48 protein-coding genes and 1 pseudogene (1 of these 49 running past the window's edge) are annotated in these 56,853 nt (G+C 69.7%); 26 read left to right on the plus strand and 23 right to left on the minus strand.

All coding sequences use genetic code 11. The features are described 5' to 3' along the window. Window positions 1–102 precede the first annotated feature (102 nt). Both ACZ7DL_RS21545 and ACZ7DL_RS21550 read left to right on the plus strand, forming a co-directional pair. On the plus strand, window positions 103–1,005 hold the full coding sequence (locus ACZ7DL_RS21545) for an LLM class flavin-dependent oxidoreductase (protein ID WP_470775994.1): 903 nt from the start codon (window positions 103–105) through the stop codon (window positions 1,003–1,005). A 76-nt stretch (window positions 1,006–1,081) separates the two neighbouring features. Beyond that, window positions 1,082–1,954: a Cof-type HAD-IIB family hydrolase gene (locus ACZ7DL_RS21550; protein WP_470775995.1), complete on the plus strand. Its 873-nt coding sequence runs from the start codon at window positions 1,082–1,084 to the stop codon at window positions 1,952–1,954. A 123-nt stretch (window positions 1,955–2,077) separates the two neighbouring features. Here ACZ7DL_RS21550 and ACZ7DL_RS21555 read toward each other — a convergent pair. From ACZ7DL_RS21555 to ACZ7DL_RS21570, 4 genes and pseudogenes are all read right to left on the minus strand, one after another. Then, window positions 2,078–2,475 (minus strand): annotated as a pseudogene (locus tag ACZ7DL_RS21555) (sensor histidine kinase); the annotation flags it as partial. A 21-nt stretch (window positions 2,476–2,496) separates the two neighbouring features. Further along, the gene (gene cydD, locus ACZ7DL_RS21560; protein ID WP_470775996.1) at window positions 2,497–6,162 is read right to left on the minus strand and encodes a thiol reductant ABC exporter subunit CydD; all 3,666 of its coding nucleotides are present in this window, start codon (window positions 6,160–6,162) and stop codon (window positions 2,497–2,499) included. 50 nt (window positions 6,163–6,212) lie between these two features. After that, on the minus strand, window positions 6,213–7,232 hold the full coding sequence (cydB, locus tag ACZ7DL_RS21565; RefSeq protein ID WP_470775998.1) for a cytochrome d ubiquinol oxidase subunit II: 1,020 nt from the start codon (window positions 7,230–7,232) through the stop codon (window positions 6,213–6,215). A gap of 15 nt (window positions 7,233–7,247) precedes the next feature. Further along, window positions 7,248–8,756 (minus strand): cytochrome ubiquinol oxidase subunit I, encoded by a 1,509-nt coding sequence (locus ACZ7DL_RS21570; protein WP_470775999.1) that lies wholly within the window; start codon window positions 8,754–8,756, stop codon window positions 7,248–7,250. Between the two features lie 207 nt (window positions 8,757–8,963). Here ACZ7DL_RS21570 and ACZ7DL_RS21575 point away from each other — a divergent pair, with 207 nt between their 5' ends. Continuing rightward, on the plus strand, window positions 8,964–9,341 hold the full coding sequence (locus tag ACZ7DL_RS21575) for a cyclophilin-like fold protein (protein WP_470776000.1): 378 nt from the start codon (window positions 8,964–8,966) through the stop codon (window positions 9,339–9,341). 47 nt (window positions 9,342–9,388) lie between these two features. Here the strand turns inward: ACZ7DL_RS21575 and hisC are convergent, their stop codons facing one another. Beyond that, window positions 9,389–10,468 carry a histidinol-phosphate transaminase gene (gene hisC, locus ACZ7DL_RS21580; protein WP_470776002.1) on the minus strand — a complete coding sequence of 360 codons (1,080 nt, stop codon included), beginning with the start codon at window positions 10,466–10,468 and terminating at the stop codon, window positions 9,389–9,391. A gap of 454 nt (window positions 10,469–10,922) precedes the next feature. On the opposite strand from hisC, the gene ACZ7DL_RS21585 reads away from it, so the two are divergent. From ACZ7DL_RS21585 to ACZ7DL_RS21595, 3 genes are all read left to right on the plus strand, one after another. Then, window positions 10,923–12,035 carry a LacI family DNA-binding transcriptional regulator gene (locus ACZ7DL_RS21585; protein WP_470776004.1) on the plus strand — a complete coding sequence of 371 codons (1,113 nt, stop codon included), beginning with the start codon at window positions 10,923–10,925 and terminating at the stop codon, window positions 12,033–12,035. A 216-nt stretch (window positions 12,036–12,251) separates the two neighbouring features. Further along, window positions 12,252–13,331: a metallophosphoesterase gene (locus ACZ7DL_RS21590; protein WP_470776005.1), complete on the plus strand. Its 1,080-nt coding sequence runs from the start codon at window positions 12,252–12,254 to the stop codon at window positions 13,329–13,331. A gap of 181 nt (window positions 13,332–13,512) precedes the next feature. Further along, window positions 13,513–14,376: a hypothetical protein gene (locus ACZ7DL_RS21595; RefSeq protein ID WP_470776007.1), complete on the plus strand. Its 864-nt coding sequence runs from the start codon at window positions 13,513–13,515 to the stop codon at window positions 14,374–14,376. Window positions 14,377–14,493: 117 nt separating this feature from the next. Here ACZ7DL_RS21595 and thiC read toward each other — a convergent pair whose 3' ends face one another. After that, window positions 14,494–16,278 carry a phosphomethylpyrimidine synthase ThiC gene (gene thiC / locus ACZ7DL_RS21600; protein WP_470776009.1) on the minus strand — a complete coding sequence of 595 codons (1,785 nt, stop codon included), beginning with the start codon at window positions 16,276–16,278 and terminating at the stop codon, window positions 14,494–14,496. A 249-nt stretch (window positions 16,279–16,527) separates the two neighbouring features. Here thiC and ACZ7DL_RS21605 point away from each other — a divergent pair, with 249 nt between their 5' ends. Beyond that, window positions 16,528–18,036 carry a YibE/F family protein gene (locus tag ACZ7DL_RS21605; protein WP_470776140.1) on the plus strand — a complete coding sequence of 503 codons (1,509 nt, stop codon included), beginning with the start codon at window positions 16,528–16,530 and terminating at the stop codon, window positions 18,034–18,036. Between the two features lie 84 nt (window positions 18,037–18,120). Here ACZ7DL_RS21605 and ACZ7DL_RS21610 read toward each other — a convergent pair whose 3' ends face one another. The 4 genes from ACZ7DL_RS21610 to ACZ7DL_RS21625 all read right to left on the minus strand — a co-directional run bounded on the left by ACZ7DL_RS21610 (window position 18,121) and on the right by ACZ7DL_RS21625 (window position 20,471). Continuing rightward, a complete protein-coding gene (locus ACZ7DL_RS21610; RefSeq protein ID WP_470776010.1) occupies window positions 18,121–18,558 on the minus strand; it encodes an SsgA family sporulation/cell division regulator in 438 nt (145 codons plus the stop codon). Window positions 18,559–18,657: 99 nt separating this feature from the next. Then, complete coding sequence (locus tag ACZ7DL_RS21615; RefSeq protein WP_470776012.1) at window positions 18,658–19,611, minus strand: IclR family transcriptional regulator; 954 nt, start codon at window positions 19,609–19,611, stop codon at window positions 18,658–18,660. A 197-nt stretch (window positions 19,612–19,808) separates the two neighbouring features. Then, window positions 19,809–20,021 (minus strand): DUF5326 family protein, encoded by a 213-nt coding sequence (locus ACZ7DL_RS21620; protein WP_356118675.1) that lies wholly within the window; start codon window positions 20,019–20,021, stop codon window positions 19,809–19,811. Between the two features lie 132 nt (window positions 20,022–20,153). Next, on the minus strand, window positions 20,154–20,471 hold the full coding sequence (locus ACZ7DL_RS21625) for a cupin domain-containing protein (protein WP_470776015.1): 318 nt from the start codon (window positions 20,469–20,471) through the stop codon (window positions 20,154–20,156). 102 nt (window positions 20,472–20,573) lie between these two features. Here ACZ7DL_RS21625 and ACZ7DL_RS21630 point away from each other — a divergent pair, with 102 nt between their 5' ends. The 5 genes from ACZ7DL_RS21630 (at window position 20,574) to ACZ7DL_RS21650 (ending at window position 24,283) form a co-directional block, all read left to right on the plus strand. Beyond that, on the plus strand, window positions 20,574–20,951 hold the full coding sequence (locus ACZ7DL_RS21630; protein ID WP_470776016.1) for a phage holin family protein: 378 nt from the start codon (window positions 20,574–20,576) through the stop codon (window positions 20,949–20,951). 7 nt (window positions 20,952–20,958) lie between these two features. Further along, window positions 20,959–21,450: a low molecular weight protein-tyrosine-phosphatase gene (locus tag ACZ7DL_RS21635; protein WP_470776018.1), complete on the plus strand. Its 492-nt coding sequence runs from the start codon at window positions 20,959–20,961 to the stop codon at window positions 21,448–21,450. Next, window positions 21,447–22,592: a cystathionine gamma-lyase gene (locus ACZ7DL_RS21640; RefSeq protein ID WP_470776019.1), complete on the plus strand. Its 1,146-nt coding sequence runs from the start codon at window positions 21,447–21,449 to the stop codon at window positions 22,590–22,592. Before ACZ7DL_RS21635 ends, ACZ7DL_RS21640 begins: the two co-directional genes overlap by 4 nt. Before the next feature lie 216 nt (window positions 22,593–22,808). After that, on the plus strand, window positions 22,809–23,714 hold the full coding sequence (locus ACZ7DL_RS21645) for a LysR family transcriptional regulator (RefSeq protein WP_470776021.1): 906 nt from the start codon (window positions 22,809–22,811) through the stop codon (window positions 23,712–23,714). 86 nt (window positions 23,715–23,800) lie between these two features. Next, window positions 23,801–24,283 (plus strand): NUDIX domain-containing protein, encoded by a 483-nt coding sequence (locus ACZ7DL_RS21650; RefSeq protein WP_470776023.1) that lies wholly within the window; start codon window positions 23,801–23,803, stop codon window positions 24,281–24,283. Between the two features lie 6 nt (window positions 24,284–24,289). Here ACZ7DL_RS21650 and ACZ7DL_RS21655 read toward each other — a convergent pair whose 3' ends face one another. Together ACZ7DL_RS21655 and ACZ7DL_RS21660 are read right to left on the minus strand one after the other, a co-directional pair. After that, window positions 24,290–25,705 carry a globin domain-containing protein gene (locus ACZ7DL_RS21655; protein WP_470776025.1) on the minus strand — a complete coding sequence of 472 codons (1,416 nt, stop codon included), beginning with the start codon at window positions 25,703–25,705 and terminating at the stop codon, window positions 24,290–24,292. A gap of 323 nt (window positions 25,706–26,028) precedes the next feature. Continuing rightward, entirely contained in the window at window positions 26,029–26,661 is a 633-nt protein-coding gene (locus ACZ7DL_RS21660; RefSeq protein ID WP_470776027.1) for an HAD family hydrolase, read from the minus strand. A gap of 150 nt (window positions 26,662–26,811) precedes the next feature. Between ACZ7DL_RS21660 and ACZ7DL_RS21665 the strand changes: the two genes are divergently transcribed. Continuing rightward, window positions 26,812–27,678, plus strand: coding sequence for a GNAT family N-acetyltransferase (locus ACZ7DL_RS21665; RefSeq protein ID WP_470776029.1), 867 nt, complete (start codon window positions 26,812–26,814; stop codon window positions 27,676–27,678). 72 nt (window positions 27,679–27,750) lie between these two features. Here the strand turns inward: ACZ7DL_RS21665 and ACZ7DL_RS21670 are convergent, their stop codons facing one another. Further along, window positions 27,751–28,170 (minus strand): GlcG/HbpS family heme-binding protein, encoded by a 420-nt coding sequence (locus tag ACZ7DL_RS21670; protein ID WP_470776030.1) that lies wholly within the window; start codon window positions 28,168–28,170, stop codon window positions 27,751–27,753. Between the two features lie 108 nt (window positions 28,171–28,278). After that, complete coding sequence (locus ACZ7DL_RS21675; RefSeq protein WP_470776031.1) at window positions 28,279–29,487, minus strand: MFS transporter; 1,209 nt, start codon at window positions 29,485–29,487, stop codon at window positions 28,279–28,281. Window positions 29,488–29,631: 144 nt separating this feature from the next. Between ACZ7DL_RS21675 and ACZ7DL_RS21680 the strand changes: the two genes are divergently transcribed. Then, a complete protein-coding gene (locus ACZ7DL_RS21680; protein WP_470776032.1) occupies window positions 29,632–30,090 on the plus strand; it encodes a MarR family winged helix-turn-helix transcriptional regulator in 459 nt (152 codons plus the stop codon). Window positions 30,091–30,099: 9 nt separating this feature from the next. Then, complete coding sequence (locus ACZ7DL_RS21685) at window positions 30,100–30,552, plus strand: GNAT family N-acetyltransferase (RefSeq protein WP_470776034.1); 453 nt, start codon at window positions 30,100–30,102, stop codon at window positions 30,550–30,552. 143 nt (window positions 30,553–30,695) lie between these two features. On the opposite strand, the gene ACZ7DL_RS21690 is transcribed toward ACZ7DL_RS21685, so the two are convergent. Both ACZ7DL_RS21690 and dnaB read right to left on the minus strand, forming a co-directional pair. After that, window positions 30,696–32,081: a serine hydrolase domain-containing protein gene (locus tag ACZ7DL_RS21690; protein WP_470776036.1), complete on the minus strand. Its 1,386-nt coding sequence runs from the start codon at window positions 32,079–32,081 to the stop codon at window positions 30,696–30,698. A 49-nt stretch (window positions 32,082–32,130) separates the two neighbouring features. Next, on the minus strand, window positions 32,131–33,609 hold the full coding sequence (gene dnaB / locus ACZ7DL_RS21695; RefSeq protein ID WP_470776038.1) for a replicative DNA helicase: 1,479 nt from the start codon (window positions 33,607–33,609) through the stop codon (window positions 32,131–32,133). A gap of 481 nt (window positions 33,610–34,090) precedes the next feature. Here dnaB and ACZ7DL_RS21700 point away from each other — a divergent pair, with 481 nt between their 5' ends. After that, on the plus strand, window positions 34,091–35,428 hold the full coding sequence (locus ACZ7DL_RS21700) for an MATE family efflux transporter (RefSeq protein ID WP_470776040.1): 1,338 nt from the start codon (window positions 34,091–34,093) through the stop codon (window positions 35,426–35,428). 114 nt (window positions 35,429–35,542) lie between these two features. Here the strand turns inward: ACZ7DL_RS21700 and rplI are convergent, their stop codons facing one another. From rplI to rpsF, 4 genes are all read right to left on the minus strand, one after another. Beyond that, complete coding sequence (rplI, locus tag ACZ7DL_RS21705; RefSeq protein WP_470776041.1) at window positions 35,543–35,989, minus strand: 50S ribosomal protein L9; 447 nt, start codon at window positions 35,987–35,989, stop codon at window positions 35,543–35,545. A gap of 18 nt (window positions 35,990–36,007) precedes the next feature. Beyond that, window positions 36,008–36,244 (minus strand): 30S ribosomal protein S18, encoded by a 237-nt coding sequence (gene rpsR, locus ACZ7DL_RS21710; RefSeq protein WP_003949403.1) that lies wholly within the window; start codon window positions 36,242–36,244, stop codon window positions 36,008–36,010. An 81-nt stretch (window positions 36,245–36,325) separates the two neighbouring features. Next, the gene (locus tag ACZ7DL_RS21715) at window positions 36,326–36,904 is read right to left on the minus strand and encodes a single-stranded DNA-binding protein (protein WP_470776042.1); all 579 of its coding nucleotides are present in this window, start codon (window positions 36,902–36,904) and stop codon (window positions 36,326–36,328) included. Window positions 36,905–36,979: 75 nt separating this feature from the next. Beyond that, on the minus strand, window positions 36,980–37,270 hold the full coding sequence (gene rpsF, locus ACZ7DL_RS21720) for a 30S ribosomal protein S6 (RefSeq protein WP_043502363.1): 291 nt from the start codon (window positions 37,268–37,270) through the stop codon (window positions 36,980–36,982). Window positions 37,271–37,553: 283 nt separating this feature from the next. On the opposite strand from rpsF, the gene ACZ7DL_RS21725 reads away from it, so the two are divergent. The 3 genes from ACZ7DL_RS21725 to ACZ7DL_RS21735 all read left to right on the plus strand — a co-directional run bounded on the left by ACZ7DL_RS21725 (window position 37,554) and on the right by ACZ7DL_RS21735 (window position 40,220). Next, the gene (locus tag ACZ7DL_RS21725) at window positions 37,554–37,868 is read left to right on the plus strand and encodes a hypothetical protein (RefSeq protein ID WP_470776043.1); all 315 of its coding nucleotides are present in this window, start codon (window positions 37,554–37,556) and stop codon (window positions 37,866–37,868) included. 118 nt (window positions 37,869–37,986) lie between these two features. Continuing rightward, window positions 37,987–39,105, plus strand: a complete 1,119-nt coding sequence (locus ACZ7DL_RS21730; RefSeq protein ID WP_470776044.1) for a lipid II:glycine glycyltransferase FemX — start codon at window positions 37,987–37,989, stop codon at window positions 39,103–39,105. Window positions 39,106–39,188: 83 nt separating this feature from the next. Next, window positions 39,189–40,220 carry an alanine racemase gene (locus tag ACZ7DL_RS21735; protein WP_470776046.1) on the plus strand — a complete coding sequence of 344 codons (1,032 nt, stop codon included), beginning with the start codon at window positions 39,189–39,191 and terminating at the stop codon, window positions 40,218–40,220. Between the two features lie 77 nt (window positions 40,221–40,297). Here ACZ7DL_RS21735 and ACZ7DL_RS21740 read toward each other — a convergent pair whose 3' ends face one another. Together ACZ7DL_RS21740 and ACZ7DL_RS21745 are read right to left on the minus strand one after the other, a co-directional pair. Next, on the minus strand, window positions 40,298–41,851 hold the full coding sequence (locus ACZ7DL_RS21740) for a glycosyltransferase family 87 protein (RefSeq protein ID WP_470776048.1): 1,554 nt from the start codon (window positions 41,849–41,851) through the stop codon (window positions 40,298–40,300). A gap of 128 nt (window positions 41,852–41,979) precedes the next feature. Further along, complete coding sequence (locus ACZ7DL_RS21745; RefSeq protein ID WP_470776050.1) at window positions 41,980–44,658, minus strand: transglycosylase domain-containing protein; 2,679 nt, start codon at window positions 44,656–44,658, stop codon at window positions 41,980–41,982. A 396-nt stretch (window positions 44,659–45,054) separates the two neighbouring features. Between ACZ7DL_RS21745 and ACZ7DL_RS21750 the strand changes: the two genes are divergently transcribed. The 3 genes from ACZ7DL_RS21750 (at window position 45,055) to ACZ7DL_RS21760 (ending at window position 48,253) form a co-directional block, all read left to right on the plus strand. Beyond that, window positions 45,055–45,738, plus strand: coding sequence for a PadR family transcriptional regulator (locus tag ACZ7DL_RS21750; protein WP_470776052.1), 684 nt, complete (start codon window positions 45,055–45,057; stop codon window positions 45,736–45,738). A gap of 43 nt (window positions 45,739–45,781) precedes the next feature. Continuing rightward, window positions 45,782–46,864, plus strand: coding sequence for an inositol-3-phosphate synthase (locus ACZ7DL_RS21755; protein WP_470776054.1), 1,083 nt, complete (start codon window positions 45,782–45,784; stop codon window positions 46,862–46,864). Between the two features lie 105 nt (window positions 46,865–46,969). Next, window positions 46,970–48,253, plus strand: a complete 1,284-nt coding sequence (locus ACZ7DL_RS21760; RefSeq protein WP_470776056.1) for an MFS transporter — start codon at window positions 46,970–46,972, stop codon at window positions 48,251–48,253. Between the two features lie 112 nt (window positions 48,254–48,365). Here ACZ7DL_RS21760 and ACZ7DL_RS21765 read toward each other — a convergent pair whose 3' ends face one another. Next, the gene (locus ACZ7DL_RS21765; protein ID WP_470776058.1) at window positions 48,366–49,808 is read right to left on the minus strand and encodes a CCA tRNA nucleotidyltransferase; all 1,443 of its coding nucleotides are present in this window, start codon (window positions 49,806–49,808) and stop codon (window positions 48,366–48,368) included. 290 nt (window positions 49,809–50,098) lie between these two features. Here ACZ7DL_RS21765 and ACZ7DL_RS21770 point away from each other — a divergent pair, with 290 nt between their 5' ends. The 4 genes from ACZ7DL_RS21770 to sigM form a co-directional block, all read left to right on the plus strand. Then, window positions 50,099–52,471, plus strand: a complete 2,373-nt coding sequence (locus ACZ7DL_RS21770) for a DUF6049 family protein (RefSeq protein WP_470776060.1) — start codon at window positions 50,099–50,101, stop codon at window positions 52,469–52,471. Between the two features lie 45 nt (window positions 52,472–52,516). Then, window positions 52,517–54,895: a murein biosynthesis integral membrane protein MurJ gene (murJ, locus tag ACZ7DL_RS21775; RefSeq protein ID WP_470776061.1), complete on the plus strand. Its 2,379-nt coding sequence runs from the start codon at window positions 52,517–52,519 to the stop codon at window positions 54,893–54,895. Window positions 54,896–55,013: 118 nt separating this feature from the next. After that, window positions 55,014–56,735 carry a protein kinase family protein gene (locus tag ACZ7DL_RS21780; RefSeq protein WP_470776063.1) on the plus strand — a complete coding sequence of 574 codons (1,722 nt, stop codon included), beginning with the start codon at window positions 55,014–55,016 and terminating at the stop codon, window positions 56,733–56,735. 25 nt (window positions 56,736–56,760) lie between these two features. After that, window positions 56,761–56,853: the 5' end (the start) of an RNA polymerase sigma factor SigM gene (gene sigM / locus ACZ7DL_RS21785; protein WP_470776066.1), read on the plus strand. The gene runs 657 nt beyond the window's last position; 93 of the gene's 750 nt are visible here — the first part of the coding sequence; the start codon lies at window positions 56,761–56,763; its stop codon lies beyond the right edge, outside the window.

Here is a 56,853-nt window from a genome sequence, read left to right on the forward strand (position 1 = left end):
GCGCGTGGAGCGGATCATGCCGGCCTGTTCGCCGCGTGGCCGGGCAGCCGCGCACGGTGACCGTTTCGTCCGTTGTCAGTGGGGCCGCTTACTCTCGGACGCATGAGTCTGCGTCTGAGCACCGTGATCCTTCCGTACCGCCGCTGGCACGAAGGCGGCCGCTCGGCCTGGGTGCGCGCCGAGCAGCTCGGCTTTCACACGGCGTACACCTACGACCACCTGTCCTGGCGCAGCTTCCGTGACGGCCCCTGGTTCGGCGCGATCCCGACCCTGACGGCGGCCGCCGCAGCCACCGACCGGCTGCGCCTCGGCACGCTGGTCACCTCGCCGAACTTCCGCCACCCGGTGACCCTCGCCAAGGAACTGATCTCCCTGGACGACATCTCCGGCGGCCGCGTCACCCTCGGCATCGGCGCCGGCGGCACCGGTTTCGACGCCGGTGCCCTCGGCCAGGAGCCGTGGACCCCGCGCGAGCGCGCCGACCGGTTCGCCGAGTTCGTCCCTCTGCTCGACCGGCTGCTCACCGAGGACGCGGTGTCGTACGAGGGCCGGTTCTACTCGGCGCACGAGGCCCGGAACATTCCGGGCTGTGTGCAGCGTCCCCGGCTGCCGTTCGCGGTGGCGGCCACCGGCCCGCGCGGGCTCCGGCTCGCCGCGCGGTACGGCCAGGCGTGGGTGACCACGGGCGACCCGAAGCTGTACGAGACGGGCACCCCGGAGCAGTCGGTCGAGGCCTTGCGCGCCCAGGTCGGCAAGCTGTCCGAGGCGTGCGCGGCCGCCGGGCGGGACATGGCCGAGCTGGACAAGGTGCTGCTCACGGGCTTCACCCCGGACCGCGGCCGCCCGCTGGAGTCCCTGGACGCCTTTGTGGACTTCGCCGGCCGCCACCAGGAACTGGGCTTCACCGAGATCGTGATCCACTGGCCCATCCCGGACTCCGACTTCTCCGCGGACGAGAAGGTCTTCGAGCGGATCGCCATGGAGGGTCTCGCCCAGCTGGACTGACCGGCCGAGCGTCACCTGCGTCTCATCCGTGCGGACTCCCGCACGGCCGTGCGGATGTCTGCGCGAGAATGGCCGGGTGACCTCAGCGACCAGACAGTCCGGGACCCCTGCCGCCGCCCTGCCGGCGCGGCTGATCGCCACCGACCTCGACGGCACCCTGCTGCGCGACGACAAGTCGGTCTCTCCGCGGACCGTCGCCGCGCTGGCCGCCGCCGAGGAGGCCGGCATCGAGGTCTTCTTCGTCACCGGCCGGCCCGCCCGCTGGATGGACGTCGTCAGCGACCATGTCCACGGCCACGGCCTGGCGATCTGCGGCAACGGCGCCGCCGTGGTCGACCTGCACGGCGGCCCCGGCGCCCACCGCTTCGTGAAGGTCCGCGAACTGGCCCGGGACAACGCCCGGAACGCCGTACGGCTGCTGCGCGAGGCAGCGCCCGGCACGGTGTTCGCGGTGGAGCAGACGTACGGCTTCCAGCAGGAGCCGGACTATCCCAAGCTGCACCTGGAGATACCCGACAACCTCCTGCCCGCCGAGGAACTGCTCGCGCCCGACGGCCCGGACGCCGACCAGCCCGTGCTGAAGATCCTGGCCTACCACCCCTCCCTCGACCCCGACGCCTTCCTCACCCTGGCCCGTCTGGCCATCGGCAGCCATGCCAACGTCACCCGCTCCAGCCCCAGCGCCCTGCTGGAGATCAGCGGCCCCGGTGTCTCCAAGGCCAGCACTCTCGCCCTGTGCTGCGCCGAGCGCGGCATCTCGCACGAGGAGGTCGTGGCCTTCGGGGACATGCCCAACGACGTCGAGATGCTGACCTGGGCCGGCCAGTCGTACGCGATGGGCAACGCCCACCCGGACGTCATCGCCGCCGCGTCGGGCTGTACGGTCGCCAACAACGACGACGGTGTGGCAGTGGTGATCGAACAACTGCTCGCGAACCGGGCGCCGTAGCGGACCCCTCGCACCGGCGCCCGGCCTCCGCCGGCACCCCCGCTCGCGCCAGGACCCCGCTCGTGTCGGCATCCCGCTCGCGCCGAGGCCCCGCTCTGGTCGACGCCCACGCCGACCAGGAGGGCGCCCGCCCGGCAGGGTGACGGTCGCGTCGACCACGACGTCGATCCGGGACACCCCGCCGTGCCGGAAGGCATTGGACAGCGCCTCCCGCAGGACCGCGATCAGGTTCTTGCCGGTGAGGTCGCCGACGGCCGTGTCGACGGGCCCCACGATGCGATGCGCCGGCCTGAACCCCAGCGGCACGGCAGCCATGGTGAGTCCCGCAGCACCGGCGTGCGCAACCCGGACGGCGCCTCCGCCGGCCGCTGCCGCAACGCGAAGATCGCCGTGCGGATCTCCTGGAGGGTGACGTCCAACTCGTCCCCCGCCTTGCCGACGCCCTCCCGCACCCTGGGCACCCCGGACCGCCGCTGCGCACTCTCCGGCAACAGGCCCGTCGTGAACAGCCGTTGGATGACCTTCTGCCGAGAAGTCAGTCCTCACCGCACCCCTGCCGGCACCTCCGCCTCGGCTTCCCGCCGTGCCATCTCCCGCAGCGGCCCGTCCTCGGCGATCAGCTCCTCGTACGCCCCCCGCTGCACCACCCGGCCCGCGTCGAGCACGATCACCTCGTCCACCGCGGCGAGCCCCGCCAGCCGATGGGTGATGAGCACCGTCGTGCGGCCCTGGGTGGCGGCCAGCAGATCGGCGGTCAGCGCATCGGCCGTCGGCAGGTCCAGGTGCTCGGCGGGCTCGTCCAGGACCAGCACAGGGAAGTCGGCCAGCAGCGCGCGGGCCAGCGCCAGCCGTTGCCGCTGCCCGCCGGACAGCCGCGCCCCGTGCTCGCCGACGAGCGTGTCCAGACCGTCGGGCAGCGAGTCCACCCAGTCCAGCAGCCGGGCCCGGGCCAGCGCCGCGCGCAGCTCGGCCTCGGTGGCGTCCTTCCTGGCCAGCAGCAGGTTCTCGCGCACCGAGCTGTCGAAGAGATGCGCGTCCTGGGCGCACAGACCGACGAGTCGCCGTACGTCGTCCCCGGCCAGCGCACAGGCGTCCACACCGGCGAGCGAGTACGAGCCCGCCGCCGGATCCAGGAACCGCAGCAGCACCTGCGCGAGGGTCGTCTTGCCGGAGCCGGACGCCCCCACCACGGCGACCCGGCGCCCCCGCTCCAGGGTCAGATCGATCCCGGCGAGCGCCCGCTGCCGCTGTCCCGCGTACTGCGCCCCCAGCCCCTTGAGCACCACCGGGAACGGCGAGGCGGGCGCCTGCCGGGGCGACTCGGGCTCGTGCACGGGCTCCGGGGCGTCCAGCACCTCGTACACACGCTCCGCGCTGCGCCGCACCCGCTGCCGGTACCGCACCGCGAGCGGCAGCCCCAGTACGGCCTCGAAGGCGGCCAGCGGGGTCAGGACGACCACGGCCATCGCCACGCCGCTCAGCCGGCCGGCCGCCACCGCCTGGGCACCGAGCAGCGCGGTGGCCGTCACGGTCAGCCCGGAGATCAGCGCGGTCAGCCCGTCGCCGAGCCCGGTGACCGCGGCGGCGCGCGCGGCGATCCGGGTGAGGGTGCCGTCGGCCCGCCGGGCCGCGTCGGTACGGGTCGGCAGCGCACCGGCGACGGTCAGCTCGGCGGTGCCGGTGAGCAGGTCGGTCACGCGGGTCGCGAGCACGCCTCGGGCGGGCGCCAGCCGCCGCTCGGTGCGCCGGGCCGCGGTCGCGGTCAGCAGGGGGACACCGACACCGGCCGCCAGCAGGCCCGCCGCGAGGGCCGCGCCGGCCTCGGGCAGCAGCCAGGCCGTGAAGCCGACGGAGGCGGCGGAGACGGCGAGGGCCACACCGGCGGGCAGCAGCCAGCGCAGCCAGTAGTCCTGGAACGCGTCCACATCCGCGACCAGCCGGGTGAGCAGATCACCGCGCCGGACACCGCGCAGCCCGGCGGGTGCCAACCGCTCCAGCCGCCGGTACACCGCCACCCGGGTGTCGGCCAGCATCCGCAGGACGGCGTCGTGCGACACCAGCCGCTCGGCATACCGGAAGACGGCCCGCCCGATCCCGAAGGCCCGGGTCGCGGTCACAGCCACCATCAGATACAGCACCGGCGGCTGCTGCGAGGCCCGCGAGATGAGCCAGCCGGAGGTCGCCATGAGCCCGACGGCACTGCCCAGCGCCAGACTCCCCAACACCCAGCCAAGCCCAAGCCGCCCGAACCGCCCCCCACCCATCCCCCGAACCCGCCCCCACACACGCCGCCCCCCACCTGATCTCCCAGCCGACCGCCCGAGCAGAGCCCCCCGCGTCGCCCCGCTCTCCAGCCCACCGAACCCGGACTCCGTCGCTTCACCATCCAGCCCACCGAACGCAGCCCCCGTCGGCGCACTCAGCCCACCGAGCCCAGCCCCTGTCGTTTCACCATCCAGCCCACCGAGTCGGGTGGCGGGTGGGCGAGGGCGGGGGTCCGGGGGGCGGAGCCCCCTGGGTGGCCGGCTGTCCCCCGGGTACCTCACAAGCTGGGCCCCCTCCAGAGCCGCGCCCCCCTCCAACCGCACCACCCGATCGGCCACCCCCAACAACGCAGGCCGATGCACGACAAGCAACACCGTCCGCCCCACCGCAAGCCTCCGCACCGCCGCAACGACGTCCCCCTCCGACGCCCCGTCCAACGCGGCCGTCGGCTCATCCAGCAACAGCACAGGCCGGTCCGCGAGAAACGCCCGGGCCAGCGCAAGCCGCTGCCGCTGCCCCGCCGACAACCCCGCCCCGTCCTCCCCGAGCACGGTGTCGACCCCCTCCGGCAGCGCCGCCACGAACTCCCACGCACCGGCGTCCCGCAGAGCCCGGCACACAGCCGCGTCGTCGGCCTCGGGCCGAGCCAGCCGCACGTTCTCCGCGATGGTCCCGGCATACAGATGCGGCCTCTGCGGCACCCACGCGATCCGCGACCGCCACTCCGCCAGATCGAGGGAGGCGAGATCGGCGCCCCCGACCCGCACCCGCCCCTCGGTGGGCCGTACGAACCCCAGCAACACGCTCAGCAGCGTCGACTTGCCCACCCCGCTCGGCCCGACGAGCGCAACGGTCTCGCCGGGCTCGACGGTGAACGACACACCGCTCACCGCGTCCCAAGAACGCCCTGGATACCGGACGGTGACCCCCTCGAAGGCCACCCCACCCACCGGCACCGACCCGGCCCCGGACACCGGCACCGGCGTCTCCAGCACGGTGAAGATCTCCTCCGCCGCGGCAAGCCCCTCCGCCGCCGCGTGATACTGCGCACCCACCTGCCGCAGCGGCAGATAGGCCTCGGGCGCCAGCACCAGGATGACCAGCCCGGTGTACAGATCCATGTCGCCGTGGACGAGCCGCATCCCGATCGTCACGGCGACCAGCGCGACGGACAGCGTGGCAAGCAGCTCCAGCGCGAAGGAGGAGAGGAAGGCGATCCGCAGGGTCCGCAGGGTGGCCTGCCGGTACTCGCCGGTGATCCGCCGGATGGACGCGGCCTGCGCCTTGGCCCGGCCGAACACCTTCAGCGTGGGCAGCCCCGCGACCACGTCCAGGAAGTGACCGGAGAGCCGGGACAGTGACCGCCACTGACGGTCCATCCGGGACTGCGTCGCCCACCCGATCAGCATCATGAAGAGCGGAATCAACGGCAGGGTCCCGACGATGATCGCCGCCGACACCCAGTCCTCGGTGACGATCCGCGCCAGCACCGCCACCGGTACGACAACGGCGAGCCCCAACTGCGGGAGGTAGCGCGAGAAGTAGTCGTCCAGGGCGTCGACCCCGCGCGTGGCCAGGGTGACCAGCGAGCCGGTTCGCTGTCCGCTCAGCCACCCGGGCCCGAGCTCCGCAGCCCGGTCGAGAAGCCTCCCACGCAGCTCCGACTTCACGGCCGCACTCGCGCGATGGGCCGCGAGTTCGGTGAGCCACGCGACAACCGATCGCCCCACGGCCACGGCGGCCAACAGCAGCAGAGCAGTGCGCAGTTCAGCTGCCGACTGCCCCTGCTGGAACGCTCCGACGACGACCTCGGCGACGAGCATCGCCTGGGCGATGACCAGTCCGGCGCCGACGGTCCCGAGACCGACGACCACCGCGAGGAAGAGACGGGTGGCACGGGCGTACCGCAGAAGGCGTGGATCGATTGGTTTCACGTGAAACATGCCCTTCGGTCCAGAGGGGGTGTTTCACGTGAAACACCCCCTCCGCGGACTCAGTGCGCGGCGCCGGCAGCGGCGTCGGGAGCGAGGTGCTGCGTGCCGATCCGCTTGCGGAACACCCAGTACGTCCAGCTCTGGTAGAGCAGCACGAGGGGTGTGGCGATGGCCGCCAACCAGGTCATGATCTTCAGGGTGTACGGGCTCGACGAGGCGTTGGTGACCGTCAGGCTCCAGTCCCCGTCGAGGGTGGACGGCATGACGTTCGGGAAGAGCGACAAGAAGAGCATCGCCACGGCGGCCACGATGGTGATGCCGGACAGTGCGAACGCCCATCCCTCACGCCCGGCCTGGTTGGCCACCAGGGCGGCCACCAGGGCGACGCCGGCCACGATCAGGGCGACCAGGCTCGTGCCGTCGCCGCTGTCGGCCTGTGTCCACAGCAGGAACGTGAGCGCCACGACGGCCGCGACCAGACCGGCCCAGCGGGCCAGCTTCCGGGCCCGCACCCGGATGTCCCCGACGGTCTTGAGCGCGGTGAACACCGCCCCGTGGAAGGTGAACAGCGTCAGCGTCACCAGGCCGCCGAGCAGGGCGTACGGGTTCAATAGATCCCAGACGTCGCCGACGTACTCGAAGTTCTGGTCGAGCTTGACGCCCCGAACAATGTTCCCGAAGGTCACACCCCACAGGAACGCAGGGAGAAGCGAAGTCCAGAAGATCGCCGTCTCCCAGTTGCGCTGCCAGTTCTCCTCCGGCCGCTTGGCCCGGTACTCGAAGGCGACGCCCCGGACGATCAGGCAGACCAGGATGAGCAGCAGAGGCAGATAGAAGCCGGAGAAGAGAGTGGCGTACCACTCCGGGAAGGCGGCGAAGGTCGCGCCGCCCGCGGTGAGCAGCCACACCTCGTTGCCGTCCCAGACCGGGCCGATGGTGTTGATCAGCACCCGGCGCTCCGGCCGGTCACGGGCGAGCAGCTTGGTGAGGATGCCGACCCCGAAGTCGAACCCCTCCAGAAAGAAGTAGCCGATCCACAGGACGGCGATCAGGACGAACCAGACGTCGTGAAGTTCCATGACTGTCCCCTCGGCCTAGTACGAGAAGGCCATCGGCTTGTCGGCGTCACGGTGGTCGCCGCCGATCTTCGTGGGCGGGTTGAGGTCGGCCTCGGTCAGCTCGGGCGGGCCGGCCTTGACGTACTTCGCCAGCAGCTTGACCTCGACCACGGCGAGGATCGCGTACAGCGCGGTGAAGACGGTCATCGAGGTGAGGATCTCGCCCTGGGAGACACCGGGGGAGACCGCGTCCCGGGTTTGCAGCACACCGTAGACGGCCCACGGCTGGCGGCCCATCTCGGTGAAGATCCAGCCCCAGGAGTTGGCGATCAACGGGAAGGCCAGGGTCCAGATCGCGATGCGCCAGTACCAGGTGGTGAGCTTCGGGCTGAGCGCCTCGTTCTTGAACAGGACCAGATGCGGCACCTCGTCGTCGCCCACCCGCAGGTGCTCCGGCAGCATGAACTTCTTGCGGGTCAGCCACAGCCCGGCCAGGCCGATGCCGAAGGAGGCCATGCCGAAGCCGATCATCCAGCGGAAGCCCCAGAAGGTGACGGGGATGTTGGGCCGGTAGTCGCCCGGCCCGAACTTCTGCTGTTCGGCCTTGTTGATGTCGTTGATGCCGGGGACGTACGAGGTGAAGTCGTCGTTCGCCAGGAAGGACAGCAGGCCGGGGACCTCGATGGCGACGGAGTTGTGGCCCTTCTCCACGTCGCCGTAGGCGAAGACGGAGAACGGCGCCGGCTGCTGGCCGTCCCACAGCGCCTCGGCGGCGGCCATCTTCATCGGCTGCTGCTTGAACATGACCTTGCCGAGCAGGTCGCCGCTGACCGCGGTGAGCAGACCGGCGATGACGACGGTGACCAGGCCGAGCCGCAGCGAGGTCTTCATCTCGCGGACGTGCTTCTTGCGGGCCAGGTGGTAGGCGGCGATGCCCACCATGAAGGCGCCACCGGTCAGGAAGGCCGCGGACAGGGTGTGGAAGGCCTGGTTGAGCGCGGTGTTCTGGGTCAGTACGGCCCAGAAGTCGGTGAGCTCGGCACGCCCCTTGACCTTGTCGATCTTGTAGCCGACCGGGTGCTGCATCCAGGAGTTGGCCGCGAGGATGAAGTACGCCGACAGGATCGTGCCGATCGAGACCATCCAGATACAGGCCAGGTGGATCTTCTTGGGCAGCTTGTCCCAGCCGAAGATCCACAGGCCGATGAAGGTGGACTCGAAGAAGAACGCGATCAGCGCCTCGAAGGCGAGCGGGGCGCCGAAGATGTCACCGACGAAGCGCGAGTAGTCCGACCAGTTCATGCCGAACTGGAACTCCTGCACGATGCCGGTGACGACGCCCATCGCGATGTTGATCAGAAAGAGCTTGCCCCAGAACTTGGTCGCCCTGAGGTACTTCTCCTTCTCCGTGCGCACCCACGCCGTCTGGAGCCCGGCCGTGAGGGCTGCCAGGGAGATCGTCAGCGGGACGAACAGGAAGTGGTAGACGGTCGTGATGCCGAACTGCCAGCGCGCCAGTGTCTCCGGCGCCAAAGCCAGGTCCACGTCGTCACTCTCCTTACTACGCCGGGTACAGCGGCGGTTTGCCCCGTCTGTCACGGACATACAAGGCAAACGGGATGCGCTTGTGAACGCGTTCACATTCACAAGCCATTATGACGTACTGATTTTCGGCCCGGGAAGGGGGGTCCCCCCTCTGCCTTCACGTCAAGGCCTTGGCAGCGACTTCAACATCTTGTTGAATTGCGCGTCATGCAGATACGCATTTCCTGGCCCGCGGGGAACATCACCGCGACCCTCGACGCAAGTACCCCGACCACGCAGGCCCTCGCCAAGGGACTGCCACTCGCTTCGATCGCGCACACATGGGGTGAGGAGGTGTATTTCGATACAGGCGTCTCTGTTTCACGTGAAACGGACGCTCGCCAGGTCGTGGAACCGGGCACGGTGGCCTTCTGGACGGACGGCGACGCGCTGGCCCTGCCCTACGGGCCCACGCCGATCTCGCGAGGCGACGAGTGCCGCCTCGCGAGCCCGTGCAACGTCCTCGGCAGTCTGGACGGGGACGCCCGCCTCCTGGCGACCGTACGATCCGGCGATCCCATCCGGGTGGAACTGATCGAGGAATAGCTCCACAACCGAGCTGGAGCCCCTTCGAGCCAGAGCTCCTTGTCTAGCTAGAGCTCCTTGTGGAATGCCTCCGCCACCTTCAGGAAGATGTCGTTCGCCTCGGCCTCCCCGACCGTGACCCGCACACCCTCGCCCGGGAACGGCCGGATCACCACACCGTGCTGCTCACAGGCCTGTGCGAACGCGACCGTCCGCTCCCCCAGTCGCAGCCACACGAAGTTGGCCTGCGTCTCCGGCACCGTCCAGCCCTGGCCCCGCAGCGCGTCGACCACGCGCGTGCGCTCGCACACCAGCGAGCCGACCCGGCCCAGCAGCTCGTCCTCGGCCCGCAGCGAGGCGACCGCCGCGTTCTGCGCGAGCTGGCTCACCCCGAACGGCACCGCCGTCTTGCGCAGCGCCGCCGCCACCGGCTCATGGGCGATCGCGAAACCGACGCGCAGCCCGGCCAGCCCGTACGCCTTGGAGAAGGTCCGCAGCACACACACGTTGGGCCGCTCCCGGTACAGCTCGACGCCGTCGGGCACCTCGGGGTCGCGGATGAACTCCCGGTAGGCCTCGTCCAGCACCACCAGCACATCGCCGGGCACCCGGTCGAGGAACCGCTCCAGCTCGGCCCGCCGCACCACCGTGCCGGTCGGGTTGTTGGGGTTGCAGACGAAGATCAGCCGCGTCCGGTCGGTGATCGCGTCCGCCATGGCGTCCAGGTCGTGCACATCACCCGGCGTCAGCGGCACCTGCACCGAGGTGGCGCCGCTGACCTGCGTGATGATCGGGTACGCCTCGAAGGAGCGCCAGGCGTACATCACCTCGTCGCCAGGGCCGCTGGTGGCCTGGATCAGCTGCTGGGCCACCCCGACCGAGCCGGTGCCGGTGGCCAGGTGGGAGAGCGGGACGCCGAAGCGATCCGACAGCTCGTTCATCAGCCCGGTGCAGGCCATGTCCGGGTAGCGGTTGAAGTCGCAGGCCGCCGCGGTCACGCTCTCCAGCACACCGGGCAGCGGCGGGTAGGGGTTCTCGTTGGAGGACAGCTTGTAGGCGACCGGTCCACCGGCCGCGGCCGGCTTGCCCGGCTTGTAGGTGGGGATACCCTCCAGCTCGGCGCGCAGCTTGGGGCTTGTCTCGCTCACCGCAGTCCTCCTCGCGACCACCGGCGGACCGTCGACACCGCCGGCTTCCAATACTCCTCACCTTATGAGGATTCGGCCCGCCTGCGTACAGGTGCGGGCGGGCTGGAGTGCGGGGACTGGCCCCGAGAGGGGGGCGAGCATCGCTTCTCCCACCGGCATCAGGGGCATCGCCGCACGAAGGCGTACGTTTCGGGGGGCGCGCCGTACATATATCTATGCGCCGGTGGCTTGCGCCCTGGCGCGCGTCCCCCGTGAAGGTGAGTTGAGACCTCTTCGAGACCTCGGGCACTTGGCAGGCCCATACGCGTCGACAAGACACGTCTTACTGTTGAATCCATCAACTGCCTTGATTTCACAGGGAGTTGGCCCCCCATGACCATGCAGAAACGTGCCTGTCAACGCGTGCATATGCGTCCGCACTACCCCACCGCATGAGCCCTACTATCGGCTCGCCATGACAGCAGCAGGGAAGCACCAGGTGAGCCGCGCGGAAACCTCACGTCGAGGCAGCCGGCCGGGTCGGGCGGGCATCAGAGACGTCGCCGCCGCCGCCGGGGTCTCCATTACGACCGTGTCCGACGCCCTCAACGGCAAGGGCCGGCTGCCGGACGCCACCCGGCGCCATGTGCGCGAGGTCGCCGACCGGCTCGGGTACCGCCCCTCGGCCGCCGCCCGCACCCTCCGTACCGGCAAGTCGGGTCTGATCGGCCTGACCGTGACGACGTACGGGGATGAACCTTTCACCTTCACGGAGTTCGCGTACTTCGCCGAGATGGCCCGGGCCGCCACCTCGGCCGCGCTCGCCCGCGGCTACGCCCTGGTCATCCTGCCCGCGACCTCCCGCCATGACGTCTGGTCCAACGTCGCCCTGGACGGCACGGTGGTCATCGACCCCTCCGACCAGGACCCGGTGGTCAGCGAACTCGTGCGGCAGGGCCTGCCGGTCGTCTCCGACGGCCGACCCGCCGGCGCGCTCCCCGTCACCGCCTGGGTCGACAACGACCACGAGGCCGCCGTACTCGGCATCCTCGACCACCTCGCCGACGCCGGCGCCCGCCGCATCGGCCTGCTCACGGGCACCACGACGGACACGTACACCCACCTGTCGACCACCGCCTACCTGCGCTGGTGCGAGCGGGTCGGGCAGGATCCGGTCTACGAGGCCTACCCGGCGCACGACCCGTGTGCGGGCGCCGTCGCCGCCGACCGGCTGCTCGCCCGCCCCGACCGGCCCGACGCGGTCTACGGACTGTTCGACCCCAACGGCACCGATCTGCTCGCCGCCGCCCGCCGCTACGGCCTGCGCGTCCCCGACGACCTGCTGCTGGTGTGTTGCAGCGAGTCCACGGTGTACGCCAGCACCGAGCCGCCCATCACCACGCTCTCCCTGAAGCCGCGGCGCATCGGCACCGCGGTCGTCCAGCTCCTCATCGACGCCATCGAGGGCGTCGAGTCCGACCAGCCGGTCGAGCAGGTGATACCGACCGAGCTGATCGTGCGCACCTCCTCCCAGCGACGACTCCCGCGCACGACGGTCAGCCCGCCGAGGACACCGGACGAGAAGTAGCGCCGGGCCGGCCGGAGGACCGGTCGGCCGACAGCTGGTCGAACATCCGCCCAAACGGGGCGAAAGCCGCGGTGAACTGGAGTCTTGTTCGGATTCCCACCCCTGGGTCATCACACGGCGCGACGCGCATTCCTATGATGGGCCCACGACACCGCGGACCGCTGCGACCAGGCAGTCCGAAGCGGTGCAGATGCGGCGCGATGGTGGAGGGGTCTGATGACTCAGGGGGCCGGTCAGGGACCCGAGACGGAGCGGACGGCGACGCTGCGCGACTTCCGGGTACCCGCGTACGTCCATGAGACCGGTCCGTACATCCGCGGCATCCACCCCGGCGACGCCGTCCCGGCCGCCGACGAGGCGTACCCCACGGGCTACACCCCCACCCAGCGCGACCTGCCCGTCATCAACCGCGGTGACACCCTCCAGGTCCCCGTCGAGCCCGCCCCCGCCACCCCGCCACCGCAGCCCGCGGCGGGCCCGGGACCGCTCTACGTCGTCGGAGACGTCCACGGCTACCTGGACGAACTGGTCGCCGCCCTGCAAGAGCAGGGCCTGATCGACGCCTCCGGCCAGTGGTGCGCCGGCACCACCCGGCTGTGGTTCCTCGGCGACTTCACCGACCGCGGCCCGGACGGCATCGGCGTCATCGACCTGGTCATGCGACTGTCCGCCGAGGCGGCCGCGGCAGGCGGCTACTGCAAGGCCCTCATGGGCAACCACGAGTTGCTGCTGCTCGGCGCCAAGCGGTTCGGCGACACCCCCGTCAACTCCGGCGCGGGCACCGCCACCTTCCAGGCGGCCTGGCTGCTCAACGGTGGCCAGAAGACCGACATGGACCGCCTCCAGGACCACCATCTCCAGTGGATGGCCCGCCTCGACGCCATCGAGGAGGTCGACGGTTATCTGCTCATCCACTCCGACACCACCGTCTACCTGGACTACGGCGACTCGATCGAGGCGGTCAACGACACCGTCCGCGAGACCCTGACCCGCAACGACGCCGACGAGGTCTGGGATCTCTTCCGCAAGTTCACCAAGCGCTTCTCCTTCCGCGACGAGGGCGGCGCCGACGCCGTGCGCTCCCTTCTCGATACGTACGGCGGCACCCGGGTCGTTCACGGGCACAGCCCCATTCCCTACCTCCTCGGCGAGGTCGGCTCCGAGGACGGCGAGGAGGGCACCGGCCCGGCCGTCGAGGGGCCGCACATCTACGCCGACGGGCTCGCCATCGCCATGGACGGCGGAGTGACCATGGCCGGAAAGCTGCTGGTCCGGCAACTCCCTCTGGATATCTGAGCGTTCCGCGGGCAGGCGTCCCCCGGCCGCGTACGCGCAGGCCGGGACGCAATTTCCGGCAATCCCCTGTCACCGTGCGCCGTCACGGCTCTACCATCGACTTATCCGTAGCAGGCTCCCCTCCGTTTCTGCCCGACGGCTCGCCGGCGTGCGAGCCCCAAGCCCTACGGAGCATCGGGGGATGCACATGAAAAGCGTTCCGCAGCACCTGAGGAGCGAGGACCGCCAGGAATTCGAGCGGCTCCTCGATGAGGTGCTGCGCTCCGCACCGCACCGACCGGAACTGGCCGCTGTCGGACAGCGGCTCAACCCCGAACAACTGCGCACCATGGCTCTCAACGCCTCCGCCCTGATCACGACAGCCGCGGCGGCCGAGTACCAGCACTACGTCGAGATCCGCGACGAACTGCGTCACCCGGCGCTGTCCACCCCGCCCACCGCCGACAACTCCGATGCCGTCATCCCTGGTTCGGACGCCACGAGCCTCGCCGCCACCCTGGGCGAAGCCGCCGAGAGCACGGGCGCGGGCGCCACCGCGGTCATCGCCGTCCTGGCTCCCATCCTCTCCGGAACCGCCGCGGTCCTCTTCCTGCTCGTCGGTTACATCCTGAAGATGCTGGACCCCGGGCAGACCCTCGCCCGGGCCATGCTCACCACCGGCTGGGTGTTCGGCGCCATGACCGCGGCCGGGATCCTCGTCGCCGCCGTCGGGCTGGTGCTCACCGCGCTGCGCAACAGCACCTCGGCGGACGCCCGGGCCCAGGAAGCGGCGAGCGAAGAGCTGGCCAGGGCTCGAGAAGCCTGGCGGGACGCCCTGCTGGAGCGCGGCATCCTGCCCTTTCTCCGGGAGGCGCTGGCCGATCCCGGCCCGGCCGCCGTCCCCCACACGGCCCCGCCCGCCCCGACCGGCCGCATGCCGCGCCTGGGCTACGACCGCCCCGGCTTCAGCAGCCCCGGCGATGGCACCGGGGCCGGCCGCCCGAGCTTCACCAGCCCCGACTACACGAGCCCGGACTTCGGCGGTCCGGAACAGCAGCCCGACTAGGGCCGAGCGGCCAACCGGTGTGGTGCCACCACCCCGGTCAGCCGCGAGCCCCCTGCCTGTGCCGCACCAGACGCCCGCCAACGGACCGGCCGGTGCGGCGAAACCGCCGTGCGTGTCTCAGTCGGCGATCGGGAGATACACCCGGTTGCCGGCGGCCGCGAACTCCTTCGACTTCTGGGCCATGCCCTCCTCGACCTCGGCCCGGCTGCCGCCGTGCTCCCGCCGGATGTCCTGCGAGATCTTCATGCTGCAGAACTTCGGGCCGCACATGGAACAGAAATGAGCCGTCTTGGCGGGCTCGGCCGGCAGGGTCTCGTCGTGGAACTCCCGTGCCGTGTCCGGGTCCAGCGCGAGGTTGAACTGGTCCTCCCACCGGAACTCGAAGCGCGCGTCCGACAGGGCGTCGTCCCACTCCTGAGCGCCCGGGTGCCCCTTGGCGAGGTCGGCCGCATGCGCGGCGATCTTGTAGGTGATGACGCCGGTCTTGACGTCGTCACGGTTGGGCAGGCCCAGGTGCTCCTTGGGCGTGACGTAGCAGAGCATCGCCGTGCCCCACCAGGCGATCATCGCGGCACCGATGCCGGAGGTGATGTGGTCGTACGCCGGCGCGATGTCCGTGGTCAGCGGGCCGAGCGTATAGAACGGAGCTTCATCACAGATCTCCTGCTGAAGGTCGATGTTCTCCTTGATCTTGTGCATCGGGACGTGCCCGGGGCCCTCGATCATCGTCTGTACGTTGAAACGCCTGGCGATCCGGTTGAGTTCCCCGAGCGTCTTCAACTCGGCGAACTGCGCCTCGTCGTTGGCGTCCGCGATCGAACCGGGCCGGAGACCGTCACCCAGCGAGTACGTGACGTCGTAGGCGGCGAGGATCTCGCAAAGCTCCTCGAAGTTCTCGTACAGGAACGATTCCTTGTGGTGCGCCAGGCACCACGCGGCCATGATCGAGCCGCCGCGCGAGACGATGCCGGTCTTGCGGTTGGCGGTGAGCGGGACGTACGGCAGCCGGACGCCCGCGTGGACGGTCATGTAGTCCACGCCCTGCTCGGCCTGCTCGATGACGGTGTCCTTGTAGATCTCCCAGGTCAGTTCCTCGGCCTTGCCGTCGACCTTCTCCAGCGCCTGGTAGAGCGGAACCGTGCCGATGGGCACGGGGGAGTTGCGCAGCACCCACTCGCGGGTGGTGTGGATGTTGCGGCCGGTGGACAGGTCCATGACCGTGTCGGCGCCCCAGCGGGTCGCCCACGTCATCTTCTCGACCTCCTCCTCGATGGAGGACGTCACCGCGGAGTTGCCGATGTTGGCGTTGACCTTCACCAGGAACCGCTTGCCGATGATCATCGGCTCGATCTCCGGGTGGTTCACGTTGGCCGGCAGCACGGCCCGGCCCGCCGCGATCTCCTCGCGGACCACCTCGGGAGAAACGTTCTCCCGAATGGCCACGAACTCCATCTCCGGCGTGATCTCGCCCTGTCGGGCGTACGCGAGCTGCGTCACCGCCTGGCCGCTGCGGCCCCGCCGCGGCTGACGCGGGCGCCCCGGGAAGACCGCGTCCAGGTTCCGCAGCCCGCCACGCGGCGAGGTGTGCTTGATCCCGTCGTCCTCGGGACGGACGGGACGGCCCGCGTACTCCTCGGTGTCACCGCGGGCGACGATCCAGTTCTCCCGCAGCGGCGGCAGGCCCCTGCGGACGTCCGTGTCGAAGAGTGGATCGGTGTACGGGCCTGACGTGTCGTACAGCGTGACCGACCGCCCGTTGGTGAGGTGCACCTGACGGACCGGCACGCGCAGGTCGGGGCGCGAGCCCTCGACGTACGCCTTGTGCCAGCCGATGGACTTCCCGGCCTCCTGGGACTTCTCGTCCTGAACAGAGGCAGGCGTGCGTGCGTCCTTGTTGGTCATGAGACCTACTCCCTACGCCGGCATTACCCGGTAACAGGTTCGGCGGTCGACGCAGCGGTTTCCGTCTGCCGATATTTCCGTGGAACATCGCTTGTTCCACGTGAAACATCGGGTCTACGGAGGTCAGCGCCCTCTCAGCCCGGTGCTCCGAGCTCCCGCGTGTGCAAAGGTGCCTCCACGCTAGCGTCATGTGTGGCGCGGTGAACAGTGGGCCTCCACGGTTCTTGCGATGATCGGGTGGTGACCAGGATGGAGCAGTACCCCTACCAGCCGCCGGAGCCGCACCGCCGAGACGGCGCGGGACAGGACTTCGGACACGGCCACGGAACCTATGACGGCGGCCGTGGAGCCGGTCCGGGGCACGGCTCTGCCTCTCCGCACGAGGGCTCGGGTGCCGGCTCGGGAGCGGGAGGTGACGGTCCCGGCCACCACGGTCCCTCGGATCCCGGGCACCACGGCCATTCGCACAGCCACAGTCACGGTCCCGCCGCTCCCGTCTCGCAGCACCTGCGCAAGGTCATCGCGGCGATCCTGGTCCCCTTCACCGCGGCGGTCCTGGTCGGTCTCGTGGTGCTCTGGCCCGGAGGAGCCCCCTCCCACAAGCGCACCGGTGTCGGCTTCGACCGGCAGACCCAGCAGGCCACGGTCACCCGGGTCATCGAGGTCAACTGCAAGTCGGTGAACGCCTCCGGCGACGCCCCGACCGGTGACACCTCCACCGCCGAGGGCACCTCGGCGCAGCAGCAGGCCGACGGAACGTGCAAGAAGGCGACCATCCGGGTCGACACCGGCAAGGACAAGGGCCGTACGTTCACCGAGATCGTGCAGCCGGACCAGTCGCGGCAGTTGCACCAGGGCGAGAAGGTCGTGGTCGCCTACGAGCCCTCCGCTCCGAGGGAGCTTCAGTACTCGGTCACCGATGTGAACCGCACGTTCCCCATGATGCTGCTCGCGGGGATCTTCGCCATCGCCGTCGTCGTTGTGGGCCGGCTGCGCGGCGCCATGGCGCTGGTCGCCCTGGCCGTCAGCTTCCTCGTGCTGACCCTGTTCATCCTGCCCGCGATCCTCCAGGGTTCGAACCCGCTGCTCGTGGCCGTGGTCGGGTCGAGCGCCATCATGCTCATCGCCCTGTACATGTGCCACGGCCTGTCGGCCCGTACCTCGGTGGCGGTGCTCGGCACACTGATCTCCCTCTCGCTGATCGGTGTGCTCGGCTCGCTCTTCATCGGCTGGGCCGCGCTCACCGGCAACACGGACGACAACACCGGCCTGATCCACGGCCTGTATCCATCGATCGACATGAGCGGTCTGCTGCTGGCCGGCGTCATCATCGGTTCGCTCGGCGTGCTGGACGACGTGACGGTGACACAGACGTCGGCCGTCTGGGAGCTGCACGAGGCCAACCCGTCGATGGGCTGGCGCGGGCTGTACCGGGCGGGCATCCGCATCGGCCGCGATCACATCGCCTCCGTGGTCAACACCCTCGTGCTCGCCTACGCCGGTGCGGCACTGCCGTTGCTGCTTCTGTTCTCGATCGCGCAGAGCAGCGTCGGGGCCGTGGCCAACAGCGAGCTGGTGGCCGAGGAGATCGTGCGCACGCTGATCGGCTCGATCGGTCTGGTCGCCTCGGTCCCGGTCACCACCGCGCTCGCCGCGCTGGTCGTCTCGGCCGACCGGTCGGCCCCGGATGCCGTGGCGTCCTCCGGGGCTCAGCCCGCGCCGGCGCGCGGTGGCCGGGGCCGGCGCCGGAAGCGGTGAGCCGGGTGGAGCCCCGCTGAAGAAGCGTTCCTGCACAATTCCGTGCGGCATGGCGGAGTGCCCGCCGCCCCAGGCCGGAACGCTTCAGCCGGCGCTCTGTTCCTCGGCCAGGATGCGGTCCAGGGCCTCCTCCAGATGGGCGTCGAAATCGGCCAGCGCACCTTCCTGGCCGAGCGGCACGAGCTTGTCCGTCCGGTCGAGGAAGGCCACGAGCGGTGGCGCCGACGAGCGGAACAGGGCCCGGTCACCGCCGACCTGAAGCCGGATCAGCACCTCACCCAGCACCTCCGCATCGGCGGGCGCGATGTGCACATCTCCCTCGCCGCACGGACGGCCGACCCCGTCGATCAGCAGCTCCCGCCCGAAGGCCCAGGTCACCGGTGCATCGCCGGGCAGATGAAAAGTGAGCCGCACGGCATAGGGATCACAGGTCTCGTAGCGCAACTCCACCGGGATGCGGAAGGAGAGCTCCTCCGACACGAGAAAGCTCATCATGACTTCTGCCTGTACGGACTCGCGCATTGCCTACCCCGTCATATGACGTCGACTGGCCGGGATTGATCCCTCTGACCGTGGTCAAATCTTGCTTAACGTGCACGGGAGATCACAAGGAGTAAGTTTTCAAATGCTGATAGAGAGCGTGAGCGACCCCAGATGCCGCCCGATCTCCGCCTGGAGTCGGTGGGCCGCGGGCAGCAGCCGGTCAGCCTGGTGGGCGGGGAGAGAGATGGCCATGGTGGCCGCGGTGGTGCCGACCGTGATCGGAACCGCCGCGCAGACCGTTCCGACGGCGTATTCCTGGCGCTCCACCACGGGTTCCATGCGCCGAAGCCTGGCCAGCCGCCGCAGCAGCGCGTCGTTGTCCCGCACGGTGTACGGCGTGATGGCCCGTGCGGGGTACCGGGCGAGATGGTCGCGCCGTGCGTCCTCGTCCAACTGGGAGAGCAGGCACTGCCCGATCGCGTGCGCGTGGCCGGTCTCGCGGAAGTCCGCCCACTCCTCGACCGCGGGCGCCTCACGGGAGTCGGAGACGCACATGACCTCGATCTCCCCGTCCCGGTACATCGCGTAGTACACCGGCACACCGATGGAATCGCGCCAATGAGCGAGCGTGTCCGCCACCGTGCTGCGACGTTTCTGCTGTGCTCCGCTGCGGCCCAGCCGCTCGGCCGCGTCACCGAGGAAGAACAGCCCCTTCTCCCGGCGCAGATAGCCCTCGTGCACCAGGGTGCGCAGCAGGTGGTACGTCGTGGGGAGCGCGAGGCCGGTCTCCCGGGCGAGCTGTTTGGCAGGGGCGCCGTAGGCGTGTGCGGCGACGGTCTCCAGCAGGCGCATGGCGCGCTGGACGGAGCCGATGAGCGTGGCGGTGGATGTCGCCTTGACCGGTGGTCCCGGTACGCCGGTGGAGGAGGGTGGCCCGGTGCGGCCCGGAGCATGCGGGGGGCCGGCGATGTCCGCCGCGTGTGGCCGGCCGGGCACGGGCGGGGCGGCCGGTCGCGGGAGGGGGGATGCGCAGGAGCGCGGGGGGGTGGGGGGTGCGTGGAGTTCTGCCGGTGCGGTGTCAACCGTGGCCAAGAGTCACTCCCGAGGGGCGAGGGGCAGCCCGTGCGGGGAAAGAGCACGGAGGGGGGACTGCGCCACCCACGGGGCCGGACCCCGCGGGGAGTTCCGGACTCTAACCGCCCGCCACCGCGCGCAGACGGCTCCCGGGAAAACTTCCCTCCCCCGAGGGAACCGGTGCTCCCCTCACGCCTCACCGGCCCTCTGATGCCTCACCAGTCGCTGCGCGACGAGGAGTTCCCCATGAACTTGCGCACGACGTAGATCAGTCCGCCGACCAGGGCGACGAAGACCAGCGCCTTGAACAGCAGGCCGATCACGAACCCGACGACGGTCGCTATCAGGCCGCCGAACACCACCAGGGCGATGACCGGCACCGCGACCCACTTCACCCACCACGGCAGCCCCGCGAATATCTCTCGCATCGCCCTCGTCCTTTGCATCTCGTGCGTTGTTGATGTTCCGCACTCGATGCTAGGGCCGCGCAGGGGCCCGGCGGGGGCCTCGCATCCCTTGTCCTCCCCTGACCCGTCCCCTAGGGATCCCGGGGTCCGGGCTCACGCCTCGGGCGGAGAGAACACGACGAGCACCCTGAGGTCCTCGCTGATGTGGTGGAACTTGTGCGCGACCCCTGCGGGCACGTACACGACGCTTCCCCGCGCCACCTGGGTCGTCTCCAGACCGACCGTGATCGAGGCCCGGCCGCTGACCACGAAGTACACCTCGTCCTGGTTGTGCGGCTTCTGCGGGTCGTGCTCGCCCGCGTTCAGGGCGTACAGGCCGACCGACATGTTCCGCTCGTGCAGAAATTGCAGGTAGGCGCCCTCGTTGGCGGCGCGTTCCGCCTCCAGTTCGTCCAGCCGGAAAGCCTTCATCGCCGCTGCCGCCCTCGCCTCACCACTCGCTGTTCCCCTGGTCGCCGTCACACCGCTCGCCGTCCATCGTCAGTGCGCGTCCGGTCTGCCACGATCAGACACATGAAGAATTTCCTAGTCAAGACGATCGCCAACGCGGGCGCCCTGGCGGTCGCGGTGTGGCTGCTCGACAAGATCACCCTCACGGGTGACAACACCGCCAAGAAGGCCGGCACGCTGATCGTCGTCGCGCTGATCTTCGGTCTGGTGAACTGGCTGGTCAAGCCCATCGTGAAGGTGCTCACCTTCCCGCTCTTCATCCTGACCCTGGGCCTGATCACCCTGGTCGTCAACGCACTGATGCTGCTGCTGACCTCCTGGGTGTGCGGCAAGCTCGACCTGAGTTTCCACGTGGAAGGCTTTTGGACGGCCGTCATCGGTGGTCTGATCATCTCCGTCGTCTCCTGGGCGCTGCACGTCGTCCTGCCCGACGAGGACTGACCGCGCCATGACCTACCGCGTCTGCTTCGTGTGCACCGGCAACATCTGCCGCTCCCCGATGGCCGAATCCGTCTTCCGCGCGCGCGTGGCGGAGGCCGGGTTGGAGGATCTGGTGGCGGTCGACAGCGCCGGCACCGGCGGCTGGCACGAGGGCGAGCCCGCCGACCCGCGCACCGTCTCGGTCCTGGACGAGCACGGTTACGACAGTGAGCACATCGCCCGCCAGTTCCAGCCGTCGTGGTTCGCCCGCCTCGACCTTGTGATCGCCCTCGACGCCGGCCATCTCAAGGCCCTGCGCCGGCTTGCACCCACCGAGGAGGACGCACACAAGATTCGCCTGTTCCGCTCCCACGACCCCGCCGCCGGCGCCGACCTCGACGTACCGGACCCGTACTACGGGGGACGGGACGGCTTCGAGGAGTGCCTTGGGATGGTGGAGGCGGCGAGCATCGGCCTGCTCGCCGCCGTACGGGCCGAGCTGAAGGGACGAGCCGTATGACCGATGCCGAGAACGAGGGCCGCCCCGGTGAGGGCACGCGCGCGGTCCGGGCGGGGCTGCCCGAGCCGGTCAAGCACGAGCCGACCCTGCCCGGGCCGGTCTTCGCGGCCCACTTCCACCTGTCCGGCGAGGTGACGGGACCGTACGCGTACGGCCGTGACGACAACCCGACCTGGACGCTGCTGGAGCGGGCCATCGGCGAACTGGAGGCGCCGGGCCGGGACGACGTCGAGACGCTGGTGTTCGCCTCCGGCATGGCGGCGATCTCCTCCGTGCTGTTCTCACAGCTGCGCGCGGGGGACGCGGTCGTGCTGCCGTCCGACGGCTACCAGGTGCTGCCGCTGGTCGGCGCCCAGCTGGAGGCGTACGGCATCGAGGTCCGCACCGCGCCGACCGGCGGCGACGCCCAGCTGGAGCTGCTCGACGGGGCGCGGCTGCTGTGGATCGAGTCCCCGTCGAACCCCGGGCTCGACGTGTGCGACATCCGGCGGCTGGCCGAGGCGGCACACGCGCATGGCGCCCTGGTGGCCGTCGACAACACGCTCGCCACCCCGCTCGGGCAGCGCCCGCTGGAGCTGGGCGCCGACTTCTCGGTGGCCAGTGGTACCAAGCAGCTCACCGGGCACGGGGATGTCCTGCTGGGCTACGTCACCGGCCGCGACGCCGAGGCCATGGCCGCCGTTCGCCGCTGGCGCAAGATCGTCGGCGCGATCTCCGGTCCCATGGAGGCTTGGCTCGCGCATCGATCGATCGCCACGCTCCAGCTGCGTGTCGACCGCCAGAACGCCACCGCCCTCGCCGTCGCCGAGGCACTGCGCCGGCGTCCCGAGGTCTCCGGACTGCGCTACCCGGGTCTGCCCGACGACCCCTCACACAAGATCGCCTCGGAGCAGATGCGTCGCTATGGCTGCGTCGTCTCCTTCACGCTGCCCACGCGCGCGCGAGCCGAACGTTTCCTCGCGGCCCTGCGCCTGGTGGAAGACGCGACGAGCTTCGGCGGGGTGCGGTCCACGGCCGAGCGCCGCCGCCGCTGGGGCGGGGACGCGGTCCCGGAGGGCTTCATCCGCATGTCCGTCGGCGCCGAGGACGCCGAGGACCTGGTGGCCGACGTACTGCGCGCCCTGGACGCGTCCGCCGGTTGAGCGCCCCCGTGTCCGCCCACCGATACCGTCAGGACGGTCCGAGCCTCCCCCCTCGTGGCTCGGACCGTCTGCGGCTTTCGTGGTGGAAAGCCCGCACGAACAAGGCTAGTTGACTGTCTGTCAGTGTCCAATCACGGTAGCGACACAGACCTATCGACTTATTTATGGTTGGTGCCTGCCTGGGGGCCGGAGGGGCAGTAACTGGGAGGGCGTGCCATGGATCTGGCCTTGCTGCGGACCTTCGTCACCGTGCACCGGGCCGGTTCCTTCACCCGCGCCGCCGCCCTGCTCGGCCTCTCCCAGCCCGCCGTCACCTCACAGATCCGCACGCTGGAGCGCCAGCTGGGCAGACCCCTTTTTCTTCGGCAGGCGCGCGGGGTGACGCCCACGACCATCGGCGACGAACTCGCGCACAAGGCCGCGCCGCACCTCGACGCGCTGGTGGAGATAGCCGAGGGCGGCCTGGACGACGAGTCCTCGTCATGGACGCTGCACCTGGCCGGGCCGCCGGAATTCATCGCCGAGCGTGCGCTGCCCGCTTTGACGGAGCTGACCGGCGAGGACGGCCAGGCCTTCGCGCTGCGCGCCTCCTTCGGCACGTCCGAGGAGACGCTGGACGGGCTGGCCTGCGGCCACCATGATCTGGCCATCACCACCGCCCGGCCGCGCGGGGCTCTGCTCACCGCCACTCCGCTCTGTGACGAGGAACATGTGCTGGTCGCGGCCCCACGCTGGGCGGAACGGATCGGATCGGACGCGGTACGGCTGAAGGGCGCGCCGGCCCTGGAGAGCCTGCCCTTGGTCGAGGTCCACGAGTCGCTGCCCTTCGTCTCGCGCTACTGGGCCGCCGTCTTCGACTCCCGTCCGGCCGCCACGGGCACGATCGTCGTCCCCGATCTGCGGGCCGTGCTCTCCTGCGCGATCGCGGGCGCCGGACTGGCGGTGCTGCCGCGCTATCTGTGTGCCCCCGCCCTCCGTCAGGGCACGATCGTCACCCTGCACGACCCGGCGGTGCCGCCGCTGCGCACCTACTTCCTGGTGGTGCGGACCGGCACCCTCGGCATGCCCCCTGTCGCACGGGCCCACGAGTGGCTCCAGCGCGCCGCCACGGCGTGGTGCTGACTGATCCGGCGCGGGTACACACGCTGCGGTGGTGCGGTGGCGCTTTGCGATGTTTCACGTGGAACCAGCCGGGCCACATTTCTCCCATGACCGTCCGACCCGTGGTCAAGCGCACCGCCCGCGCCGTTCTGCTGGACGGTGACGACCTGATCCTGATCAAGCGCACCAAGCCCGGTGTCGATCCCTACTGGGTCACCCCCGGTGGCGGAGTCGAGCCCGGGGACTCGACCGTCGTGGACGCCCTGCACCGAGAGGTGTACGAGGAGCTCGGCGCCAAGATCACCGATGTGGTGCCGTGCTTCGTGGACACGGTGGAGCACATCGGTGAGGACGGCGGCTCGACCGGTGTGAAGGTGCAGCACTTCTTCGTCTGCCGGCTGGAGTTTATGGATCCGGCCCTGCGGCACGGCCCCGAAGTGGATGAGCCGACTGGTGAATACGAGATCGTCCGCGTTCCGTTCACCCGCGTCGGTATCGCCTCCGTCCACCTCGTGCCGCTGTCCCTGCGTCACTACCTGGACGGGAACATCGAGGGAGTACGTGCCATGCACGCCCCCGACCTCGGGTGAGCGCCATCAGTCCGCCGCGACGAGCAGTTCCTCCACGGAGTCGTGCCGTATGCGGCTCGACGGGATGCCGATGTCCCGGAGCGCGTCGATGCCGCTGCGGATCATGCCGGGCGGGCCCGAGAGGTAGCCGTCGTACTCGTTCCACGGGCCGTATTCGCGTACGGCGTCGGGCAGCTGGAGTCGTGCCTGCTGGTCTACGACCGCCCGGACCGACAGCCAGGGGTGGCTCTGCTGGAGCCTGAGCAGGGTGTCGATGTCGTAGAGGCCGTGGTCGGTGCGTGCCCCGTAGAACACCTCGACCGGGCGGCGTTCGCCGTGCTCGGCGACGTCCTCCACCAGGGCCTTGATGGGCGCTATGCCGGTGCCGCCGCCCAGGCATAGCAGACCGCTGTCGGTGGTGTGATCGACGGTCATCGAGCCGGTCGGCGGGCCGAGGCGTATCACGTCTCCGGGCCGTGCGCGGTGCACCAGCGCGTTCGAGACCCAGCCGGCCGGGACGGCCTTCACATGGAACGTCAGCAGTCCGTCGGAGCGGGGCGCGGAAGCGAAGGAGTAGTGCCGCCACACCCGTGGCCACCAGGGGGTTTCCACGCTTGTGTACTGGCCCGCGAGGAACGGGTACGGCTGGTCGGGACGGACGGTGAGGATCGCGACGTCCGGCGCCCGCAGATCGTGCGTGACGACCTCGGCCTGCCACCAGGCCGGGGCCAGCAGCTCATCCGCCGCCGCGGCGTCGATCATGACCTGGGACATCGTCGTGTACGCCCGCACCCAGGCCGCTTCGGTCTCCGGGGTCCACACGGTGGCGGCGTACTTGCTCAACGCGCCGATGAGGCATTCGCCCAAGGCCGGATAGTGCTCGGGGCGCGTCCCGTACTTGCGATGTCCGCGGCCGAGATTCTGCAGGTAGTCGACGAGGACCGGGGTGTTGTCCAGGTGCTCGGCCGTCGTGAGCAGTGCCTTCAGCAGGCGGTCCCGCTGGGCGTCCATCGCGGCCGGGAAGAGCGACCGCAGCTCGGGGTGGCGGACGAAGAGCAGAGCGTAGAAGTAGGAGGTGACCTTGTCGGCGACGGGGCCGATCTCGGTCATCGTGCGCCGGATGAGGTGGGCGTCCGGAGAGCCCTCGTCGGAGGCGGCCTCCGGCCACTGCGCGGGTACGCGCGACAGGATCGCTGGGTCACCGTGCGAGACCGCGGAGTGCTCCGGCGGTACGGCCGCGTCCCCGTGCGGGACCGGAACGGTCCGGTGGGTGAGGGCCGGCAGGGCGGGCGTGCCCGGTACGGCATGGGCGGTGCCTGGCCGGCGTCCATCGTGCGCCTCCTGGTCACCGTCCGGCGGAGCCGAGGGCACCTTGCGCGGCGCGAACCAGCCGCCGCCGCCCGACATGCCGTTCTCCCCCGACGTGGTGGTCGGAGCGTCCATGGTGTGCCCTCGCCTCGAACGTCTCTCGGTCGGTCTGCGCACCCTCCTGCCCGGAAGGCGCATGTTTTCCCCGATGGGCGGCCGGCCGTAGCGCCGTGTCCCGCAGCTTCCCGCCCCGATCGGCTGCCGCGGTCGTATACCCGGAAACGCGGTTCTTCGGCCTCTCCGTCCCGTTAGGCTGCCTGCCCTGTTCTCGGCCCGTGATGCGTGCGCTCCGTCCCGGACGTGAACCGGAGTGGACCCTACCGACCGTCCGCGCCCGTACAAGTCCCTCCTGCTCCCTCACGACGCGCGAGCGCGGTGGGCATGGCGAGGTCCGTCAACTACCGGATCCGGTTGACCAGTTCATAGGCATCCCACAGGTCACGCCCCGTGTAGGAGTGGGTCGCGAGCCCGGCCAGATGGGCGTCGGCGTTGACTGCCACGGAAGTCGGTACGACAGCAAACAGCTCCTTGTCCGACGACGAGTCGCCGTAGGCCACGCAGTCCGCTCTCGCCACGCCGAACTCCGCGCAGAGCCGGTCCGCGATGGTCACCTTGGCCGCGGCGCTGAGCGCCCCGGCCGGGTCGACGGGCTCGGTGAACGGCACGGCCGGGAACCGCGATCCATGGGCCGCGTGGGCGCCCCAGTCGAGGAGGAGTTCCACGAAGAAGGAGGGCGAGAGAGACACCACCGCGCAGTATTCACCCGCGTTTTTGATCTCCGTCCAGACCTCACGGATCCTCGCCAGCCAAGGAGCGGCCTCGAACGCGGCGCGTACATGTGCCTCGGTCAGATCAGCCCACAGCTCGTACACCTGTGCCGCGTACTCCGGCGGACCGATCCGTCCTGCCGCGATCGCCCGGTCCAGCGCCACCGTCTCCGCTTCCAGCCCCAACTGGCGGGAAATCTCCACCGGAGCGGTGGTGCCGTGCAGCAAAGTGCCATCGAGATCGAACAGATGAAGTCTCGCCATGGCGCTGAGGCTAGTGGGCTGCCGATGTTTCACGTGAAACACCCACAGCTGTCCATGGGCTGTGCGCCTGGCTACGAGGTGGCCAAAAGCACGTGCGTCTGCATCGAAACGGGTGGACGGCAGGGGTGCCGGTCGGACAGCCTGACCTGCGTGCCGACTCCTTCCCTCGCCGACCTGCCCATCCGTCGTCTGACGCTCCGCGATCTCACCGCCTGCGCCGACCTGTCCGAAGACCGGGGGTGGCCCCGGGAGGAACACAAGTGGGGATTCCTCCTCACGGCCGGAAAGGGCTTGGGCATCGATGACCCCGAGGGTGGTCTTGTCGCCGCGTGCGTGGTCACGGAGTACGGCGCGTGGGGGCGGCCGGATCTCGGCGCCGTCGGCATGGTTCTGGTGGCCGAACGTCATGCCCGCAGGGGCGTCGGTCGCCGCCTGATGCGGCATGTCGTGTCGACCATGGGGCCCACCCCGCTGACCCTGCATGCCACGCCGTCCGGCCGTCCCCTCTACGAGGAGCTGGGCTTCAAGGTGACGGGCCGGACGGAGATGCTGAGTGGCCGCTTCGCGCCCGGTGGCCCGGAGCCCGCAGTCACCACGCGTGCCGCCACCGCGGAGGACCTGCCCGCGATTCTGCGGCTCGACGAGGAGGTGTTCGGCACCGACCGCACGCCCCTCATCACCCGGCTGCCCGCCTTCGCCGATCAGCTGCGGGTGGCCGAGGAGGACGGTCGGCTCATCGGCTACACGGCCGCGTGGCCCAACATGGACACCCATGTCGTCGGCCCGCTGATCGCCCGGGACACGGAGACCGCCAAGGCGCTCATCGCCTCGCTGGCGGCGCGTACGGACCGTCCCTTGCGCACCGACATCGACGTGCGCCACGAGGAGCTGCTGGCCTGGGCGAAGGAGCGAGGGATGGCCTCCGTGGCCTTCGGGTCCGTGATGACCTACGGCATCACGGACCTGCCGGGGGACTGGACCCGACGGTTCGCACCGCTGACGGTCGCCGCAGGCTGAGCCGTCGTACGACGCACGCCGGCCCCGCCGCTCCTGGCGGCGGGGCCGGCGTCATGAGGCCCGGACTGTGGCTCAGGCGAGGGCCTGCACGGCCGCGGTGGCGAAGCCGTGGTCCTGCTCCGGCGCACCACCGCCGACGCCGATCGCACCGATCAGCCGGCCGTCCCGGTGGACGGGGATGCCACCCGCGATGAACAGCAGGGGCCGGTCGAGGGCCGTGGGCAGCGTGTGGAAGAGCCCGCCGGGCTGGACGGCATCGACGAGGTCGGCGGTGGGCGCGTTCAGCTGAAGGGCCGTATAGGCCTTGCGGGTGCTGGTCTCACCCGAGATCAGCACGGCCCGGTCGTCCCGGCGGAAGGCGAGCAGGTGGCCACCGGTGTCCAGAACGGTGACGCTGACGGTGACTCCGGCTTCCTCGGCCGCCCGGCGGGCCGTGGTGACGAGCAGCTCGGCGTCCTCGGTGGTGAGCGGGGCGACGGCGGTGGTGCTCATGGAGCTGTCTCCTTGGATGGTGCAGTGGTGGGTGCTTGCCGTACCGGGAACGGCCCCGGTACGGAGCTGTGGGATTACGGATGGCGAGGCGCCCGGGGTGCGGGCGGCTCAGTGGTGGACGTGCGCCTGCTGCCCCGCCGGCGTCCCGGAGGCGACCACGGTGCCGGGCGTACGGTCGCGGCGCTCCAGGGCGGCGGAAAGGACGGCGAGGACGAGGGCGGCAGCGGCGAGGGCGGCGCCGACCCAGTTGGGGGCCGTGTAGCCGAAGCCGGCCGCGATCACGAGGCCGCCGAGCCAGGCGGACAGGGCGTTGCCCAGGTTGAAGGCGCCGATGTTCACGGCCGCCGCGAGCGTCGGGGCGCCGTGCGCCTGGTCGAGGACGCGCTTCTGAAGCGGCGGCACGGTGGCGAAGCCCAGGGCGCCGATCAGCGCGATGGTCACCGCGGCCGCGATCTTGTTGTGGGCGGTGAGTGTGAAGAGCGCCAGGACGACGGCCAGGGCGCCGAGCGAGACGTACAGCATCGGCATCAGCGCGCGGTCGGCGAACGTGCCGCCGACGAGGTTGCCGCCGACCATGCCGAGGCCGAACAGAACCAGCAGCCAGGTGACCGAGCCGTCGGCGAATCCGGCGATGTGGGTCATCATCGGCGCGATGTAGGTGATGGCCGCGAAGACACCGCCGAAGCCGAGGACGGTCATCGCCATGGCGAGCAGCACCTGAGCGTTCTTGAAGGCGGCCAGCTCGTGCCGCAGGTGTACGCCCTCCGGCCGCGGCAGCTCGGGAACGAGCTTGGCGATACCGGCGAGACCGACGACCCCGAGGGCGGCGACGAGGCCGAAGGTGACGCGCCAGCCGATGGCCTGTCCGATCAGCGTGCCCAGCGGGACGCCGACGACATTGGCGACGGTCAGGCCGGTGAACATCATCGCGATGGCGCCGGCCTTCTTGTCGGGCGCGACCAGCTCGGCCGCGACGACCGAGCCGATGCCGAAGAAGGCACCGTGGGCAAGCGAGGCGACCACGCGTCCGAGCAGCATGATCACAAAGGCGGGGGCCGCGGCGGAGAGCAGGTTTCCGGCGATGAACAGGCCCATCAGCAGCATCAGCATCCGCTTGCGCGGGATCTTGGTGCCGAACAGGGTCATCAGCGGGGCACCTATGACCACACCGAGCGCGTAGCCGGTCACGAGCAGGCCCGCCGTGGGGATGGAGACCCCGAAGTCGCCTGCGACCTCGGGCAGCAAGCCCATGATCACGAACTCGGTCGTTCCGATTCCGAAGGCCCCGATCGCGAGGGCCAGAAGCGCGAGAGGCATGTGGGGGTACACCTTCCCAGACGATTGCAGGAGCGCTTTGCGTTCGCCCACAATAATTGCAGACGCGGGAACTTGCAAGCGCCGACTATTGCGCCGGTGCTCTACTCTGGTGGTGCAGCCGCTCCGGGACGGAGGAAAACGCCAATGACAGCGACGGACCCCGCGCTCACCGCCCTCGCCCAGGGCTGGTGCGCTCTTTCTGCGCTGCACGGAAGGATCGAGGCGCTCATCGAGCGCGCCCTTCAGGCCAAGCACGACCTGAGCGTGCGCGAGTACTCCCTGCTGGACGTGCTCAGCCGGCAGCACGACGGCGAGGGCGGACATCTGCAAATGAAGCAGGTCGCCGACGCGGTCGTACTCAGCCAGAGCGCCACCACCCGCCTGGTGACCCGGCTGGAGGACCGCGGCCTGCTCGAGCGCTACCTGTGCCCGACCGACCGGCGCGGCATCTACACCAACGTCACCGAGGCGGGCCTGCGGCTGCTGGAGGAGGCGCGGCCCACCAATGACGCGGCGCTGCGCGAGGCCCTGGACGACGCCGCCAAGAACCCCGAACTGGCCCCGCTGGTCCGGGTGGTGGAGTCACTGAACGTGCCCGCGTAGGGTGCGCGCATGGGAGATCTTGAAATACGCCCTGCGATCGCCGAGGACCTCCCGGCGATCGTCGCCATGCTCGCCGACGATCCGCTCGGGGCGCAGCGCGAGTCACCCGACGACCTGACCCCGTATAGAACCGCACTGGAACGGCTCGCCGCCGACCCGAACCAGCATGTCGTCGTCGCCGTACGCGAGGGCCGCGTGATCGGAACCCTCCAGCTCACGATCATCCCCGGCCTCTCGCACAAGGGGTCCACCCGCGCGCTCATCGAGGCCGTGCGTATCCACGCCGACGAGCGAGGCAGCGGACTGGGCAGCCTGCTGATCGAGTGGGCGATCGACACCTCCCGGCGGCTCGGCTGCCAGATGGTGCAGCTCACGTCCGACAAGTCGCGCACCGACGCCCACCGCTTCTATGAGCGGCTCGGCTTCAGCGCCTCGCACGAGGGCTTCAAGCTGCGGCTCTGACGGCGACCCCGGAGCTGCGGTTCTGGCCGCGGAACCGGAGCCGTGCCGCTGAACCGGAGCTGCCAGTCTCCCCGTCGTCAGAGCGCCGGATGCCGAGAGGGGTGTGTTTCACGTGAAACACACCCCTCTCGGCATCCGGGGGGCTAGCCGATGCCCCGCCACCCCTGCGGGTCCACACCCCCCGGCACCGCAGACTCAGGGGCGTAGGGCTGCCGTGTGAACACGAACGAGCCGAGGTCGAGGTGGCTCAGGGACCCGTCCGGGCGCCGTACGGGCCGCAGCACCTCACCGGCGTAATAACCCTCCAGCCCCGTCCAGGTGCCGTCACCGTTCGCGTGGAAGCGGGCCCTGCGGCCGCCGCCGGCCAACGGTGCCAGCGCCAGAAGACCGTCGGTGGTGGCGCGCAGCCCGACGGCGTGGGTGCCCCAGTACCACTGCCCCACCAGCTCCAGCACCGCCGGGTCGACCTCGCGCAGCGGCCGCCAGGGCTCCGGGATGCGTGGTTCCGTCTCGGCGACGATCCGGACGAGGTCCGCTCCCACCGCACCCAGCAGTGGTCCGCTGGTGCAGTTGGCGAGCACCACCGCGGCCACGTCGTCCTCCACGCTGATGGTGAGGTTCGCGAGGAAGCCCGGCAGCGAACCGGAGTGCCCGACGAGCAGCCGGCCGTCACGCCGCTGGATCTGCATGCCCAAGCCGTATGTGACGCCGTCCACCACGTCCGCCGCCTCGGCGGGCGCCGCCGGGGTACGCATCTCCCGCACCGATTCCGCGCTCAGGACCCGGTCGTCCCCCTGGGCCAGAAACGCGGCGAACCGCGCCAGGTCCCCGGTGGTCGACCACAGCTGACCGGCCGGCGCCATCCGGCCCAGGTCCTCCGTCGGCTCGGGCAGCATGGCGTCGGCCCACGGGTGCACGGCCCATCCACCCGCGTGCGGGGGCTCCGGCCGTACCCCGGTCCGGTGCAGGCCGAGCGGCTCCAGGATCTCGTTGCGCAGCACCTCCTCCCAGGGAGCGCCGCGCAGCTCCTCCACCAAGGCGCCGAGCACGGTGTAGCCGGGGTTGGAGTAGTGGTGCCGCCGGCCGACGGGATGCAACAGGGGCTGTTCCCCGAGCACATCCCTCAGCTCCGGCCGCAGGGAGCCGGGCGTCCGTTCCCACCAGGGTGCGGGTGACTCGGCCGCCAACCCCGCTGTGTGGGCGAGCAGTTCCGCGATCGTCGCCTCACCCGCGCCGGTGCCCGGCAGATGCTTCTCCAGCGGATCACCGAGATCGAGCAGGCCCTCGTCGCGCAGCCGCATCACCAGGACGGCGGTGAAGGTCTTGGTGATGGACCCGATCCGGTACTGCACGGTCTCGTCCGGCCCGTGCCCGTCCACCGAGGTCCGCGCCCCGTGCCACACAGCCCGCCCGCCCCGTACGACGGCGGCGACCAGTGACGGAGCCCGCCCTTCGGCCTGCGCGACGGCGATCCGGTGCAGCAGGGCACGCCGGGTGCCGGGAAGCAGTTCTTCCTGAGGTGTCGTCATGGGCCCAGTTCACCCGTTGCGGCGGCGGGCGTCGAATCCGTTTACCGGATCAGGTCTGGGCCATGTCCACGAAACGCGAGTAGTGGCCCTGGAACGCGACCGTGATGGTGGCCGTCGGACCGTTTCGGTGCTTGGCGACGATCAGGTCGGCCTCGCCCGCGCGCGGGGACTCCTTCTCGTACGCGTCCTCGCGGTGCAGCAGGATGACCATGTCGGCGTCCTGCTCGATGGAGCCGGACTCACGCAGGTCGGAGACCATCGGCTTCTTGTCGGTGCGCTGTTCGGGGCCACGGTTGAGCTGGGAGAGCGCGATGACCGGGATCTCCAGCTCCTTGGCGAGCAGCTTGAGGTTACGGGACATGTCCGAGACCTCCTGCTGGCGGCTCTCGGCGCGCTTGGAGCCGCCGGACTGCATCAGCTGGAGGTAGTCGATGACGACCAGCTTCAGGTCATTGCGCTGCTTCAGGCGCCGGCACTTGGCGCGGATCTCCATCATCGACAGGTTGGGGGAGTCGTCGATGTACAGGGGCGCGGCCGACACGTCCGGCATGCGGCGGGCGAGCCGGGTCCAGTCCTCGTCGGTCATCGTGCCGGACCGCATGTGGTGCAGCGCGACCCGGGCCTCGGCGGACAGCAGACGCATCGCGATCTCGTTGCGGCCCATCTCGAGCGAGAAGATGACGCTCGGGAGGTTGTGCTTGATGGAGGCGGCCCGCGCGAAGTCCAGTGCGAGGGTCGACTTACCCATGGCGGGTCGGGCCGCGATGACGATCATCTGGCCCGGGTGGAGGCCGTTCGTCAGCGAGTCGAAATCGGTGAATCCGGTGGGCACGCCCGTCATCTCGCCGCTGCGCGAGCCGATCGCCTCGATCTCGTCGAGGGCGCCTTCCATGATGTCTCCGAGCGGGAGGTAGTCCTCGCTGGTGCGCTGCTCGGTGACGGCATAGATCTCCGCCTGGGCGCTGTTGACGATCTCGTCCACGTCTCCGTCGGCCGCGTATCCCATCTGCGTGATGCGCGTACCGGCTTCGACCAGGCGGCGCAGGACGGCCCGCTCGTGGACGATCTCCGCGTAGTACTCGGCGTTGGCAGCCGTGGGCACGGTCTGGACGAGGCTGTGCAGATACGCGGCACCCCCGACCTTGTTGATCTCGCCGCGCTTGGTGAGCTCGGCGGCGATGGTGATCGGGTCGGCCGGCTCGCCCTTGGCGTAGACGTCCAGGATGGCCTGGTAGATCGTCTCGTGCGCGGGCTTGTAGAAGTCGTGGCCCTTGAGGATCTCGACGACATCGGCGATGGCGTCCTTGGACAGCAGCATGCCGCCCAGCACCGACTGCTCGGCGTCCAGATCCTGAGGCGGCACCCGCTCGAACGACGAACCCCCGCCGTCCCAGGCTCCGTTGTCCCGGCCCCGGTCGTGCTGATCGTCACGACCCCGGCCGCCGTCACTGCGCCGACGGGAGGCCGGCAGACGATCGCTGGGTCCGCTGTCGGCCCACGGATCGTCCAAGGGCTCGGAAATACTCACCGAGCCACCTCCTCCCGTCCGCACGGCGGACCTCGCCGTGTCCTCTTTTGTACGGCACGACACTGACAACTGAGAGGCCCAACTCCGGTTCTCACGCGTCGGATTTATGACGGTTCCCGGGCCGGAAGAAGGATGCTTGCCGGACCCGGAGAAGGAGCGGGCGCCGGACAACGGTAGGCCCCTCGGCACCGTCAGCCAATCTGGTTATCCACAGGCCATGTGGACGACCGCCCCGATGCTGTGGAGAACTCGGCGAAACCTGTGCACGACCCGGTGGACAGCCCTGTGAACAAGCCCTCTATCTCGTTATGAACGAGCCTGTGACCTGCACTTTTCCGATCCACCGGCTGTGCAGAAGAAAAACTTCCCCAGTCGGCTCAAGATCGCATCGAACGGTTCCCGAAAGGACACGACCCGAGAGGAGGAGTAAGGATCAAAAGCCAGTTGCATCTCTTACCTGTGGACGATTAGATTGATGCTCATGACACAGGCTCCAGCGATACCCCAGGCCACCCGACGGCGGCACGACCGAGAGATCGTCGCGCTGGCCGTCCCGGCCTTCGGCGCCCTCGTCGCTGAGCCTCTCTTCGTCATGGCGGACAGTGCGATCGTCGGCCATCTCGGGACCGCTCAGCTCGCCGGTCTCGGCGTCGCCTCGGCGCTTCTCACCACCGCTGTGAGCGTTTTCGTCTTCCTCGCCTACGCCACCACGGCCGCCGTGGCCCGCCGCGTCGGCGCCGGCGATCTCACGGCGGCCATCCGGCAGGGCATGGACGGCATCTGGCTCGCGCTACTGCTCGGCATCGCCGTCATCGCCGTCGTCCTGCCGCTGGCCCCCGGCATCGTGGGCCTGTTCGGCACTTCCCCGACCGCGGCCCCGTACGCGACCACCTATCTGCGCATCTCCGCGCTGGGCATCCCGGCCATGCTCATCGTCCTGGCCGCGACCGGAGTGCTGCGCGGCCTCCACGACACCAGGACCCCGCTCTACGTCGCCGTCGCGGGTTTCGTCGCCAACGCCGGGCTCAACGTGGGATTCGTCTACGGCGCAGGCTTGGGCATCGCCGGTTCGGCCTGGGGAACGGTCATCGCGCAGTGCGGCATGGCGGCCGTCTACCTGACCGTGGTCATACGTGGCGCCCACCGGCACGGTGCTTCCCTCCGGCCGGACGCCGCCGGTGTCCGCGCCTCGGCTCAGGCTGGCGTACCCCTGCTGGTCCGCACGCTCTCTCTGCGCGCGATCCTCATGATCGCCACCGCGGTCGCGGCCGGTCTCGGTGACGCCGACATCGCCGCGCACCAGATCATCCTGTCCCTGTGGAGCCTGTTGGCCTTCGCGCTCGACGCGATAGCGATCGCGGGGCAGGCCATCATCGGCCGCTACCTCGGAGCGGAGGACGCCCAGGGCGCGCGCGAAGCCTGCCGCCGCATGATCCAGTGGGGCATCGCGACCGGTGTCGTTCTGGGTCTGCTCGTCGTGGCCGCACGACCGCTGTTCCTGCCGATGTTCACCAGCGACTCCGTGGTGAAGGACGCGGCGCTGCCGGCCCTGCTGCTGGTGGCTCTCTCGCAGCCCGTCTGCGGGATCGTCTTCGTCCTGGACGGGGTCCTGATGGGCGCGGGCGACGGGCCGTATCTTGCCTGGGCCATGATCGTCACCCTGGCGGTGTTCGCTCCGGCGGCTCTGCTCGTCCCCACGCTCGGCGGTGGCCTCACCACGCTCTGGGCAGCGATGACGCTGATGATGACCATCCGCATGCTGACGCTGTGGCTGCGGGCCCGGTCCGGCAGCTGGATCGTGACGGGCGCGAGCCGCTGACCGTTTCACGTGAAACATGCCGTGGTGACCACCCCCGGCATGGGAAAGGGGCCGCGCCCACGAAGGGTGCGGCCCCTTTCACCGGCTCAAGCGAGCGCAGCGATCACGCGGCGATCAGGCCGAGACGACCTCGATGTTGACCTTGGCGGCAACCTCGGGGTGCAGACGCACGGACGTCTCGTGGGCGCCCAGGGTCTTGATCGGAGCGGACAGCTCGATGCGGCGCTTGTCGACCTCGGGGCCACCGGAAGCCTTGATCGCGGACGCGATGTCGGCCGGGGTGACGGAACCGAAGAGACGGCCGGCGTCGCCGGAGCGGACGGCCAGACGGACCTTCACGCCCTCGAGCTGGCCCTTGACCTGGTTGGCCTGCTCGATGGTCTGGATCTCGTGGATCTTGCGAGCACGACGGATCTGCTCGACGTCCTTCTCGCCACCCTTGGTCCAGCGGATAGCGAACTTCCGCGGGATCAGGTAGTTGCGAGCGTAACCGTCCTTGACGTCGACGACGTCGCCCGCGGCACCGAGGCCGGAGACCTCGTGGGTGAGGATGATCTTCATGAGTCGGTCACCCTTCCCTTATCGCGCGGTGGACGTGTAGGGCAGCAGCGCCATCTCACGGCTGTTCTTGACGGCCGTGGCGACGTCACGCTGGTGCTGCGTGCAGTTGCCGGTCACGCGGCGGGCACGGATCTTGCCGCGGTCGGAAATGAACTTCCGCAGCATGTTCGTGTCCTTGTAGTCCACGTACGTGACCTTGTCCTTGCAGAAAGCGCAGACCTTCTTCTTAGGCTTGCGCACAGGCGGCTTCGCCATGGTGTTTCTCCTGTGTGATCAAGAAGTTGGGGTACGACCCGCCTTCGACCGGCTCAGGCCCGGAAGGCCGGGCCCGAAGGCCTAGAAGGGGGGCTCGTCCGAGTAGCCGCCACCGCCGCCGGAGCCTCCGCCCCAGCTGCCGCCGCCCTGGTTGCCACCGGCCGGAGCGCCGGTCGCCCACGGGTCGTCGGCCGGAGCGCCGCCGCCCTGCTGGCCGCCACCGGGGCTACCGCCCCAGCCGCCGCCACCCTGGCCGCCACCGCCGCCGTAACCGCCCTGGCCACCGCGAGCGCCACCGGCGGTCTTGGTGACCTTGGCCGTGGCGTTGCGCAGGCTGGGGCCGACTTCCTCGACGTCCAGCTCGTAGACCGTGCGCTTGACGCCCTCACGGTCCTCGTACGACCGCTGCTTCAGCCGGCCCTGCACGATGACGCGCATGCCTCGCTGCAGCGACTCGGCGACGTTCTCCGCCGCCTGGCGCCAGACCGAGCAGGTCAGGAAGAGGCTTTCGCCGTCCTTCCACTCGTTCGTCTGACGGTCGAAGGTGCGGGGGGTGGACGCGACACGGAACTTCGCGACCGCCGCACCGGACGGGGTGAAGCGCAGCTCGGGGTCGTCGACAAGATTGCCGATGACCGTGATGACGGTCTCGCCTGCCATGGGGGAACCTCTCGGCGGGTTTGCTGCTGGCTGCTTGGTGCTACTCGAATCCCGAGATCAACTGAGCGGGAACGCTCAGTGCATCTCGGGGCGGAGGACCTTGGTCCGGAGGACCGACTCGTTCAGGTTCATCTGGCGGTCGAGCTCCTTGACGACCGCAGGCTCGGCCTGCAGGTCGATGACCGAGTAGATGCCCTCGGGCTTCTTCTTGATCTCGTAGGCGAGACGACGACGGCCCCAGGTGTCGACCTTCTCAACCTTGCCGCCGCCATCACGGACGACGGACAGGAAGTTCTCGATCAGCGGGGAGACAGCACGCTCCTCGAGATCGGGGTCGAGGATGACCATCACCTCGTAGTGACGCATGTGGAACCCACCTCCTTTGGACTCAGCGGCCACGGTCGTTCCGTGGCAGGAGGGTCGTGATGCGTACGCAACGGTATCGGCCGCCACTGACAATCTGGACTCCTCGGGGGAGCCGATCGTGTGGACGCTGTGTGACCTGGGCAGGTCTGGGCAGACACCAGTGCAGACGGTACAGACTACCCGCACACCCGCTTCCGGTTGAAATCCGGCCGTCGGGACCCACAATCTGTACACATCGGGTGTGTACGGCGCTACGATGCGCCGCCTTCCGCAGGAGGTGCCCATGGCACAGGCATTGCGACCCAACACCGCCGGTTCCCTCTTCGCCACGGACGGCAAGCCTCATCCGCTTCAGGACGCCCTGATGGCGGTGACGTTCGTCCTGGGCGTGCTGTCGTTCATCACGTCCTTCTTCCACAGCATCCACCTGCTGACCTCATGGGCGGGCCTGGTGGCGCTGGCCACCGGCGCCTACGGGCAGTGGATCTCGGAGACCACGAGGGAGCGGTTCTTCCTGATCCTGGGTCTCGGTGCCGCGGGTGTCGGTTTCCTGATCGGCATGGCTCACGGCGGACTGTTCGGCGGGCTCGTCGGCTGACCCCGCAGCGTTAACGCCCGTACGCCCAGTCGGGGCGCTCGCATGGCGCAGTAGGCTTCGGCGCTAGAGCCGGAGCCCCTGTACCCATGGGGACACACCAGCCCGAGGAGCGCCCCGAATGAGCCTGACCCTGAGGACCATCAGTCGCGAGCAGCATCTGGCCTTCATCCAGAGCCTGCCGTCGGCGAGCCACATGCAGGTCCCGGCCTGGGCAGATGTGAAGGCGGAGTGGCGCTCGGAGAACCTCGGCTGGTTCGACAAGAGCGGCCAGCTGGTCGGCGCGGGCCTCGTCCTGTACCGGCAGCTGCCCAAGATCAAGCGCTACCTCGCGTATCTGCCCGAGGGCCCGGTCATCAACTGGTTCGCACCGAACCTGGACGACTGGATCCAGCCGATGCTGGCGCACCTGAAGCAGCAGGGCGCCTTCTCGGTGAAGATGGGCCCGCCGGTGATCATCCGTCGCTGGAACGCGGACACCATCAAGAGAGGCATCCAGGACCCGGACGTCAAGCGGCTGCGCGACCTGGAGGCCGACTTCATCGAGCCGCGCGCCTTCGAGGTGGCCGACAAGCTGCGCCGCATGGGCTGGCAGCAGGGCGAGGACGGCGGCGCCGGCTTCGGCGACGTGCAGCCCCGCTACGTCTACCAGGTGCCGCTGGCGAACCGTTCCCTGGAAGAGGTCCACAAGAACTTCAACCAGCTGTGGCGCCGCAACATCAAGAAGGCGGAGAAGGCCGGCGTCGAGGTCGTCCAGGGCGGCTACCAGGACCTGGCCGAGTGGCAGCGGCTGTACGAGATCACGGCCGTCCGTGACCACTTCCGGCCCCGCCCGCTGTCGTACTTCCAGCGCATGTGGACGGCCCTCAACACCGAGGACCCCAACCGGATGCGGCTGTACTTCGCCCGCCACAACGGCGTGAACCTGTCCGCGGCGACGATGCTGATCGTCGGCGGGCACGTCTGGTACTCCTACGGCGCCTCCGACAACATCGGCCGCGAGGTCCGGCCTTCGAACGCGATGCAGTGGCGGATGCTGTGCGACGCCTACGCGCTCGGCGCCACGGTCTACGACCTGCGCGGCATCTCCGACTCGCTGGACGAGACGGACCATCTCTTCGGCCTGATCCAGTTCAAGGTCGGCACGGGCGGCCAGGCCGCCGAGTACCTCGGCGAATGGGACTTCCCGCTGAACAAGCTGCTCCACAAGGCGCTCGACATCTACATGTCGCGCCGCTGAGCCGCGGGCGTTTGATTCCATAGGCTTCACAGCTGTCACACCTCCGATTCACCACAGCCACGAGAAAGGTCCCGGGTCCGGCCATGGCGCTCACGCTCTACGTCGACACCGCGCGCTGGCGGGCGCACCACAAGCACGTGCAGGAGCAGTTCCCGGGCCTCGTCCCGGTCTGCAAGGGCAACGGCTATGGCTTCGGGCACGAGCGGCTGGCGGAGGAGGCCACGCGGCTCGGCGCGGACCTGCTCGCCGTCGGTACGACGTACGAGGCGGCGCGCACCAAGGACTTCTTCGGCGGCGACCTGCTGGTGCTGACGCCGTACCGGCGCGGCGAGGAGCCCGTGCCGCTGCCCGACCGGGTCATCCGCTCGGTGTCGTCGGTCGACGGCGTGTACGGCCTCGTGGGCGCCCGTGTCGTCATCGAGGTGATGTCCTCGATGAAGCGGCACGGCATCAGCGAGCAGGACCTGCCGCAGCTGCACCAGGCCATAGAGAACGTCCGGCTGGAGGGCTTCGCCATCCACCTGCCGCTGGACCGCGCAGACGGCTCGGACGCCGTCGAGGAGGTCATCGGCTGGATGGACCGGCTGCGCGCGGCCCGGCTGCCGCTGCACACGATGTTCGTCAGCCACCTCAAGGCCGACGATCTGGCCCGGCTCCAGCAGCAGTTCCCGCAGACCCGGTTCCGCGCCCGCATCGGCACGCGCCTGTGGCTGGGGGACCACGACGCCACCGAGTACCGCGGTGCCGTCCTGGACGTCACGCGCGTGGCGAAGGGCGACCGGTTCGGCTACCGGCAGCAGAAGGCGGCCTCCGACGGCTTCCTGGTGGTCGTGGCGGGCGGTACGTCGCACGGCGTGGGCCTGGAGGCCCCGAAGGCCCTGCACGGCGTCATGCCGCGCGCCAAGGGCGTCGCCCGGGCCGGCTTGGCCACGGTCAACCGGAACCTTTCCCCGTTCGTCTGGGGCGGCAAGCAGCGCTGGTTCGCCGAGCCGCCGCACATGCAGGTGTCGATCCTCTTCGTCCCCTCGGACGCCCCCGAGCCGAAGGTGGGCGACGAACTGGTGGCCCATCTGCGGCACACCACCACCCAGTTCGACCGGCTCGTGGACCGCTGAGTCCGCCGAGGACAGCGAAAAGGCCGTATCCGCTTCCGGATACGGCCTTCTTCAGACCTCGTCGGCGAGGTGTTCGCTCAGAGCGAACCGTCCCGCTGGGACAGCGTTTCCGGCCGCCCCCAGTCCACCTGAGGACCCTCGAACCGGCCTGCGTGCTGCGGCGGATGGGTCCCCGCCCCGAGCACGAACGCGTCCTCCGCGCCGTCGAGCGCTCCGCCCGAGGGATCGTCGTCGCCGGACCGGCGCACCACGTCCCGCTCCGGCATGAGGATGTCCCGCACCACGACCGCACACAGGTACAGCGTGCCCACCAGATGCACCACGATCGCCCAGTGGTAGCCCTGCGTCGGCAGACCCTTGTGCGCCTCTCCGCTGGTCGTGTAGGCGAGGTACATCCAGATACCCAGGAAGTACGCCACCTCGCACGCCTGCCAGATCAAGAAGTCCCGCCACTTGGGCCGGGCGAGGACCGCCAGCGGCACCAGCCACAGGACGTACTGCGGGGAGTAGACCTTGTTGGTGAGGACGAAGGCCGCCACCATCAGGAAGGCCAGCTGGGCGAAGCGCGGCCGGCGCGGGGCGGTGAACGTCAGCGCCGCGATGCCCAGGAAGCACAGCACCACCAGCACCGTGGCCGCGTTGTTGACGAAGGCGGTGGTAGGCGGATTGCTGGAGTTCTGCGCCCAGATCAGCCAGAAGGAGCCGAAGTCGACGCCGCGCTCCTTGCTGAAGGTGTAGAACTTCGCCCAGCCCTCGCGGATGTGGAAACCCGTCGCGTCGTGCGTGAGCATCACGGGCAGATTCACCACGAGCCAGGCGCCGAACGCGCCGGCCACGGCCTGGAAGAACTCCCGCCACTTGCCGGCCCGCCAGCACAACACCAGCAGGGGGCCGAGCAGCAGCACGGGATACAGTTTGGCGGCCGTGGCGAGCCCCAGGAGGACCCCGAAGGCGAGGGCCCGCCCCCGCGACCACATCAGCATCGCGGCGGCCGTCAGCGCCACCGCCAGCAGGTCCCAGTTGATGGTCGCGGTCAGCGCGAAGGCGGGTGCCAGGGCGACCAGCAGACCGTCCCAGGGACGCCTGCGGTGGGTACGGGCCACACAGACGGCGATGACGGCGGTGCACACCATCAGCATCCCGGCGTTGACGAACCAGTACCACTGCTCCTGGTGCTGGATGGAGCCGCTGTGCGGGGTCAGCCAGGAGGCCACCTCCATGAACACACCGGTCAGCACCGGGTACTCGAGGTAGTCCATGTCGCCCGGGAGCTTGTCGAAGTACGGCACGAGATGGTCCGCGAACCCACGGCCCTGGTAGAGGTGCGGGATGTCCGAATAGCAGGCGTGCGTGTACTGGCTGCTCGCGCCGAAGAACCACGCGCTGTGGTAGCAGGGCGCCTTCTGGACCAGGCCTAGGGCGAACATACCGATCGCCACGAGCGCCACGACCCGTACGGGCGTCCACCACGAGGTCCCCAGCAGGGCGTGCCGCCCCAGGGGACCGCCGATCAGCTCACTGCCGGCGGCGGCGACCTCGTCCTCCCTGGTCGGCTGCACCGGTTCTGCCGTGGCGGGCCGCACGGGCTCAGGGTCGTGCATGCTCGCGGGCGTCATCTCTGCACTGGGCATGGGGCACATCCTGCCGTACCCGGCCAGGAATACGCCGAGGGCCGCCGCACCTTCTGGGTGCGGCGGCCCATGTTTCACGTGAAACACCCCTGGCGGGCGATACGGCCGCCAATCGGTCGGTTCACCGGCTAACCGGTCGGCCCGCCGAAGATCCCTCCGTTGCCGTTTCCTCGGGTGTTGCCGGTTCCGCTCGTATCGGTGACCGTGGGCGTCGGCGACGTGTCTCCGCCTCCGTCGGTGCCGCCCGTGTCCACGCCTCCGCTGCCATTGCCGTTCCCGTTCCCGTCGCAGTTCGGGTCCCAGCCCAACTGACAGGTCTCACTCGCCGACGGGGACGGCGTGGGGGTCGTCTCGCTCGGGGTCGGGCTCGGCGTGTCGCTCGGCGTCGGGCTCGGCGTGATGGTCACGCTCGGAGTCGGGGAGGGGGCGCCCGCCTCGTCCTGGATCTTGCCGATCTCGGTGGCGCTCGGGAAGCCGGGGTCGTTCTTGCCCTTGAGCGCGTCCTTCATGTACTCGGTCCACACCAGCGTCGGGATGTCACCACCGTGGATGGAGTCCTTGCCCGCCGTGCCGTTCATGGACAGCAACTCGTGGTCCTTGGGGTTCTCGCGGAACATCGCGACCGAGGTCGACAGCTGCTGGGTGTAGCCGACGAACCAGGCCGACTTGTTGCTGTCGGTGGTACCGGTCTTGCCGGCAGCGGTACGCCCCAGGGCCTTGGCGTTCTGGCCCGTGCCGTTCTGGATCACGTTCTCCAGCGTGTCCGTGACGTTGTTGGCCACTTCCTCCGGCATGGCCCGCGTCGACTTCGGCTTGGTGAAGCCCGGCAGTTCGTCGCCGTCCTTCTTGACGCTTACCACCGAGTAAGGGTCCGTGTGCTGGCCGGAGGCCGCGAACGTCGCATAGGCGTCGGCCATACGGATCGCGCTCGGCGTCGAGGTACCGATGGCGAAGGACGGGTTGAGCGAGGCGAAGCTCGAGTCGAGGATGCCGGACGCCTTCGCGACGTCCCGGACCCTCGACATCCCGACATCCATGCCGAGCTGCACGAACGGGGTGTTGACGGACTGCTCCATGGCCTTGCGCAGCGTGATGTAGCCCCACGGCTTGGGACCCTCGTTGCGCTGGTAGAAGACCGAGCCGTCCTTCTTCAGGACGTCGGATCCGTCCTGGTTCTTCACCCTGAGCTTGTCGTTGCCGTTGTACTTGCTCAGCGGGGAGATGCCCTCACCGTCGGACCTGTAGGTGCCGTACTCCATCGCCGCTGCGAGGACGAACGGCTTCCACGTCGAACCGACGGGGACACCGGAGGTATCGGCGTTGTTGGTGAAGTGGCCGTTCTCGTACCCGTCACCGCCGTAGAGCGCGACGATCGCACCGTCGTCGGGCTTCACCGACGCGGCACCGAACTGGACATACTTGTCCAGATCGCGGTGCTTCGGGTCAAGGCGTTCCTTCTGTACCTTCTTCACGGCGGCACTCAGGGCGTTGACGCTCTTCTTGTCGAAGGTCGTGTAAATCTGGTAGCCGCCCTGGTCGAACTGCGCCTCGGTGATGTCGGAGTGGTTCAGGACGTACTTCTTGGCCGTGTCGACGAGGTAGCTGATCTGGCCGGTCATGCCCTTGGTCGCCTTGCGGCCCTGGGGCTTGGGGTAGGCCTTGGTGGCTTTCTGGTACTCGGCGTCGGTGAGGTGCTTGTCCTTGTGCATCTCTTCGAGAATCCAGGACCAGCGCTCCTGGGACCGCTTCAGGTTGTCCTGGGCATTCGCCGACGGGTCGAGGTCCGCGTTGCCGGCCGGGTCGTAGTAGGTCGGGCCCTTCAGCAGCGCCGCCAGGAAGGCGCACTGGCTCGGCTTGAGATCGACCGCGTCCACGCCGTAGTAGGTCTGAGCGGCCGCCTGGATGCCGTAGGCGCCGCGGCCGTAGTACGAGGTGTTCAGGTAGCCCTGGAGGATCTGTTTCTTGTCGAGCTTCGTGCCCACCTTTATGGAGATGAACATCTCCTTGAACTTGCGGGAGACGGTCTGGTCCTGGCTCAGGTAGGTGTTTTTCACGTACTGCTGGGTGATGGTCGAGCCACCCTGCGTCTGACCGCCCCGGGCCATGTTGGCCAGGGCTCGGGCGATACCCATCGGATCGACACCCGAGTCCTCGTAGAAGCTCTTGTTCTCCGCCGAGATCACGGCCCACTGCATGGCCTCGGGGATCTTGTCGATGGTGACGTTCTGCCGGTTCACCCCGGTGCCCGTCGCCACCATCTGGCTGCCGTCGGCCCAGTAGTAGACGTTGTTCTGGGACTTGGCCGCGTCGTTCTCGTTCGGGATCGAGACCATGGCGTAGCCGATGCCGACCATCACCACCAGGCTGCCGACAAAGCCGATGAACAGTCCGCTGACCAGCTTCCAGGACGGCACCCAGCGCCGCCAGCCGTACTTGTCGGCCCTCGGGTAGTCGATGAACCGCTTCTTGCCGGGTGCCGCCGTCGCGCGGCCCTTGCCGCGCCCGGGACCGGTCGGTCCGCCCGGTCCCCCGCGGCGGCCGCCGGGGCCCGGGTTGTCGGCCGTTCTGCGCCGGCCGCCTCTCTGCGCCGCACGGCGGGCCTCGGCACGGCCGCCGTAGAGACGCTCCTCGCCTCCCTCGCCTTGGGACTGCGACTCATAGGAACGGGACCCATAGGAGTCGGCAGGAGACCCGGTGGCGCCTCGCGGTGCCGCACGGCGGCCGGAGGACGCACCGGACTGGCCGCGTCGGGCCGCGGCACGTCCGCCTCCCTGCGGCTGCGGCGGTTTGCGACGGTGCTCGCTCATCGAACGATTACTCCTCGGGCAGGCGCACCCGTGCGCGCCTGGAACGGCGGCTGTTTTCCGGTCCCCCCGAAGTACGGATGTGGTCGATTCTGCATTCACCCGTACTGCACCGGGGACGAGGACGCTCCCCAGACGTCACGCGGTTCCCGGTGGTGTGCATGCCGCACAGACTACGCACCACCAAAACCCACCGAGCCCCGAAGTTCACCCCAAAACAGGCAACTTGCCTCCTACGAATCGGTGATGTGATCCCGTTCACCATCGCTCCTCTTGTCGCCTGCGAGAGGCCGTTCTATCGTCGTGATGTATCGAGTCGATACATCAGCGCGAAATAAGGACGCTGACAGGCACTGCGAGACCTGCGGGACCGACCTGCGGGACCGAGAGGAGGCGACGATGAGCCGGCGCTCCGGCATCCTCGAGTTCGCCGTGCTCGGCCTGCTGCGGGAGTCCCCGATGCACGGCTATGAGCTGCGCAAACGACTCAACACATCACTGGGTGTGTTCCGCGCGTTCAGCTACGGGACCCTTTACCCCTGCCTCAAGACGCTGGTCGCCAACGGCTGGCTGATCGAGGAACCGGGCAACGCCCAGGAGGACGCCCTCACCGCCACCCTCGCCGGACGCCGCGCGAAGATCGTGTACCGATTGACGGCAGAAGGTAAGGAGCACTTCGAGGAGCTGCTCTCGCAGACCGGCCCCGACGCGTACGAGGACGAACACTTCGCCGCACGGTTCGCCTTCTTCGGGCAGACCTCGCGCGATGTGCGCATGCGCGTCCTGGAGGGCCGGCGCAGCCGCCTGGAGGAGCGCCTGGAGAAGATGCGCGCCTCCCTGGCGCGCACCCGGGAGCGCCTCGACGACTACACACTTGAGCTCCAGCGCCACGGGATGGAGTCCGTGGAGCGCGAAGTGCGCTGGCTGAACGAGCTCATCGAAAGCGAGCGGGCCGGGCGGGACCTGAAGGGTTCCGCGTCCGGGGGGCCCGCTCAGCAGGACACCACCACTGGATCGACGGGCGGCCTGCCCCGTCCCGGGGAAACCCCTCGGACGGATACGCCCGACGACACCGCCACGTGAGACCCAGTCAGGGCCTCACTCGTACACACAGGGAGCAACCGGAATGGGTTCGGTTCGCGTAGCCATCGTCGGCGTGGGCAACTGCGCTGCGTCGCTGGTGCAGGGAGTCGAGTACTACAAGGACGCCGACCCGGCGTCCAAGGTCCCCGGCCTGATGCACGTGCAGTTCGGTGACTACCACGTGCGCGACATCGAGTTCGTCGCGGCGTTCGACGTCGACGCCAAGAAGGTCGGCCTCGACCTGGCGGACGCCATCGGCGCCTCCGAGAACAACACCATCAAGATCTGCGACGTGCCCAACACCGGTGTGACGGTCCAGCGCGGCCACACCCTCGACGGCCTCGGCAAGTACTACCGCGAGACCATCGAGGAGTCGGCCGAGGCGCCGGTCGACATCGTCCAGGTCCTCAAGGACAAGCAGGTCGACGTCCTGGTGTGCTACCTGCCCGTCGGTTCCGAGGACGCGGCGAAGTTCTACGCACAGTGCGCCATCGACGCCAAGGTCGCCTTCGTCAACGCCCTCCCGGTCTTCATCGCCGGCACCAAGGAGTGGGCGGACAAGTTCACCGAGGCCGGTGTGCCGATCGTCGGTGACGACATCAAGTCGCAGGTCGGCGCCACCATCACGCACCGCGTCATGGCGAAGCTGTTCGAGGACCGCGGTGTCATCCTGGACCGCACGATGCAGCTGAACGTCGGCGGCAACATGGACTTCAAGAACATGCTCGAGCGCGAGCGCCTGGAGTCCAAGAAGATCTCCAAGACGCAGGCCGTCACCTCCCAGATCCCCGACCGGGACCTCGGCGAGAAGAACGTGCACATCGGCCCGTCCGACTACGTGGCCTGGCTGGACGACCGCAAGTGGGCCTACGTCCGCCTCGAGGGCCGCGCCTTCGGTGACGTCCCGCTGAACCTGGAGTACAAGCTCGAGGTGTGGGACTCCCCGAACTCCGCGGGTGTCATCATCGACGCCCTGCGTGCCGCGAAGATCGCCAAGGACCGTGGCATCGGCGGCCCGATCCTGTCGGCGTCCTCCTACTTCATGAAGTCCCCGCCGGTCCAGTACTTCGACGACGTGGCTCGTGAGAACGTCGAGAAGTTCATCCGCGGCGAGGTCGAGCGCTAAAAGCGGCCGACGGCTGCGGCTCGCACGAGAACGCTCCTGCCAGGGCTGTGAAGGTCCCCGGGTTCCCTGACCCGGGGACCTTCCGCATATGTGAGGCTGTCGCTCATGCCCGTCGTACGTGACCTGCGCCTGCTGTTGCGACTGCGGCACTTCCGGCGCCTGCTCTACGTCCGCCTCCTGTCCCAGGGCGCCGACGGCGTCTACCAGGTCGCGCTCGCCGCGTACGTCGTCTTCTCCCCCGAGAAGGAGACCTCTCCCGCCGCGATCGCCTCGGCGATGGCGGTCCTGCTGCTCCCCTACTCCCTGGTCGGCCCCTTCGCGGGCGTCCTGCTGGACCGCTGGCGGCGCCGGCAGGTCTTCGTGTACGGCAATCTGCTGCGCGCCCTGCTGGCCGTGGCCACCGCCGCGCTGATGATCGGCCGTGTCCCCGACTGGCTCTTCTACGTCTCCGCGCTGTGCGTCACGGCCGTCAACCGCTTCGTTCTCGCCGGGCTGTCCGCAGCCCTGCCCCGGGTCGTCGACACCGAACGCCTGGTGCTGGCAAACGCGCTCTCGCCGACGGCCGGCACACTCGCCGCGACCGCCGGCGGGGGCCTGGCCTTCGGCGTACGGCTCGTGGCGTCGGGCTCCGATGCCACGGTGGTACTGCTCGGCGCCTTCCTCTACCTGTGCGCGAGCCTGGCGTCCCTGAGCCTGGCCCCCGATCTCCTCGGGCCCGACCGGCACCCGGAGCGGCCCCGCCTCGGTACGGCACTCGCCGAGACGGCACGGGAGCTGCTCGCGGCCGTCCGGCACCTGGCCGCACCCCGGCGCAAGGAAGCGGCCTGGGCACTCGCCGCGATGACACTGATGCGCTTCTGCTACGGCGCGCTCCTGGTCCTGCTGCTCATGCTCTGCCGCTACGCCCTCTCCGACACGTCCGAGGAAGGGTTGCGTCTGCTCGGGTCGGCGCTGGCGCTGTCCGGCGCGGGATTCTTCGCGGCGGCCGTGGTGACCCCCTGGGCGGCGGGCCGGCTGGGCCCCGGCCGCTGGATCGTGGTGTGCTCCGGCGCGGCCATGGTGCTGGAACCCGCCCTGGGTCTTCCGTTCGCCACCGGGCCGCTCATGGTCGCGGCCTTCGTACTGGGACTGATCACCCAGGGCGCCAAGATCGCCACGGACACGATCGTCCAGGCCCGCGTCGAGGACGGCTTCCGCGGCCGGATCTTCTCCGTGTACGACGTGCTCTTCAACGTCGCTTTCGTCGGCGCGGCGGGGGTGGCGGCCCTGATGCTTCCGCCCGACGGGCGCTCGGCGGTGTTGGTGGTGCTCGTCGCCGTGGTCTACGGCGCGGTCGCCGCGACTCTGGCTCACTTCGAGCGCCGGCCAGTCCCCCTGGAGCGCCGCTGAGCCCACTTCGGGTGTCGGCACAGAGCGAGGGGCGATGTTTCACGTGAAACATCGCCCCTCGGTGCCTCCGTCCCGGACGGGTGTTTCACGTGAAACACCCCCCGGGCCTGGATCAGCTCTGCTCGGCCCACCACTCCTTGAGAGCGGCCACCGCAGCGTCGTGCCCCATCGGGCCGTTCTCCAGGCGCAGCTCCAGCATGTGCTTGTACGCCTTGCCGATCACCGGGCCCGGGCCGACGCCCAGAATCTCCATGATCTGGTTGCCGTCGAGGTCGGGACGGATGGCGTCCAGCTCCTCCTGCTCCTGAAGCTGGGCGATGCGCTCCTCCAGGCCGTCGTAGGCCCGGGACAGCGCGACGGCCTTCCGCTTGTTCCGCGTGGTGCAGTCGGAGCGGGTCAGCTTGTGCAGACGGTCCAGCAGAGGGCCCGCGTCACGGACGTACCGCCGCACCGCCGAGTCCGTCCACTCCCCGGTGCCGTAGCCGTGGAAGCGCAGGTGGAGTTCGACCAGCCGTGAGACGTCCTTCACCAGCTCGTTGGAGTACTTCAGGGCGGTCATGCGCTTCTTGGTCATCTTCGCGCCGACCACCTCGTGGTGGTGGAAGGAGACCCGGCCGTCCTTCTCGAAGCGGCGGGTACGCGGCTTGCCGATGTCGTGCAGCAACGCGGCCAGACGCAGTGTGAGGTCCGGGCCGTCCTGTTCGAGCGCGATCGCCTGCTCCAGAACGATCAGCGTGTGCTCGTAGACGTCCTTGTGTCGGTGGTGCTCGTCACGCTCCAGGCGCAGCGCCGGCAGCTCGGGCACCACGTGCCCGGCGATCCCGGTGTCGACGAGCAGCGTGAGCCCCTTGCGCGGGTGCGCGGAGAGGACCAGCTTGTTCAGCTCGTCCCGGACCCGCTCCGCCGAGACGATCTCGATGCGCCCGGCCATCTCCGTCATGGCGGTGACGACCTCGGGGGCGACCTCGAAGTCCAGCTGAGCGGCGAACCGGGCGGCCCGCATCATGCGCAGGGGGTCGTCCGAGAACGAGTCCTCGGGCGTGCCCGGCGTACGCAGCACACGCGTCGCGAGGTCCTCCAGGCCACCGTGCGGGTCGATGAACTCCTTCTGGGGCAGCGCCACGGCCATCGCGTTGACCGTGAAGTCGCGCCGGACCAGGTCCTCCTCGATGGAGTCACCGTAGGACACCTCGGGCTTGCGCGAGGTGCGGTCGTACGCCTCCGACCGGTAGGTGGTGATCTCGATCTGGTAGCCACCCTTGTGCGCGCCGACCGTGCCGAAGGCGATTCCCACCTCCCAGACGGCGTCCGCCCATGGCCGGACGATCTTCAGTACGTCCTCGGGGCGGGCGTCGGTGGTGAAGTCCAGGTCGTTGCCGAGCCGGCCGAGCAGCGCGTCACGGACCGAGCCGCCGACCAGGGCGAGCGAGAAACCGGCCTCCTGGAATCGGCGGGCGAGGTCGTCGGCGACGGGGGCCACCCGCAGCAGCTCGGCGACCGCGCGCTGCTGCGCCTGGCTCAGGGCAGAGGGAGTGTCTTCGTTGGGGTTCGGCACAACAGAAGAGGGTACGTGCCCCGCGCGACCAGGGGCGCCCCCATTACGGCGGCGCCAGCGAGCAGGGGAGCCCCCTCGGGGCGGCGCGGACAGCTCACGCCATACCCCCGCAAGCACTGCTCTTGCGGCGTACGGCCGCTCTCCCCTCGATACTGGATATAGAGGACGCGTCAGCCGCAGTCCTTCGATCTTGTGGAGGAGACCGCGGCACTTCCATTCAGCGCGCATCGTTACCATGCGTGGACGCACATTCCGACGACCACTGACGACGACGAGGGACGGGCGAGCGCGTGGCCGAGGCGGCTGACTTCCAGGGGACCAGTGCCTCACCTGCCCGCCGGTGGCTGCGGCGCGCGGGGGCACTCCTCGCAGGTGCACCCATACTGGCCGGCCTGCTCCAGCTGCCCGCCGCCGGGCCCGCGCAGGCCGCCCCCTCGCACACGGTGTCCGTCTCCCTGGACTCGCTCAGCCCCAATGCGCCCACGGACGGCGACACGCTGACCGTGTCCGGCACGGTGACCAACAACGGCAAGCAGACCGTCACCGACGCCCATGTGGGCCTGCGTGTGGGACCCCCGCTGACCACCCGCTCGGCCATCGACTCCGTCGCCCGCCACCCCGACAACCTGCAGGCCTCCGCCGGCTCCGAGGTCGGCGACAAGTACGAGGAGAAGTTCGACAAGCTGGCCCCGGGCGTCGCCGAGCACTTCACCCTCTCCGTTCCCGTGGACAAGCTCGACCTCGGTGACGACGGTGTCTACGAACTCGGGGTCGCCCTGTCCGGCCAGACCTCCGCCCAGCGCTGGGACCAGGTACTCGGCATCCAGCGGACGTTCCTGCCGTGGCAGCCGTCGGACGCCGACACCAGGACGAAGACGACGTTCCTGTGGCCGCTGATCTCCACGGTCCACATGACGGCCAAAACCGGCGCGGGCGAGCTCCAGACGCCGATGTTCCTCAACGACGACCTGGCCAAGGACCTGGCCCCGGGTGGTCGGCTGGCCCAGATGGTGGACCTCGGCAAGGACCTGGACGTCACCTGGGTGATCGATCCGGACCTGCTGGCCTCGGTAGACGCGATGGCCACCGGCAACTACCGGCTCCCGGGCCCGGACGGCACCACCACACCCGGCTCACGGGAGCACCAGGCGGTCGCCAAGCAGTGGCTGGCCGGTCTCCAGAAGGCCGTGGCCGGCAAGGAGGTCGTCGCGCTGCCCTTCGCCGACCCCGACCTGGCCTCCCTCGCGCACAACGGCACCAGCGTCACCGGCTCGCTCAGCCACCTCAAGGACGCCACCGACGTCGCCGCGACCACCGTCAAGACCGTGCTCCACGTCACACCGAGCACCGACTTCGCCTGGCCCGTGGACGGCACCGTGGACCCGTCGATCATGAAGGTCGCGACCTCCGCCGGAGCCGACCGGATCATCGCCCGAAGCGACAGCCTCCAGGAGACCGCCGGGCTCTCGTACACGCCGTCCGCCGCCCGCCCGGTCGGCGGAGGCACCACGGCGGTGGTCGCCGACGCCCGGCTGTCCACGGCGTTCGAGGACGACCTGTCGAAGGCGGGCTCGGCCACCCTCGCCGTGCAGCACTTCCTGGCCCAGAGCCTGGAGCTGAACGCGCAGACCGACAAGCAGCGCAGCATCGTCGTCGCCCCGCAGCGCATGCCCACGGTGAGCCAGGCGCAGGCGATGGCGTCAGCGCTGAGAGCACTCCAGGGCGGCACCTGGTCCCAGTCCCAGGACCTCACCGCGGCGGCCAAGGACAAGCCCGACCCGAACGCCACCACGCGCATCCCGTCGACGTCCGCCTACCCCTCCTCGCTGCGCCGGCAGCAGCTGCCGCGGACGGCCTTCGAGCAGATCGCCCGCACCCAGGACAAGCTCGACAACTTCCGGGTGGTCCTGACCGACCAGTCCCGCGTGGTCACCCCCTTCGGGCGGGCCATAAACCGGGAGATGTCCACATCCTGGCGCGGCCGGAGCGACAAGGCCGACGACTACCGCGGCGGCGTCGAGGCGTGGCTCGACGAGCTGGCCGACCAGGTCAAGCTGATCGACAAGTCCGAGACCAAGCTCTCGGGCCGCAGCGCCACCATCCCGGTGACCGTTCAGAACAACCTCGTGCAGCCCGTGGGCCATCTGGTGCTGCGCCTCACCTCGACCCAGCCGACCCGTTTGAAGATCGGCGGCAAGGCCTACTACGAGCAGCCCGTGGAGATCTCCGGCGGGCACAGCCAGTCGGTGAAGTTCACCACCTCGGCCAACGCCAACGGCCGGGTCACGGTGATCGCCCAGCTGTACACCGAGGACGGCCAGGAGTACGGCAACGCCGTCAGCTTCGATGTGAAGGTCACCGAGGTCACGCCCACCGTGATGCTGGTCATCGGTGGCGGCGTGCTGCTCCTTGTCCTCGCCGGCTTCCGGATGTACACCCAGCGCAAGCGGGCGGCCGCCCGGCAGACCGATGAGGACGGCCCCGGAACGGCGGGGGAGGCCGCGGACGAACCCGGGAACCCCGGGGCGCCCGGAGACCGTCTCCCGGAGGAGCCCGACTCCGCCTCCGGGGCGGACGACCCGGAGCAGCCGAGTGACCCTGCGCCGGACACCGCACCGGAAAGCACCGACCCGTCCGGGACGGGTGAGAGAGTGGACCGTTGAGCGATGTCGTGGCCGGTGGGCCCGGGACGATGAGGTGGGGTAAGCATGAACGCGCCGTACGACGGTGACCGCGGCCAGGGCGCGGCCGGCTCGGGCTACCCCGAGCCACCGCCCGAGTCCGGCCAGGTGCCGCCGCAGCACGCGGCGGACATGTACCTCCAGGACGCCTACGAGCAGGACCCCTACCGCGCGCACGACCTGGCCGCCCAGGACCCGGTCGCCGAGGCCCTGTACGACCGCGCCGCGCACCCACCGCCGCCTCCGGGCACCTACGACCAGCAGCAGCCGCTGTACGCCCCGCCCGCCCAGTCGCCGTACGCCCCCGACCCACAGGTGTGGGCGCAGACCCCGGCGCCGGAGCCGGAGGGCGCGACCCCGTACCTGCCGTACGGCGACGATCCGCGTACGACGCAGTTCGTGGGCGTGGACGACCTGGTCACGCACTCCGGCGAGGAGTACCACGAGCCGGACGCCTTCGCGCACCTCTTCAAGGACCAGCAGCAGAGCGGCGGGCCCGGGCCCATGGATCCTCCGGCCGTCCCGGGACCGGCCGCCGCGCCGAGCAGCGGGCACGGTCACGCCGCTCAGTACCCGCCGCCGCACGGTCACGGCCCGCAGCAGGGCCACCCGTACGCCGGCGCCGCGTACCCGGCCGGCCCCTCCGCCGCCGGATACCCGGGGCAGTCTCCGGTGCCCGCCCCGGCGGCCGCTCCGGACCCCGTCGGTCCCCAGGCAGCCGCCGGGCCCGAGGTCGCCACGGCCGGCGCCGCTGCCGCGGCACCCGCCAAGAAGGGCGGGCGGGCCGCCGGGCTGCTGAAGTCCAGCGCCGTCATGGCGGCGGGCACGATGGTCTCCCGCCTCACCGGCTTCATCCGCTCCGCGCTGATCGCCGCCGCGCTGGGCCTCGGCTTCCTCGCCGACTCCTTCCAGGTGGCCTACCAGCTGCCGACGATGATCTACATCCTCACCGTCGGCGGCGGCCTTAACTCCGTGTTCGTGCCGCAGCTGGTGCGCTCCATGAAGGAGGACGAGGACGGCGGCGAGGCGTTCGCCAACCGGCTGCTGACCCTGGTGATGGTGGCACTGGCCGCGCTGACCGGCCTCGCCATGTTCGCCGCGCCGCTTCTGGTGCGGATGCTGGCCAACCCGGTGGCCAACGACCCGGCCGCGAACGAGGTCGCGATCACCTTCACCCGCTACTTCCTGCCCTCGATCTTCTTCATGGGCATCCACGTGGTGATGGGCCAGATCCTCAACGCGCGCGGAAAGTTCGGCGCGATGATGTGGACCCCGGTACTGAACAACATCGTCATCATCGTGACGCTCGGCATGTTCATCTGGGTCTACGGCAGCGCCGCCAACTCCCACATGGGCGTCACCAACATCCCGCCGGAGGGCCAGCGGATGCTCGGCGTCGGTGTGCTGCTCGGCCTGGTCGTCCAAGCCCTGGCGATGATCCCCTACCTGCGCGAGACCGGCTTCCGGATCCGGCTCCGCTTCGACTGGAAGGGCCACGGCCTGGGCAAGGCCGCGATGCTCGCCAAGTGGACGGTCCTGTTCGTCCTCGCCAACCAGGCGGGCGCCATGGTCGTGACCCAGCTGTCCATCGCCGCCGGCAAGGACTCCGGCATCAAGGGCACCAGCTTCGCGGCCTACGCCAACGCCCAGCTGATCTGGGGCCTGCCGCAGGCCATCATCACCGTGTCCCTGATGGCCGCCCTGCTGCCGCGTATCTCGCGCTCGGCTGCCGAGGGCGACACGGGCGCCGTCCGCGACGACATCTCCCAGGGACTGCGCACCACGGCGGTCGCCATCGTGCCCATCGCCTTCGGGTTCGTCTCGCTCGGCGTCCCGATGTGCACGCTGATCTTCGGCTCCGCGGGCACCTTGGCGGCCACCAACATGGGATACATGCTGATGGCCTTCGGCCTCGGTCTGATCCCCTACTCGGTGCAGTACGTCGTCCTGCGCGCCTTCTACGCCTACGAGGACACCCGCACGCCCTTCTACAACACGGTCATCGTGGCCGCCGTCAACGCCGGCGCCTCGGCGCTGTGCTACTTCCTGCTGCCGCCGCGCTGGGCGGTGGCCGGCATGGCCGCCGCCTATGGCCTCGCCTACGCCATCGGTGTGGGGGTCGCCTGGCGGCGGCTGCGTATGCGGCTGGGCGGCGACCTGGACGGGGCCCGGGTGCTGCGCACGTACGCGCGCCTGGGTATCGCCTCGGTGCCGGCGGTCCTGCTCAGCGGCGCGGCCTGCTACGGCATCGGCCACAGCCTCGGCGAGGGCGTCGTCGGTTCCTTCGCCGCGCTGCTCGTCGGCGGTGTCGTCCTGTTCGGCGTCTTCTTCGTCGCCGCCCGCCGGATGCGCATCGAGGAACTCAACTCGCTCGTGGGTATGGTGCGCGGGCGTCTGGGTCGTTGAGGCGGGGGTAGGCGCACAACCATCGTCCGCTGCCGTGTGTCGTGCATAGCGGCGGACTGTGGGCACAATTGGTTTCGGCGTCGGACAGCATGCAACGGATGGGGAGGCAGGGACGACGGTGGCGGAACGGAGCACAGCTGCCGTCGACGTGGCAGACAACAGCGGCGAGCAGCCGCTGACCGCCAAGGCGGACCAGTCCACGGCCGACGGGGTGGCCAAGAACCCGGAGCGGGACACGGACAGCGACGAGGCACAGAGGAACAGCGGATCCGAGGGTCTCGGACGGAAGACCTCGCCTCCGGAGCTGCACAGCGGTCACAAGCTCGCCAGACGCTACCGGCTGGAGGAGTGCGTCACCCGTCTGGACGGATTCAGCAGTTGGCGTGCGGTCGACGAGAAACTCCGTCGTGCCGTCGGCGTCCATATCCTGCCCGCGGACCACGCCCGGGCCCGCTCCGTCCTCGCCGCCGCCCGTTCCTCGGCGCTGCTCGGCGATCCGCGCTTCGTCCAGGTCCTCGACGCCGTCGAGGAGAACGATCTCGTCTACGTCGTCCACGAGTGGCTGCCCGACGCCACCGAGTTGTCCACGCTCCTCGCCGGCGGCCCGCTGGAGCCGCACGACGCCTACCAGATGGTCAGCCAGGTCGCCTCGGCCATGGCTGCCGCCCACCGGGAGGGCCTCGCCCATCTGCGGCTGAATCCGAACGCCGTACTGCGCGCCTCCACCGGCCAGTGGCGGATCCGCGGCCTGGCCGTGAACGCCGCCCTGCGGGGCGTCAGCTCCGACACGCCGCAGCGCACCGACACCGAGGCGATCGGCGCCCTGCTGTACGCGGCGCTGACCCAGCGCTGGCCGTACGAGAACGACGCCTACGGCCTGTCCGGCCTCCCCAAGGACATCGGGCTCATCGCCCCGGACCAGGTGCGGGCCGGTGTGCACCGTGGTCTGTCCGAGCTGGCCATGCGTGCCCTCGTCAACGACGGGGCCACGGCGTCCCGGCACGAGGCCGCGTGCACCACGCCGGAGGAGCTGGTGAAGGCGATCGGCGAGATGCCGCGCATCCGCCCGCCCGAGCCGGCGTTCACGGCCCCGCCGGAGTACCAGCGCACGACCTACCAGCAGGGGACCTACGGCCGCCCGGCACCGCACGCCGGTTCCACCCAGCCGATCGGGAGCCCGCCGCCTCCGCTCCAGAGCCGCACCGGCAGGGTCCTGAAGTGGGCGGTGTCGGCGCTGCTCATCGCCGCCCTGGGCCTGGGCAGCTGGCAGCTGGCGGACGCCCTCATGGATCAGAGCGACAAGTCCGACGACACCCACAAGAGCCAGACGACGGACAACGGCGACAAGAACGCCGCGAAGCCGAAGCCGACACCGATACAGATCCAGAACGGTCAGGAGTTCGTCGCCGAGGGCGACGCCCAGAACTCCGGCGCCGAGCCCAAGACCTACGACGGCAACACGTCGACCTACTGGAAGACCAAGAGCTTCAACGAGGGTCCGACGATCGCGCCGTTCAAGCCGGGCGTCGGCATCGTCTACGACCTCGGCTCGGCGAAGAACCTGAGCACCGCCGCCCTCGCCCTGCGCTACGGCGGTGACCACACGACGGTCGAGCTGTACGCTGCGGACTCGCTGACACCGGCGTCGCTGGACTCCATGACGAAGATCGGCAGTGCCATGACCACGGGCACCACCGCCACGGTGAAGGTCACCAAGTCGGTCAAGACGCAGTACGTCCTCGTCTGGCTGACGGCCGTGCCGAAGTCGGGGTACGACTCCACCCTGTACGCCAGTGCCGGCTACAAGCAGGCCATCGGTGAAGTGAAATTCACGGGCTGACGTCTCACCCGACCGGAGGGGGCAGATGGCGGAGGGCGCCGGATACGAGGGAGTGGGCGACCGAGACCTGCTCGCCCGCCACGTGGAAGGCGACCCCGAAGCCTTCGGTGAGATCGTG

The sequence above is a fragment of the Streptomyces sp. NPDC036984 genome (genome assembly GCF_055607665.1).

Excerpts from the sequence above, each read along its gene's own strand:
- ACZ7DL_RS21640 (WP_470776019.1), top strand. The coding sequence starts at position 21,447 with ATGACCGATGCCGAGAACGAGGGCCGCCCCGGTGAGGGCACGCGCGCG.
- ACZ7DL_RS21645 (WP_470776021.1), top strand. The coding sequence starts at position 22,809 with ATGGATCTGGCCTTGCTGCGGACCTTCGTCACCGTGCACCGGGCCGGT.
- rpsR (WP_003949403.1), bottom strand. The coding sequence starts at position 36,244 with ATGGCGAAGCCGCCTGTGCGCAAGCCTAAGAAGAAGGTCTGCGCTTTC.
- ACZ7DL_RS21585 (WP_470776004.1), top strand. The coding sequence starts at position 10,923 with ATGACAGCAGCAGGGAAGCACCAGGTGAGCCGCGCGGAAACCTCACGT.
- ACZ7DL_RS21590 (WP_470776005.1), top strand. The coding sequence starts at position 12,252 with ATGACTCAGGGGGCCGGTCAGGGACCCGAGACGGAGCGGACGGCGACG.
- thiC (WP_470776009.1), bottom strand. The coding sequence starts at position 16,278 with ATGACCAACAAGGACGCACGCACGCCTGCCTCTGTTCAGGACGAGAAG.
- ACZ7DL_RS21660 (WP_470776027.1), bottom strand. The coding sequence starts at position 26,661 with ATGGCGAGACTTCATCTGTTCGATCTCGATGGCACTTTGCTGCACGGC.
- ACZ7DL_RS21670 (WP_470776030.1), bottom strand. The coding sequence starts at position 28,170 with ATGAGCACCACCGCCGTCGCCCCGCTCACCACCGAGGACGCCGAGCTG.
- ACZ7DL_RS21655 (WP_470776025.1), bottom strand. The coding sequence starts at position 25,705 with ATGGACGCTCCGACCACCACGTCGGGGGAGAACGGCATGTCGGGCGGC.
- ACZ7DL_RS21595 (WP_470776007.1), top strand. The coding sequence starts at position 13,513 with ATGCACATGAAAAGCGTTCCGCAGCACCTGAGGAGCGAGGACCGCCAG.
- rpsF (WP_043502363.1), bottom strand. The coding sequence starts at position 37,270 with ATGCGTCACTACGAGGTGATGGTCATCCTCGACCCCGATCTCGAGGAG.
- ACZ7DL_RS21635 (WP_470776018.1), top strand. The coding sequence starts at position 20,959 with ATGACCTACCGCGTCTGCTTCGTGTGCACCGGCAACATCTGCCGCTCC.
- cydD (WP_470775996.1), bottom strand. The coding sequence starts at position 6,162 with ATGTTTCACGTGAAACCAATCGATCCACGCCTTCTGCGGTACGCCCGT.
- ACZ7DL_RS21755 (WP_470776054.1), top strand. The coding sequence starts at position 45,782 with ATGGGTTCGGTTCGCGTAGCCATCGTCGGCGTGGGCAACTGCGCTGCG.
- ACZ7DL_RS21605 (WP_470776140.1), top strand. The coding sequence starts at position 16,528 with ATGGAGCAGTACCCCTACCAGCCGCCGGAGCCGCACCGCCGAGACGGC.
- ACZ7DL_RS21625 (WP_470776015.1), bottom strand. The coding sequence starts at position 20,471 with ATGAAGGCTTTCCGGCTGGACGAACTGGAGGCGGAACGCGCCGCCAAC.
- ACZ7DL_RS21750 (WP_470776052.1), top strand. The coding sequence starts at position 45,055 with ATGAGCCGGCGCTCCGGCATCCTCGAGTTCGCCGTGCTCGGCCTGCTG.
- ACZ7DL_RS21745 (WP_470776050.1), bottom strand. The coding sequence starts at position 44,658 with ATGAGCGAGCACCGTCGCAAACCGCCGCAGCCGCAGGGAGGCGGACGT.
- ACZ7DL_RS21685 (WP_470776034.1), top strand. The coding sequence starts at position 30,100 with ATGGGAGATCTTGAAATACGCCCTGCGATCGCCGAGGACCTCCCGGCG.
- ACZ7DL_RS21740 (WP_470776048.1), bottom strand. The coding sequence starts at position 41,851 with ATGCCCAGTGCAGAGATGACGCCCGCGAGCATGCACGACCCTGAGCCC.
- ACZ7DL_RS21730 (WP_470776044.1), top strand. The coding sequence starts at position 37,987 with ATGAGCCTGACCCTGAGGACCATCAGTCGCGAGCAGCATCTGGCCTTC.
- ACZ7DL_RS21610 (WP_470776010.1), bottom strand. The coding sequence starts at position 18,558 with ATGCGCGAGTCCGTACAGGCAGAAGTCATGATGAGCTTTCTCGTGTCG.
- ACZ7DL_RS21575 (WP_470776000.1), top strand. The coding sequence starts at position 8,964 with ATGCAGATACGCATTTCCTGGCCCGCGGGGAACATCACCGCGACCCTC.
- ACZ7DL_RS21545 (WP_470775994.1), top strand. The coding sequence starts at position 103 with ATGAGTCTGCGTCTGAGCACCGTGATCCTTCCGTACCGCCGCTGGCAC.
- ACZ7DL_RS21715 (WP_470776042.1), bottom strand. The coding sequence starts at position 36,904 with ATGGCAGGCGAGACCGTCATCACGGTCATCGGCAATCTTGTCGACGAC.
- cydB (WP_470775998.1), bottom strand. The coding sequence starts at position 7,232 with ATGGAACTTCACGACGTCTGGTTCGTCCTGATCGCCGTCCTGTGGATC.
- rplI (WP_470776041.1), bottom strand. The coding sequence starts at position 35,989 with ATGAAGATCATCCTCACCCACGAGGTCTCCGGCCTCGGTGCCGCGGGC.
- ACZ7DL_RS21675 (WP_470776031.1), bottom strand. The coding sequence starts at position 29,487 with ATGCCTCTCGCGCTTCTGGCCCTCGCGATCGGGGCCTTCGGAATCGGA.
- ACZ7DL_RS21760 (WP_470776056.1), top strand. The coding sequence starts at position 46,970 with ATGCCCGTCGTACGTGACCTGCGCCTGCTGTTGCGACTGCGGCACTTC.
- ACZ7DL_RS21680 (WP_470776032.1), top strand. The coding sequence starts at position 29,632 with ATGACAGCGACGGACCCCGCGCTCACCGCCCTCGCCCAGGGCTGGTGC.
- murJ (WP_470776061.1), top strand. The coding sequence starts at position 52,517 with ATGAACGCGCCGTACGACGGTGACCGCGGCCAGGGCGCGGCCGGCTCG.
- ACZ7DL_RS21735 (WP_470776046.1), top strand. The coding sequence starts at position 39,189 with ATGGCGCTCACGCTCTACGTCGACACCGCGCGCTGGCGGGCGCACCAC.
- ACZ7DL_RS21650 (WP_470776023.1), top strand. The coding sequence starts at position 23,801 with ATGACCGTCCGACCCGTGGTCAAGCGCACCGCCCGCGCCGTTCTGCTG.
- ACZ7DL_RS21700 (WP_470776040.1), top strand. The coding sequence starts at position 34,091 with ATGACACAGGCTCCAGCGATACCCCAGGCCACCCGACGGCGGCACGAC.
- ACZ7DL_RS21725 (WP_470776043.1), top strand. The coding sequence starts at position 37,554 with ATGGCACAGGCATTGCGACCCAACACCGCCGGTTCCCTCTTCGCCACG.
- ACZ7DL_RS21620 (WP_356118675.1), bottom strand. The coding sequence starts at position 20,021 with ATGCGAGAGATATTCGCGGGGCTGCCGTGGTGGGTGAAGTGGGTCGCG.
- ACZ7DL_RS21630 (WP_470776016.1), top strand. The coding sequence starts at position 20,574 with ATGAAGAATTTCCTAGTCAAGACGATCGCCAACGCGGGCGCCCTGGCG.
- ACZ7DL_RS21690 (WP_470776036.1), bottom strand. The coding sequence starts at position 32,081 with ATGACGACACCTCAGGAAGAACTGCTTCCCGGCACCCGGCGTGCCCTG.